This window comes from Photorhabdus hainanensis (assembly GCF_018448965.1).
GTDB lineage: Bacteria > Pseudomonadota > Gammaproteobacteria > Enterobacterales > Enterobacteriaceae > Photorhabdus > Photorhabdus akhurstii.
On sequence record NZ_RCWD01000019.1, the window covers coordinates 57,672 to 110,390 of the forward strand.

Genomic DNA, 52,719 nt, shown 5'->3' on the forward strand with positions numbered 1-52,719 from the left:
TCTTTCAGCGGCATGTACCCAAGAGGCGCAAGCCAGACTTAATAGGCTAATTAGAGCCAGTTTTTTCAGGATTAATGTTTTCATTACTCTCTCCATATTGTTGGGTTTCAGAGGGGCTGTAATGTCATAAAATTCAATCTGTCGATTTAGGAAGACAACCTCTGATTTCGCCATCGCTGTATCCAGTCACGAATTTGGTGGTGATGCAGGCTGATGGAACGTCCTACCACGGCAATAATCAACAGGGCGCCGGAGAGGGCGCTGGATACCTGATTGGGAACGCCGGCCATCTGTAATCCCTGTTGTAAATAACCAATTAATAATATAGCCAGCGCGGTGCCGATGATTGAACCTGAACCACCGTAAATATTGGCTCCGCCTAATACTACCGCGGTGATTGCCGGCATCAGAAATGACGCGCCAAGGTCAGAGCGCGCTGATCCGAAATAGGAAACTAATACAATAGCGGCGATAGCGGAAGCTATGCCGGTCAGGGTATAGAGAAGATATAGTGTTCGGGCAATGGGAATTGCCGCGTAGCGGGCAACTTTACTGCTTTGCCCAATGAGAAAAATATTGCGTCCGCTGTGGGTACGATGCATGAATAGCCAGAAAATAATGAGACAGAGTAAAAACAGCACTAATGGCATGGGTAGTCCAAACAAAGTCAAATTAGCGAAGTCAGTCAATGCTTGTGGGAAGCCGCCAATGCCTTCATAACCGGTTGCGCCGGAGATGCCGGAAAGCAGCAGAGCACTGCCGCCGAACAGATATAGGGTACCGAGTGTGATAACCAGTGGATTAATACCGGTATATAAAATTAGCGCGGCATTGATTATTCCACATATTGCACCGACCAGTAGCGTCAAAGGAATGGCGGCGGCCATTGGAATACCGGCCTGATTCATCACTCCGAGCGATATCGCGCACAAACCAATAGTTGAGCCGAATGAAATATCGATACCGCCACTCACAATAACCATAGTCAGCGGCAAGGCCACAATCCCGATGCAAATAAAATCACTGGTACTCAGCAACAATATATTAATATCCAGCATGCGCGAGTTTGCTATGCCAAATAGCAGAATTTCAATAATCAGTAATGCGGCTAGGGCGAATTCCCAACCATAACGTTGACCGATACTCATTATGTCACCTGATTACGTTTATCGTTTTTGAGGAAACGGGCATATTTTTGTTGGCGGATATTTTTTTCGATGGCACAACGAAGGCGTCCATCAAAAATCAATACTGCGAGCAGAACAAATCCGGCAATAAAATCGTTCCACCAAGCAGGAAGTTTTAGCAGTACTAATCCGCTGCTTATTTGCGTCAGGAAAAATGCGCCTAAAATAGCGCCGATTACTGTACCGGTGCCGCCAAGCAGACTGATGCCGCCTAGCACACAAGCTGCGATAGCTCTCATTTCCAACCCATTACCGGTCTGATTTGGGATAAAACCAATCTGGGAAGCAAAAACAATCCCGGCCAGCGCGGCCATCACGCCATTTACGGAAAAGGCGATAATTTGAATGCTATCTGTACGAACGCCCAATTGACGAGCGCCTTGCAGGTTGTCTCCGGTGGCGTAAAAGCTCCGGCCGAATGGGGTTTTTGCTAATATCCACGCCATTGCTAATATCAGGAGCATTAACAGCCAGCCGATAGGCGAGATATTGAGCCATAAAGGCGCGGAAAGGCGCTTTAATTCGTCCGGTAAGCCTTCAATCCATTTACCGTCAGTCAGCAATAACATCAGGCCACGGTAAAGCCCCAACGTGCCGAGAGTGGCAACAATCGCAGGAATTTTCAGCCAGGCGACCAGTACGCCATTGATGAACCCGGTGCCCATACCGAGTAGAAGAGTCAACAGGCAGGAAACGGGCAGGCTAAAACCGGCATTCAATGACATTCCCATCATGACCGCGCATAAGCCGACAATGGAGCCGACAGAGACATCAATATTGCGAGTCAGCATGACCAATGTCGCCCCCATTGCAAGCAAGATAAGGATCTGCGCACTACTGAAAACGAGGGTGACAGTTTGTAAGTTAAAGTACTGGTGGTCGATGAGACTAAGTAAGCCAAATAGACAGAGAATGGCAATTGATGCGGTAATTTCGCGGTTATTCTGGATAAGTTTCAACATGATGCCGCCTGTTGTGATTTATGTTCGCCGAAAGCGATATGCATAATGGTATCAATATCCATTTGTTGCTTAGTTAATTCGCCATTGATTTTCCCTTGATGCATGACTAACACCCGATCAGCCATCTGAACCACCTCATCCAGATCCGATGAAATAAAAATAATCGCCACTTGTTGTTGGGCGATATGGCGAATCAGTTGGTAAATATCATTGCGTGCCGCGACATCCACACCACGTGTAGGTTCATCAATAATAAGAACGGCGGGGTGAGCTTCCAGACATTTAGCAATCAGCACTTTCTGTTGATTACCGCCGGACAGCGTTTTGATCGGCTGGTTGATATGGCTGAATTTGATATTCAGGATTTGGCAATAGCGCTCAAGTACCGCGGTGTCATAGGCGGGGCGTATCCAGAATGTATCGCGATTGTGGGTTAGTGAGCAGATATTCCAGCCGAGTGATGAATCCAGAAATAGTCCTGATGACTGCCGATCTTCCGGCAAATAAACCAAACCCTGAGCCAGACGTTGAGCGGTTGTTAGCTCATTAATAGCGTGTTGTTTTAACTTGACTTCACCGGATATCGCAGGGCGCAGGCCATAAAGGGTTTCAGCCAGTTCGGTACGACCTGCGCCGACAACGCCGGCCAAGCCAAGAATCTCACCGGGTTTCACTGAGAAAGTGATATTGCTGAAACCCTCGCCGCTCAGTTTTGTGACTGTCAGTATTGGTCGATCTGGCGCTGTCTGGCGCCGGTTATTGTTGAGATCCAGGCTCAATTTTGGGGCGCCGTTTAACGGCTGATTTTTCGCGGCCGGTGTAATGGCCTGAATAATATCATCTGTTGTGTAATCGCGGATTTTGCCGCTTAAAGCAATACTACCGTCACGCATGACACTGACCTGATCCGCTAATTGATAGATTTCAGGGATTTTGTGAGAAATAAAAATGATGCCGACGCCTTGCTGTTGTAACTCGCGGAGCTGGGCAAATAGGCGTTTGGTTTCTGCTGGCGTCAGGGAAGCGGTAGGTTCATCAAGGATTAAGATTTTCGAATTGCGCATCAGGCCGCGCATAATTTCTACCAGTTGCTGATCGGCGACATTAAGGCTGCTAGCACTGACATGCAGATCTAATTGACAGCCAAGTAATGCCAGTCGCTGTTTCATCTTAGACTTATCTACCTGATGCTTTGGCAACCGAAACAGAATGTTTTCTTGTACAGACAAATTCGGAAATAGCAATGGTTCTTGTGGTATCAGATAAATACCGAGTTGATGGGCTTTAGTGGGATTAAGATGGCTGACATGATCACCGCTAATCTTGAGAGTGCCTTTATCCGGTTGTTCGATACCGGCAATAATCTTCATCAGTGTTGATTTGCCCGCGCCATTACCCCCTAACAGAGCATGTATCTGCCCTGAAAGCAGAGTAAAATCAATATGTTTCAGTACCATTACGCCGGAAAACTGCTTACTGATGCCACTGACTTCTAATAGTGGTGGTACTGCGGTGTTGTTATGTAACATCGCGGCATCCTCTTAACATACAGGTGCGGAGGCAAACAAAATGAACATTTATATATTTAAAAAACAATTGTTCAACATGGTAGCTGTTAAATTATGATATTGGCAATATTTAGATCACATTTTGTGAAAAATTTGCATATTCATTGAATTATGTTCAAATTTTTGCAGTAAGACTCTGGCGTGTTATACGTTTTAATGGTTATCTGTTGAGTGCGGATAAAAAGAAAGTGGTTATGTCGATAAAATCAGTGAAAGAAAAGTCAGCTAAAGAGAAAAATATATTGTCTGAGGACACCTATCCGGGTAATAGCATGAGTGAAGAAGAGCTGCTTGCGCGTATTGCATGGTTTTACTATCACGATGGCCTGACACAAGGCGACATCGGCGATTTGCTTGGTTTGAGCCGGTTAAAAGTCTCCAGATTACTGGAGAAAGGGCGGCAATCAGGTGTCATTCGGGTACAAATTAACTCTCGTTATGAGGGGTGTTTGGAGCTGGAAGATACCCTGCAAAAACATTTCTCTTTGAAACAGGTGCGTGTTTTACCAGCGCTGGCGAATATGAATCTTAATGCCAGATTGGGGATCGGCGCGGCACATTTGCTGATGGCATTGATTGAACCGCAGCAATTATTAGCAGTGGGATTTGGTGAAACCACCATGTGCACATTGCAACATTTAAGCGGCTTTATCTCATCACAACAAATTAGGTTAGTCACACTATCCGGTGGCGTCGGTCCTTATATGACCGGTATTGGTCAACTGGACGCGGCTTGTTCAATCAGTATTATCCCCGCCCCATTACGTGCTTCCACAGCTCAGGTTGCTGAAACATTCCGTCAGGAGAGCAGTGTCCGTGATGTTTTGCTTGCGGCTTGCGCGGCTGACATTGCTATCGTTGGTATTGGCGCGGTTAATCAGAAACAGCAAGCGACAATTATGCGTTCTGGTTATATCAGTGGCGGTGAACAGCTAATGTTTGGCCGCAAAGGCGCAGTGGGCGATATCCTTGGCTATTTTATGCGTGCTGATGGTGAACTGGTGGAAGATATGCAGATTCATCAGGAGCTAATTGGTATCTCCATGCCAGAACTAAAAACCATCCCGACAGTGATTGGCGTCGCGGGAGGGGAAGAGAAAGCGGAAGCCATTATTGCTGCGTTGAATGGTCAATATATCAATGGACTGGTGACGGAAGAACAGACTGCCAAAGCAATGTTGAATTTGTTGCGTTGAACCCTGTATTGACTCTATCCGTGAAATAAGCAGAAAAAATTTGAGGTAAAGCTATAAGTTTAAAAAGTAATAGTTCAAAAAGTAATTAAACTGAGGATAGCATCATGAATCAACGCCGTAGTGCTAATCCATCGGGAAAATATCTGATGGCGCTTGATGCAGGAACAGGGAGTGTTCGTGCAGTGATATTTGATCTTGAAGGGAATCAGATCGCCGCAGGACAGGCTGAATGGATACATCAGCCTGTACCTGATGTACCGGGTTCAATGGAGTTTGATTTAGCGACGAACTGGCGACTTGCATGTCAATGCATTCGTCAGGCGCTGAAAACCGCGGAATTGCCTGCCAGCGCTATTCAGGGGGTAGCATCCTGTTCCATGCGGGAAGGCATTGTGCTTTATAACCGCAATGGCGAGCCGATTTGGGCTTGCGCGAATGTGGACGCGCGTTCCAGCCATGAAGTGAGTGAATTGAAGGCGCTGTATGACAGCACTTTTGAATATGATGTTTATCAGTGTTCAGGGCAAACATTAGCCTTGGGTGCGATGCCTCGTCTGTTATGGTTGGCTCATCACCGTCCTGATATCTATCGTCAGGCAGCGGCTTTAACCATGATCAGCGACTGGCTGGCAAATATGCTCAGTGGCGAGTTGGCTGTCGATCCCTCCAATGCCGGTACGACAGGCATGCTGGATCTGGCAAGCCGTGACTGGCGGCCCGATCTGCTTGAGATGGCAGGATTGCGTTCCGATATCCTTTCGCCGGTAAAAGAGACCGGAACCTTGTTAGGTTACGTCACTGAGAAAGCCGCTGCTCAATGTGGATTGAACGTTGGCACACCGGTCATTATGGGCGGTGGCGATGTGCAGCTTGGCTGTCTTGGTTTAGGTGTTGTCAAACCTACCCAGACCGCCGTTATCGGTGGTACATTTTGGCAACAGGTGGTCAATTTGCCGGCGCCGGTCACTGACCCGAATATGAATACACGGATAAATCCTCATGTTATACCTGGCATGGTTCAGGCGGAGTCCATTAGTTTCTTTACTGGCTTAACCATGCGTTGGTTTAGGGACGCATTTTGCGCGGAAGAAAAGCTGTTGGCAGAGCGTCTTGGGGTTGATACTTATAGCTTACTGGAAGATATGGCTGCCAGAGTCCCGGCAGGCGCTTACGGTATCATGCCAATTTTCTCTGATGTGATGCGATTTAAAGCTTGGTATCACGCTGCACCTTCCTTTATTAACCTTTCCATTGATCCTGAAAAATGTAATAAAGCGACCCTATTCCGTGCGTTGGAAGAGAACGCAGCGATTGTCTCGGCCTGTAATCTGGATTTGATTTCTGCTTTTTCGACAGTGAAACCGGATTCACTGGTATTCGCTGGCGGGGGTTCAAAAGGAAAATTATGGAGCCAGATTTTATCTGATGTGACAGGCTTGCCGGTTCGGGTGCCGATGGTTAAAGAATCAACCGCTTTGGGATGTGCCATTGCCGCCGGAGTGGGAGTGGGGCTTTATGATGCAATGGGAACGACAGGGGAAAAACTGGTGCGTTGGCAACATGAATATCAGCCAAATCCTGAACATTATGAAGTGTATCAAAAGGCTAAACAGGATTGGCAGGCGATATATGCTGATCAATTAACGTTAGTCGATCATGGTTTGACAACTTCATTATGGAAAGCGCCGGGATTATAGCTTGCAATGGATTGATCCACCGTATTGCTAGGTGCGCTTGTGCTGATAGGCGACTTGTGCACCAAGTATTTCTTAATGCCTGAAAATATATAATGTCGTGGTAATGGTTTGTGATAACCGTTAATTTACCGACATTACATGGTCTGGCTGCTTCAATAATACTGTGATGTTGGTCTGGAATTGAAAGGCACCGACTGTATTTCTTAAATATGGGAGCAAGTTTAAAAAGAAGAACTTCCGAAAGTCTTGGAACAAGCATATCTTCTTAATGAACCGTTTTTAATTGAAATCCCTGTTGCTTACGACTATAACCTATTAAAATATGTGGCTTGATTCGATGCATGATTTATGGATTTGATATACTTATAGAGTGAATTTATATGGACGCAAGAACTGACTATTTTATTCAGTCCGCATTAGAAGTCTTTGGAGAGAATCTCCTTGGTATTGTGGAAACTGATTCATATCTCCGCCAGCCCGATTATTCTTCTCGGTGTGTGAGGCATTTTTACGTGATTGTACCTGATAATTTCGCCACAGGTTGCATTACATTACTAAGATACCTTCCTGCCGCAGTGTGCGCTGTGGCTCCTGCCACAAGGAGCTGCTGAAGACATTTTTGCTTGTATTGGCTAATCCGAATTTTTCTCATTTGGATATCCTAGATCAAATGACTTATCTAGGACAGTCCCTATATTTAACTATGGCGATCAAAATGCCAATGCCAAATGTTCAGCACGCATTAAGTGATTTTCAAAATCCGATCATTAGAGATCCTGATATTCCCCCTTCCTGTTAGGCTGGTTTTTGCGAAACCTCAGTATTCATTCCATGTGCCGTTGATAATCCATAGATTGATGTAAGACTCTTACAATAGTGATCCCATTTGCCATTAAGCGAAAAAAGATAATGTGTGAAGCAACCGGGAATGCCTTTAGCCCAAGTCGAACATGGTTGTAATTCCGGGCCAGCCCGGGAGCTTCAGCAAGTGTATGAAAAGCCCTGTCGATATTCTTGATATATTGATACGCTTTTTCCAGGCCAAATTCTTGATAACTGTATTCAAAAATAGCTTCTAAGTCCTGTTCAGCTTTAGGCTTTAGAAAAAATGTTTTACTGGACATTGTGTGTTTTATTTTTCATACGTGTAAGGAAAGTATTGAGATCCCACGCTACAACTTCGCCACTGTTATCACCGTCATCAATTAGCTGACGAAGAGCTTCCAGTTTGGACTCAGCTTGTTTTTCCTGTAATAACCGTAATCCTTCCCGAACGACTTCACTATTAGTTTTGTAATAACCTGATTCGACTAGGCTTTCTACAAAACCACGTAATTCTTCGCCGGTATCTACTGTCATTGTACGCGATACCATAATACACCTCATTCAGATAACTAATATTCTATAGTGTAAGACATATTCTTACACTTCGAAAGTATTTCGTCACGTAGGACGTTCATTACCCAGAAATGCAAGTGGAAAAATCATAAAAGAGAAATTAAAACAATTGATTAGGAATTCATGAATTCTCAAAAATGGGATAGGTTATTAGATGTTTTCGTTATTATTAATGTGATTCAGAGGACAGAGGACAGAGGACAGAGGACAGAGGATAGAGGATAGAGGATAGAGGATAGAGGATAGAGGATAGAGGATAGAGGATAGAAATTTTAAATTAGAGATGTGGCTGTCAGTCAATGGAAATGTTTCAGGAAAATGTTATAAATTTAAAATAATAACGTCAAATATGTTTTTCATGGTGATAATATGGATGTTAATAAAGTTAACGCAGGAAATATTGACAATAAATTTTCTTCACCTCTATTATTAAACAGATAATTTATCTTTATAATTAAGAATAATGAATTTTTTAATATTGGTGATTTAAGATGGATAGCACTAAAACAGTCAGTATTCAACATGTTATTAATAATCAAAAATTTTCGAAGGTTCAATGGCAAGTATTAATTTTATGTTTCTTAATTGTTGTTATTGATGGTTTTGATACGGTATTAATGGGGTATATTGCGCCAGTCGTGGTTAATGATTTTAAAGTAGACGGCGCCGCTCTTGGGCCGGCTATGAGCGCCGCTCTTGTTGGGTTATCGTTGGGGTCGATTTTTGCCGGTCCACTTGCCGATCGGTTTGGTCGAAGGTCAGTGCTGACAATATCCGTCACTGTTTTTGGTCTATTGAGTCTTGCCACCGCTGTCGCAGATTCAATACAGACATTAACTATTTTGCGTTTTTTGACTGGGCTAGGTCTTGGTGCGGCAATGTCAAATGCAATAACTTTAATATCTGAATATGCACCAGAGAATCGGCGATCTTTGTTAATAAATATTGTTTTTTGTGGTTTTCCTCTCGGTGCCGCGGTAGGTGGGGTAATTTCCGCATGGATTATTCCACATTTTGGCTGGCAGGGAGTTTTGATTTTAGGGGGTATTCTGCCGTTGTTGCTATCGCTATTTCTCTTTTTTCTATTACCTGAATCACTTAGATATTTGGTTTTGAAAGGGGGTTCAGAGGATAATAATATAAGACGAATTATGTCTAAAATGACCGGCGATACTTTAAGTGATATAAACAAATTTACTTTTGATGGAGAAGAAGTTATATATAAATCGTCAATTAAAACGGTTTTATCTAATCGATTCTTAGTTGGGACGACAATGTTATGGATAACCTATTGCATGGGGGCATTGGTTTTTTATGTTCTGACAAGTTGGATGCCATTTTTAATGAACGATTCCGGTTTTAGTATTAGCATGGCGGCAACACTGACAGGATTATTTCCTTTGGGCGGCGTAATTAGTACGGTCTTTTCCGGTTGGTTAATGGATCGAATTAATCCTCATAAAGTGGTTGCAACTAATTATGCCCTGGCTGGTGTGTTGGTCTTTTTTATTGGTCAGGAAGAAAATGTATTATTATTGAGTATTCTTATATTTCTTGCCGGGATAACGATGAATGGCGCTCAGGCGTCGATGGGCGCAATCTCAGCACAGTTTTATCCTACTCATTGTAGAGCGACGGGTGTTGCCTGGATGTTAGGGTTTGGAAGATTCGGTGGGATTTTCGGTATCTTATTTGGCGCAGAACTGATCAAGCTTGAATTAAGTCATAGCACGATTTTTGCCATTTTATCCATTCCAGCTATTATAGCTGCTTTATCATTAACATTTAAGGATGTGAGTTATAGAAGGCATAAATAGATAATTTTATAAAAATAACAACTGATTAATATATTAAAAATAGCTAGTGTTGATATCCATGTTATTTTTTTAAATAGTATTAATAATGAAGTTTAAATTAATGCTGTCATTGTTTTTTATGATTTTAATAAATGATTTAATGTAGGTGTTTAATTATAAATGTATGTGGTGAAAAAGTTATTTTTATATTTAAAATTTGAATGAGATATAGAGTGGATTAAAGTTAAATTATTTAAATGGTAGAGTATTTTATTTGTGCGATAGTAAATATTATTGATTAGTATATAGATTGCGTTGTGTATTATTATAAAGCAATGAAAATTTAATTTATTTTAATTTGAAATTATTTCTTGGTGGTTGTTGATATAATAACATTTGTATTTTTTCATGTTCTGATTATTACGCGGCATATATAATTAAATTAAATATAATCTATATTTATCTATTTGTGGTATATTCGTTATAGGTATTGTCTTATTGTTGAAAAATAATTTTTTATGAATTATTTTTAGCTTGGCGTTATATTTTGATATGATTGAATACATAAAATTATTTCATGCCTACTGAATAGCTGGATTTGGAATTAGTATATATTTTTATTATTGTAATAGAGACTGTTTTATAGGTGATTGTCAAAGTAATATCTTGATGATTGAATATAATTTGGTCTGTTTTGTCTTTAAGAATACTTGATTTTTTGAAATGGTTCTAATTAGGTATTAATTTGAAATGGATAAAATATAAAGGTTATTGGGTAATTATGGATAATAAATACAGTTAATGATTAAGTTTTTAATTATAGAATTCAGCGTCAGTCAACAAAAATTGCAGTCAATTAATTGAGCTGTGGCATCCGGTATCTGAGTCTCTTGGATGGATAGCAGATGTGTCTATTTTTATTTTTGGGCAAGAAGTAGGAGAGAAACATTAGTGATGACTGTCGGGAATGACGGTTTTCAAATTTCTAACAGATTCATTGAGGTAGTAGATGAAAAATAACATTACTAAAGTGGGAAGTGCGTTTAAAACTCAGACGTCAGAAAATATGACCGCCGCAAATGACGTTTCACAACAGACTCGAAATACAAAGAATATCCTTGAGAGACTCACACCCAGTGAATTATTTTGGTATGAGCGTCTTGCTGCTTTGCAACCCCTCCAGTTACCTTTCGAAACCGCCGGAGAACAAACAGAACCTAGATGGACAATGAGCGCCTGGCAGTCCCCTCTACCAAAAAATGGTGAAGAGGAGCCATTGCGAATGTTGTTGCAGACTTTTGTCATTTACCTTGCGCGTCTGACTCAGCAGACCGCATTCCAAATCGGTTGGCGCGTAGATGAGGTAAAAGATGGGTCGGCAAATCTGGCGACGGTGGTGCCTATGGCCGTTGAGGTAGCGCTTGATAAGCCTTGGCGTGAGGTAGCTGGCTGGGTTGATGACGAGCTGTCCCGGTTGGCGCGGCACGGTACATTTAGTTGCGATCTCTTCTCTTGCTCTCCTTCATTGCAGGCTATCCCGGCGTTGGCAACCAGTCGGCCGTGGCGAGTCGCTGTCTCGTTGATAAAGGATGATAGGCCGCGTGATAAGAAGGTATCCGGCGAATTGTTGACCTTCCAGATAAATGAACAGGGCGGTTTTCGCTGGATCTATGATGAAAACCGTCTGAGCACGGAAGTTGTTTTACGGATGAGTGAGCACTTACAGGTGCTGGCGGCTTCGAAAAGGATGGGGGATGAAATTCCCGTCGGGCAGCTTAATTTGTTGCCTGAGGTTGAACGTACATTATTACTGGAAACTTGGAACGCCACTGAAATCCCTTATCCTGACCCGTTATGTATTCATCAGTTATTTGAGCAACAGGTAGAGCAAGCTCCAGAGGCCGCGGCGTTAGAGTATCAAGGGCAGAGTCTCAGTTATGCTGAATTAAATGCTGGCGCTAACCGGCTGGCGCACCAGTTGATTGCATTGGGCGTCGTACCGGACCAGCGAGTAGCGATCTGTGTAGCACGCTCCCCGGCGATGGTGGTGGCGCTGTTGGCAGTGCTGAAAGCTGGCGGGGCCTATGTGCCGCTGGATTCAACTTACCCGGAGGAACGTCTGGCGTATATCCTAAATGATACTGCCCCGTCAGTGGTGTTGGCTGATGCGGCCGGACGGGCGGCGTTGGGTGAAGCCGCGCTGACTGGGTTAACAGTGCTTGACCCGAATATCCTACCTGACCAACCGGACAGCAATCCATTGGTGACTGCGTTGACGCCACAGCATCTGGCCTATGTGATTTATACCTCCGGTTCAACCGGGCAGCCGAAAGGGGTGATGATAGAACATCAGGCGATTTATCAACGTCTTCTGGGCATTAATGACACCTATGTCGTCACCGTACAAGATCGGGTGTTGCAATTTGCCGCGTTTGCGTTTGATGTTTCAGTAGAGGAATTTTTCTCGACATTATGCAATGGGGCCACACTGGTTATCCGAGATGATAGCTGGCTGGCTTCGGTACAGGAATTTATTGCTTTAACCCGGCAACATCGTATTACGATCGTTTCTCTGCCGACTCTATTCTGGTCTGAACTGGCGGCCAGAGAGCCTGGATTACCGTTGCCGGATTGCCTTCGACTCGTCATGATTGGTGGTGAGGCGGTAAAAAAGAACGCCGTTCAGGATTGGTTTAAGCAGGAAATCCACCGGCCCCGATTGTTGAACGGTTATGGTCCGACGGAAAATACCGTGACGGTGACTTATAAGGAGCTATTATCCCCGGAAGATGCCCGTTCTATCGGTCGGCCAACTAAAAATTCCCGCATCTATCTGTTGGATAGAGAAGGTCAACCGGTTCCATTGGGTGGCATTGGAGAAATGTACATTGGCGGTGTGGGTGTGGCGCGAGGTTATCTCAACCGACCTGCATTGAGCGCGGAACGTTTTCTGCCGGACCCCTTTAGCCCGGAATCCGACGCGCGGATGTATCGCTCCGGGGATCTGGCCCGCTTTCTGCCGGACGGTGATCTGGAATTCCTGGGCCGTAACGATGAACAGGTTAAAATCCGTGGCTTCCGGGTTGAGTTGGGAGAAATTGAAACCCGTTTGGTGGAACACCCGGCGGTACAAGAAGCGGCGGTGCTGGCACTGGATGATGGGCGGCACAAACGGCTGGTCGCCTATGTGGCGGCGGAAGCACACGAGAGATTGGCGGCTGATTTACGTGAATACTTGAGTACGACTTTACCTGACTATATGGTTCCGGTCGCTTTTGTGCGTCTGGATACCTTCCCGCAGACTCCGAGCGGCAAACTGGATCGTCGGGCATTACCGGCGCCAAGAGAGGAAGATTTTGCCCGTCAGATTTATGAGGCGCCGCAAGGGGAGGCTGAGATCGCCCTGGTAGCTATCTGGCGTGAATTATTGGGCATTGAGCAGATAAGTCGGCATGACAGTTTCTTTGCGTTAGGCGGCCATTCACTGCTTGCTGTACGCATGATTGAACGTCTGCGTCACTTGGGATTGACGCTAACGGCGCGTGATCTGTTCCAGTCACCGGCGCTGTCAGCGTTGGCCCAAGCGTTGGGACAGCATCAGGCCGTGATAATACCGCCTAACGTCATCACTCCCACTACCACGGCGCTGACGCCGGAGATGTTGCCATTGATTGATCTGACCCAAAATGAGATTGATCACATCGTTGAACTGGCGCCGGGCGGGATGACTAATATTCAGGATATCTATGCGTTGTCGCCGTTGCAGGACGGTATTCTGTTCCACCATCTGTTGGAACAGGAAGGCGACCCGTATCTGTTGCTCTATCCGGTGGTCTTTGCTAACCGATCTCTGCTGGACCGTTATCTGGCGGCAGTGCAACAGGCGATTGATCGTCATGACACCCTGCGGACGGCTTTTATTTGGCAAGGATTGTCAGCCCCGGCGCAAGTGGTCTTGCGCCGGGCGCGGTTGCCCGTGACGGAGCTGACGCTAGACCCGGCTGACGGCCCGGTGATTGACCAGTTAACCCAGCGTTTTGATCCGAGTCAGTATCGTCTTGATCTGGGGCAGGCGCCGTTATTGCATTTTGTTATCGCTCAGGAAACTGATGGTCGTTGGTTCTTACTGGAAGTGCAGCATCACTTAATTGGCGACCATAAAACGATGGAAGTGATGCACCGTGAAGTGCGGGCCTATTTTGCCGGGCGGCAAGAGCGCCTGCCTACGCCGGCCCCTTTCCGCAATCTGGTGGCTCAGTCCCGGTTGGGGGTGAGTCAGGCAGAGCATACCCGTTTCTTTACCGACATGTTGGCGAAGGTGGATGAGCCAACGTTGCCATTCGGACTGGCGGAGGTGCATCGTGACGGATCTCGCATGACGGAATCCTATCGGATGCTAACCACCTCATTAAACGATCGCCTGCGCAGTCAAGCCCGGCGCTTGGGCATCAGTCTGGCGGCGCTGTGTCATCTGGCCTGGGCGCAAGTGTTGTCGCGTATCAGCGGGCAAGAGAAAGTGGTGTTTGGCACCGTGCTGTTTGGGCGTATGGCGGCGGGGGAAGGGGCAGACAATGGCATGGGGCTGTTTATGAATACCTTGCCGTTGCGATTGGATATCGATGATACCCCGGTACAGGATAGCGTGATGGCGGTTCAGTTACGATTGGCTGAATTACTGGAGCATGAGCATGCTTCACTGGCGCTGGCTCAGCGGTGCAGTGGGATACAAGGTGAGAGTCCACTCTTTAGCGCCCTGTTCAACTATCGCCATAATGAGCCACTGCCGGCGCTGGATGAGACAATGGCCGGGATTGAATTCCTGGGGGAACAGGAACGGACCAACTATCCATTTGGCTTGTCGGTAGAGGATGGTGGTTCTACGTTAGGATTGACCGCTCAGGTGGTACAACCGTTTGATCCAGATCGACTATGCGGTTATATGCAGCAGGCGCTGGAAAGTCTGGCGGAAGCCCTTGAGCAGGCTCCGGAGACGCCGATACGGGTGCTAAATGTCCTGCCTGAAACGGAACGGACGCTGTTGCTGGAAACCTTGAATACTACGGAAACCGTCTATCCTGACCCATTATGTATTCACCAGCTATTTGAACAACAGGTAGAGAAAACCCCGGAGGCGACCGCGTTAATATATGAAGAGCAGGCTCTCAGTTATGCCGAATTAAATGCTCGCGCCAACCGCCTTGCCCACCAACTGATTGCATTGGGACTGATACCGGATCAGCGGGTGGTGATTTGCATGGCGCGTTCACCGGCGGTAGTGGCGGCTTTGTTGGCGGTGTTGAAAGCGGGCGGGGCTTATGTGCCGCTAGACCCGACTTATCCTGGAGAACGTCTGGCGTATATCCTGAATGATACGGCTCCATCAGTGGTATTGGTTGATGAAGCTGGCCGGGCGGCGCTTGGCGAACGGGCACTGGCCGGGCTGACGGTATTTAACCCGAATATTCTGCCGGACCAGCCGGACAGTAACCCACAGGTAGCCGAATTGACGCCGCGACATCTGGCTTACGTCATCTATACCTCCGGTTCAACCGGGCAGCCGAAAGGGGTGCTGATAGAACATCAGGCGCTGTATCAACGTCATCTGGGATTTAATGACACTTATGCCGTCACCGCGCAAGACCGGTTATTACAATTTGCCTCTTTTGCGTTTGATGTTTCAGTAGAGGAATGCTGCTTGTCATTGTGTAATGGCGCCACGTTAGTGATGCGTGATGAGCGTTGGCTAACTTCTATGCAGGAATTTATTACCTTAGCCTGGCAAAACCGTATCACGGTGATGTCTCTGCCGGCGTTATTTTGGTCCGAACTGGTTGCCAGAGGTAATGGATTATCGTTACCGGATTGCCTCAGACTCATCATCATTGGGGGTGAGGCAGTGAAAAAGAGCGCCGTTCAGGATTGGTTTACGCAGGAAATCCACCGACCTCGGTTATTGAACGCCTATGGCCCGACGGAAAATACCGTGACGGCGACCTGTAAGGAGATATTATTCCCGACAGATGATCGTTCTATCGGTCGGCCGGTTAAAAATACCCGCATTTACCTGCTAGACAAATACGGTCAACCCGTCCCATTAGGCTGCGTTGGTGAAATGTATATTGGCGGCGTGGGTGTCGCGCGGAGTTATCTTAACCAGCCGGAATTGAGCGCGGAACGTTTTATAGCCGATCCCTTTAGTCCGGTATTCGGTGCGCGAATGTATCGTACCGGCGATTTGGCCCGCTACCTGCCGGATGGCGAGCTGGAATTCTTGGGGCGTAACGACGAGCAGGTAAAAATTCGGGGCTTCCGGATCGAACTAGGGGAGATTGAAGCCCGGTTGATAGAGCACTCGGCGGTACGAGAGGCTGCGGTGCTGGCATTGGATGACGGGCAACACAAACGGCTGGTCGCCTATGTGGCAGCGGAAGCGCATGAGAGATTAGCTGCTGATTTGCGTGAATACTTGAGTGCCATTTTTCCTGATTATATGGTTCCGGTGGCCTTTGTTCGTCTGGATGCTTTCCCGCAGACGCCGAACGGCAAGCTAGATCGCCGGGCATTACCGGCGCCGCGGGAAGAGGATTTTGCCCGTCAGGCCTATGAAGCGCCGCAAGGGGAAGCTGAGATCTCCCTGGCTGCTATTTGGAGTGAGTTATTGGGTATTGAGCAGATTAGCCGATATGACAGCTTCTTTGTGTTGGGCGGCCATTCATTGCTCGCTGTACGCATGATTGAACGCCTGCGTCACTTGGGGTTGACTCTGACGGCGCGGGCTCTGTTCCAATTTCCGGTGTTGTCAGACTTGGCCCAGACATTGGGACAGCATCAGGCTGTCGTGGTGCCGCCTAATGTCATCACCCCGGCCACTACGACGCTGACGCCGGAAATGCTGCCGCTGATTGATCTGACTCAGACTGATATTGATCGCATTGTCGGGCAGGTGCCGGGTGGAGTGGCTAATATTCAGGATATCTATGCCTTGTCGCCGTTGCAGGACGGTATCCTGTTCCATCACCTGTTGGAACAGGAAGGCGACCCGTATCTGTTGCTCTATCCGGTGATCTTTGAGAATCGCTCGCTATTGGACCGTTATCTGGCGGCGGTACAACAGGCGATTGATCGCCATGACATCCTGCGTACGGCTTTTATCTGGCAAGGATTATCAGTTCCGGCGCAGGTGGTCTGGCGTCAGGCACGGTTGCCTGTGACGGAACTGACGTTAGACCCGGCTGACGGCCCAGTCATTGACCAGTTAACCCGGCGTTTTGATCCGGGGCGCTATCGCCTTAATTTGAGTCAGGCGCCGTTATTGCATTTTGTCATCACTCAGGAAACCGATGGCCGCTGGTTCTTACTGGAATTGCAGCATCACTTGATTGGCGACCATGAAACGCTGGAAGTGATGCACCGTGAAGTGCGGGCCTATTTTACCGGGCAGGGGGATAGCTTGCCTGCGCCGGTTCCTTTCCGCAATCTGGTTGCTCAGACTCGGTTAAAGGGGAATCAGACCGCGCATACCCGTTTCTTTACCGACATGTTGGCGGAGGTGGATGAACCAACATTCCCATTCGGGCTGGCGGAAGTACATCGTGACGGCTCTCAAATGAGGGAGTTTCACCGGATGCTGGCGCCTGAGCTGAATGATCGTCTACGCGGCTTGGCCCGGCGTTTCGGGGTCAGTCTGGCGGCGTTGTGTCATCTGGCTTGGGCACAGGTACTGTCGCATACCAGTGGCCAAGAGAAAGTGGTGTTTGGCACAGTTCTGTTTGGGCGCATGGAAGCGGGAGAGGGGGCAGACAATGGCATGGGGCTGTTTATGAATACCCTGCCGTTGCGATTGGATATCGATGATACCCCGATACAGGACAGCGTGCGTGCGGTACATTTGCGACTGGCCGGATTGCTGGAGCATGAGCATGCTTCACTGGCGCTGGCCCAGCGGTGCAGTGGTATTGCCAGCGGTACGCCGCTCTTTAGCGCTCTGTTCAACTACCGACATAATGCTTTATCGGCAATGTCGGACGACATCATCACAGGCGTTGAATTTCTGGACGGACAGGAGCGGACTAACTATCCATTTGGGTTGTCGGTGGAGGATGGTGGTTCCTCGTTGGGGCTAACCGCTCTGGTGGTGCAGCCGTTTGCGCCAGAGAGACTATGCGATTATATGCAGCAGGCGCTGGAAAGTCTGGCGGAAGCCCTTGAACAGGCCCCGGAAACACCGGTACGGGCGCTGAACATCCTGCCTGAAACGGAACGTGCATTATTACTGGAAACCTGGAATACCACGGAAAACCCGTATCCTGACCCATTATGTGTTCACCAACTGTTTGAGCGACAGGTAGAGAAAACCCCGGAGGCGACTGCGTTAGTCTATGAAGAGCAAAGTTTCAGCTATGCCGAATTAAATGCTCGCGCCAACCGTCTTGCCCATCAACTGATTACATTAGGCGTCGTACCGGATCAAAGAGTAGCGATTTGCATGGCGCGTTCACCGGCGATAGTGGCGGCGTTATTGGCGGTGCTGAAAGCGGGCGGGGCTTATGTGCCGCTGGACCCGGCTTATCCGGGAGAACGTCTGGCGTATATTTTGGATGATACGGCCCCGTCAGTGGTACTGGTTGATGAAGCTGGCCGGACGGCGCTTGGCGAACAGGCACTAGCCGGGCTGACGGTACTTGATTTGAATGCCCTGCCAGATCAGCCGGACAGTAACCCACAGGTAATCGGGTTGACGCCACAACATCTGGCTTATGTTATCTATACTTCCGGCTCAACCGGGCAGCCGAAAGGGGTAATGATAGAACATCAGGCGGTGTATCAGCGTCATCTCGGTTTTAATGAAACCTATGCGGTGACTGCGCAAGACCGGCTGTTACAATTCGCCTCTTTTGCGTTTGACGTTTCAGTAGAAGAGTGCTGCTTGTCATTATGTAATGGCGCCACATTGGTCATGCGTGATGATCGCTGGCTGACTTCGATGCAGGAATTTATTGCCTTGGCCTGGCAGAACCGTATCACGGTAATGTCGCTGCCGGCGCTATTCTGGTCTGAACTGATTGCCAGAGACAATCCATTACCGCTACCGGATTGTCTCAGATTCATCATTATTGGCGGTGAAGCGGTTAAAAAGAGCGCTATTCAGGACTGGTTTGCGCGGGAAACCCATCGACCTCGACTGTTGAACGCCTATGGCCCGACGGAGAATACCGTGACGGCGACCTGTAAGGAGATATTATCCTTGGCTGATGATAGTTCTATCGGTCGACCGCTTAAAAATACCTGCGTCTACCTACTGAACAGATATGGTCAACCCGTCCCATTAGGTTGCGTTGGTGAAATGTATATTGGCGGCGTCGGTGTAGCACGGGGTTATCTTAACCAGCCGGAATTGAGTGCGGAACGTTTTATAGCTGATCCCTTTAGCCCGGTATCCGGTGCGCGGATGTATCGCACAGGGGATTTGGCCCGTTACTTACCGGACGGTCATCTAGAATTTCTGGGCCGTAACGACGAGCAGGTAAAAATTCGCGGCTTCCGAATTGAGTTAGGGGAGATTGAAATCCGGTTGTTGGAACACCCGGCAGTGCAAGAGGCGGCGGTGTCGGTGTGGGAGGATGGTCGAGACAAACATTTGGTCGCTTATGTGGTAGCAGAGGCGAATGAAGGTTTGACGAGCAGTTTGCGTGCTCATCTGAGCGCCATTTTGCCAGATTATATGGTGCCGTCAGCGTTTGTGCGTCTGGATACCTTCCCGCAAACCCCGAACGGCAAGCTAGATCGCCGGGCATTACCGGCGCCGCGGGAGGAAGATTTTTCCCGTCAGATCTATGAAGAGCCGCAAGGGGAAACTGAGACAACTCTGGCGGCTATTTGGGGTGAGTTACTGGGTATTGAGCAGGTCAGCCGCCATGACAACTTCTTCGCATTGGGCGGCCACTCGCTGCTTGCTATGCGAATGATAAATATTGCCGCTGGTCGAGGGATGGTTTGCACATTGAATACCTTGTTCCAATTCCCGGTGCTGGCTGAACTGGCTGCAAAAATCACCTCAGATTTACTGTCTCAGCCGCAAAATAGCGCCATACCGGTACGACTTAATGGAACAGAGCTGCCGCTGTTCTTTGTGCCCAGTGGTATGGGTGATTACTCCTATGCTTTCGGGTTGGCTCAACATATTCCGTCGAACTACCCGATTTATGCGCTGCCTTGGCCTTCCATCAGTGAAGAACCGATGTCAACGATGGAAGAACAGGCTGCCAGAATGATCTTCTTGATGAAAGCTGTGCAACCGGTAGGCCCATATCGAATAGGTGGTTACTCTTCTGGTGGAATATTGGCTTATGCCATTGCCCAACAGCTTTTGAGTGCTGGCGAGCGAGTTAATTTCCTGGGGCTGATTGACACGCTTGCTCCTCATTGCTTTGGTGAGCAGGTAGCGCAACCAAAACATCAATTCTTTGCTGAATTGGTCAGGCAATTAGGGGAAGAACACGCTGAAGAGATTGCTGAGTTGCATCAGCGAATCGATGAGTTGAATTTGGTGCAATTTATTGCAGCGGCGCAGGAACTGGCGTTATATCCCGTTAATCTGAGTGCTGACTTAATGGCAAAACGTTGGGAACAGATAGAGCATTATGATCAAATAGTCAAAGATTATGAGCCACAAGCATTAGCGGTAACGTTGCATCAGTTTTATGCGATGGAACCTTACCCGTCTATTTCTTTTGTGACGGATAAAAAGTCAGAGCCTTTAAATATCGATCCATCGCTAGGTTGGGTGCAGATAATAGCTGATACTTCGCTTAAACTGATTGCGATACCGGGTGACCATTTTAGTTTATTGGAAGATGATGAGAATAAAGCCGCTTTAGCTCAGGCTTTGAATAGGGCGCTGGAAATCGGTTTTGCAAAGGAGGTAGTGTAATTACTGATATAGTCAGGCGTTTTAAATAATTTAATTTTGATATGATAATCCGGTATATATTTTTTATACCGGATTATTTTTATTTTAAAACAAAATAAAGTAAGTGATAATTCTTATATGATTTATTGAGTCAATATTTTGTTGTTGTTATTATTTTATTTAAATCTGATGTGGTTTTACATGATAATTGCAACGTAATGTACGGCAATCAATATCTTGAATGTAGTAAATATTATTATTCATGATAAAAGCAAAAACCTCGTTATTTTTAACGAGGTTTGTCAGCGGTCTGGAAGACTCATTAGAGGCTTCTCGGCAGAGTTTTATTATCTTCTACCTTCATATTTGCCAACATGATAATTTGAACCACAATGATCTAATTTTTTTATACCTTTAAAGTACCATGTAATCCCATTCTCTGTTTTTTTATTAGAAAAAGAAGATTGACCACCATTTTTAACCTCATATTTAGTATATATACGCGTGCTATCGTTATATGATATAGGTGAATTATAACAGTTGTTCCAATTAATATCTACGTTTGCTGATGCAACCCCAATTCCTCCAGTTAATGCAATACCTGATACTAATGCTCCAACTACCAATAATTTCTTGAACATAAAAATATCCTCTTTAATTAATTTTCATGATTTTGTAACTTGCACATTAAGTGTATCGCTTTTATAAAATTTGTCAAAATTTTCAACCTAAAAAATATTTATTTTAATCTTGGTAATATTAGGGTTTGTTTTATAAAATAGTAAAGTATTTTCTAAGTAATATAAATTTATATGTAATAATGCATTCTAAACTATCACATTGATTATATTGAAGTTTTAAAATATTATTGTATTTTTATTTTAGATTGTAAATTTAACTTATTATTTGCAAAAACTCCTCCGGAAATATTAAGATCCACTGTCGATTAGACAGTTTTCAAAAGGTACAATTAAACAACCTGAATTTCATATTTGTATGAATTCAGATTGTGTATTTTCTTTTGAAACCTTTAGTGATTATATTGACCGAATGTATATTAAAAAAATTGTCTCAAAATACGAGAAATCTTCGTGAAAATAACTCCAAGCCCGTGTGCGCTAGCTTTTAAAAAACTGGCATTAATGGGAGACCTAATTTTTAAATCCTCAGCTTAATTAATTACCGATAAAAAATCGTTTGCTATCGTTAACAACAGAAAATATAAAGTAAAAAGAGAAAGTTAACCATGTTAAAAGGGATGGCGTCGGTAAAACAATTATCATTCCATTTTTTTGTTTTTTTAAAGCAAAAGCGGGTTTTCATTGCGTGGTTTTTATCAACCTCATGTTTTTTCGTTTCCTGATACATAGTTAACGTCCTTGTTTTCATTAAACTGATGTTTAAATTTTCTCTTTTCCCTGTATTTCACTCTTCAACGTTAAAACCCGAGCAGATAACCGAGAGGCTAATAATATTTAAATTTAATGCCTGATTATTTCGTTATGTTTAATCCGGTTAATCTTATCAACCTCAAGGGGTATCGATTTTCTTTAATGACTGTCACTGCTTTTCATAAACGCTTTACAACCCATGCAAAACCGCTTATTTAAGCACATTAGCTTAATCCGGTTAAAGGTTTTTACTCTTATTATTGGATTAACGCGGTCACTGTGTTAATCAATTCAAGACCGGTTTTTCCTGATGTTTTCTCTGCCAATATCAATATAGCAGCGAATTTTTTACCTGTTTTAAAAAGCCTTAATCACTTATTTTCACCGTTAATGATTAAAGTTTTCACCTGTTTTTTCATCACACACTGACTATTTTTTCCCGATGTTAAAACGACACTGACAGACCCTAAACGGCTTTTTAACGACGGTTTTATCATATGCAGATAAAACGTCTCTCACCTTTACCTGAATGAGTGAAAATTTCTGTCACGCTTTGCTTTCAAATCACATAAAAAACGACAAAGCACATGATTTAATCTGAGTGAATCTTAACAGGTCGAAGTCAATAAAAAACACTAAAACGAAAAATCAAAGACAGTAAAAACAGCGTTAAAACCCCGCCGGATTGTAGCAAAATGCGATAAAAAAGAGTTTAATGGCCATGTCAGGTTGCTGCGCTTGGCTTTTTTAGGATTACTTGTGGGAAGCCTCAGGTTTTATCATTGCTTCCATTGAATAAAATTCGGATGTTGGGTGAACGTAGCGGGTTAAAGGATTTGCGATTTATGTCACATTTATTAAGTTAATCAAATGGTCATCACCTAAACGGACGGGACAACCTGAATTTTTTGTTATATGTTTTTGGCTGGGTATTAAACACATAAAACGACTTATGAGTTATCTTCACGATACTTTCAAGCCGCAATGGAATATCCCCGACGTTGCCTGTTCATACAGGTTATCAATAAAACTGTCAGCCACAGACTGCCAGCGCTTTCATCGTTTGATGTACTTTCACCCGAGGCGCTTTAGCCTTTGGGTAGCTTATCACTACACGCCGCAATGAACACTGCCGGCCAACTGTGCCGTGCGTTGTCAACCCTCAGAAATGATAAGGGAAGCGTGATGTCATGCCAAAAAAATCAATCCAAACTTCAGCCCCGTCTGAGTGTGAACTTTAATGTCCGGGAGGGGTCATGAGTGTCTTGATGATGGCCTGGCTGGGGGCCGGCGCCGCGCAGCGTGCAACCAGACCAGAGACGACCTCAGCGGGGAATTCCCCGCCGCCGACCGAAGGCAGCTCTTCTGCCGATACGGTGCTGAGTTATCTGGAAAGTGAGGATTTTCAGCGTCATTCGCTGGCGGCGGCGATGACGTATACCGTTGCAGTGGGCGGCGCCCCCGCCGTCCTTCCGCTGGTCGCCGGGGTGGCCGCCGGGAAGCTGGGGGCGCAGATAGGCAGTGATATCGGCGAAAGCCTCACGCATGGCGTGATGTCGCTTTGGGGCCAGCGCACCATCGCCACCGAAGGCCAGGCCCCGGCCCGGCTCGGGGACGCGATTGCCCACCAGAACAAAAGCGCCGGGTTATGGGGGGCGCTGGGCGGCGGTCGGACTGGCGGGCGGTTTTGTCGGCGGACTGGTCTCGTCCGTGGGCGCGGCGCTCGGGCAGTACGGGGCGAACAAGGGCCAGATTGTCGAAGGGTCGCCGGATGTCTTTTTTGAAGGCCGGCCGGTGGCCCGTCAGGGGGACAAAATTATGTGCGGCGACCACCCCGGCCCGGTGGTGATTGCCGAAGGGGCGAAAACGGTGTTTGCCAACGGCAGGCCGATTGCCCGGCTGGGCCACCGCACCGCCTGTGACGCCAATATCAACAGCGCCGCCGCCTCGATTGCCATCACTACACAAACCGGTGACGCCCTGACTATCCTGACCGCCAGCAACAAAGACCTGCGCTGGCTGGTCGCCATTGCCGGCCTGCTCCCGCTGCCACGGGGCCGGAAAGACAACGGCGGCAAAGCCAAATCCGGGGCGGAACCCGCCCCGTCGGTGAAAAAAACCGGCTGTGACAGTCAGCTCTGTAGCAAAGCCGGCGAGCCGGTAGACGTGGCGACCGGCGACTTCCTCCAGGTCTGGCCGGTGCTGGCCCTGCCGGGAGTGCTGCCGCTGACCCTGAACCGGACTTACCGCTCCACCGCCGCCCTGTCCGGGCTGTTCGGCCCCAAATGGGCCGACGACTGGTCGCAGCACCTGCGCCGCGACGGCGAGGAAACCCATTTCACTGATGGCGAGGGGGTGATTTACACCTTCCATACCCCGACGGAAAACGTCTTCTCGGTCAACCTCCATGCCGGGCATTATCTGCTCTACGGCCGGCGCGACGGCGAGCTGCGCCTGTTCAACCGCCGTACTCAGCAGATACTGAGCTTTGCCGAGGTCCAGGGGGATAAACGCCGCCTGTCCCTGATAGAGGACCGCAACGGCAATCAGACCGTTTTTCATTACGATAAACACCACCGCCTGACCCGCCTGGTCCATGCCGACACGACGACCCTGGCGCTGCACTACGAGCGCCAGCGGCTCACGGCCATTGACTGGCTGCGCACGGAACAGCGCCAGCGGCTGGTGACCTGCCGCTATGATAATCCCGGGTATCTGGCAGAATGTGATACCTTTCAGTTTCACCACCTGTGGCACGAATACACTCCACAAGGAAACATGACCCGCTGGCACGACACCGATAAAACCGATGTCACCGTGCACTATGACAACGCGGGCCGGGTGACGGCCACCACCACCCCGCAGGGATACTGGCAGGACCGTTTTGAATATGATGATGACCATCACATCACCACCTATTTCGATGCCGAAGGCGGCTGTACCCGTTACCACTATAACCCCGACGGCCTGGTGACCCGCCTGGTGGACCCGCTCGGCCATGAAACCCGGACTGAATGGGATTTCAGTTGCAAAACCGCTGAAACCGACCCGCTGGGCCGGACCACCGCGTATGAGTACAGCCCTTACGGCGAGCTGACCGGCCTGCTGTCATCCACCGGGGACCTCACCGCTTACGATTACAATGAATACGGCCAGCTTACCCAGGTCACTCAGCCGGATGGGGGGCGCTGGCGACTGCATTACAACGAACAGGGCAACCTGGCCTCCGTTATCGACCCCCAGGGGCGGGTGGAAGAGACCCGTTACGGCCCGCGCGGGGAAATCCTGCGCCAGGTCCTGCCCGACGGCCGCGCCTGGCGCTACGGCTATGAGCGGCAGCAGCTCAGTGAAATTCGGGCCCCGGACGGCGCCCTGACCCGGTTTGACACCGACGGCCTGGGCCGGCTGCTGCGGGTCACTGACGCGTTACATCAGCAGACCGACTATCACCACAGCCCGTTTCATGCCAGCCCGGCGGGCAGCGTCAGCGAGATTCAGCTACCGGATGGCATCCGGCAGACCATTGACTACGACAGCGAGCGCCGGGTCTCGGCAGTCACCGACGGGGAAGGCCGGACCACCCGCTATACCTATGACGCCTTTGACCGGCTCAGCCGCCTCACCCGCCCGGATGGCGCGGCCCTGACCTTTGGCTACGACCGGCTGACCCGCCTGAAAACCGTGACCAATGAAACCGGTGAAACGTATCGCTACACCCGTGACCCGGCCGGCCGGGTGATGAGCGAAACCGATTTTACCGGCCGGACGATTCATTATCAGTATGATGCCGCCGGACGCCGCCTGACTGCCCGTTACCCCAGTCACCAGCTGCTGCGCTGGCGCTACACCGACGACGACCGCGTTACCCACCAGGAAGCGTGGCAGGAAGAGGATGACCGGTGCACCTTACACTCAGTCACCACCTACGACCACGACGCGCAGGGACGACTGGTCCGGGCCGCTAACCCGGACGCGGTGGTGGCGTTTGAATACGATGAAGCCGGCCGCCTGACCCGGGAGACCATTAACGGACGCGCCGTCAGCCATCAGTGGGACCCGATGAGCGGCTTACCCGCCGGATACCAGGCGGACACCCAGCCCGCGGTCAGTTGGTACTACGGCCTCAACGGCCGGCTGATGCAGTGGCAGCTTGACGGCCATGCCCCGTTGCAGATGCAGCATGACGGGCTGGGCCGGGAAATCGCGCGGGAAAGCGCCGCCGGTTTTATCCAGTCACACGCTTACACTCCAGTCGGGCTGCTGGCCCATCAGACTGCCGGGCGCAGCTCCGACTGGTTCAAGCAGACGCTGTACGAGGCCGACCCGCATTTCCCGCCGCGGGGCAGCGCGGTGACCCGCCACTGGCATTACACCCCGGCCTACAACGTGGCCTGCCTGGAAGACACCCGCTGGGACGAGACGCGCTACGGCTACAATGTGAATGACCAGGTGGTGACCGCCCAGTTTGGCGGAATGCGGGCCTGTGATGAACTGTTTGTGTACGACGCCGGCCAGCACCTGCATTACCAAAAACGGGTGCCGGAACGGCTCAGTGAAGACCTGCGCCAGAGCTACCACACCCAGCAGGCGGGGCGGGTGATTCAGCACGGCGCCTGCACGTATCGCTACGATGAAAACGGGCGGCGGACAGAGAAAACCGAACAGCGCCGGGGCTACCGGCCGCGGACCTGGCGCTACCGCTGGGACGCGCACGACCGGCTGACGGGGTTTATCAGCCCGGAAGGAACGCGCTGGCGCTATGGTTATGACGCCTTCGGGCGACGGATTAGCAAGCGGAAGGAGACAGACGACACCGGACAACCGGTGAAACCGACCGCGATAATCGGCTATGATTACCTGTGGAGCGGGGAGCAGCTGATTGAAGAGACGCCGGTATATGCGGATGGCACTGTCGGGTATGAACAGAGCATTCACTGGCTGTATGAGCCGGGCGCCCTGACCCCTTCGGCTCGCTATCAACAGGGCCAGCTATATTATGTGGTGAGCGACCATCAGGGAACGGTGCGGGAAATTTTGACCGAGGAAGGGGAGCTGATATGGGCCGGGCGATTACTCACCTGGGGCGAGCCGGAACGCTGGCCGGTGCTGACGGTCAATGACCCGCGCAACCTGACCTGCAACCTAAGATTTGTCGGCCAATATGAAGACACGGAGAGCGGTTTATTTTATAATCGGCACCGTTATTACGAGAGTGAAACAGGCCAGTACTTATCGGCAGATCCGCTGAATCTTAGTGGCGGATTTAACCCGTACTGCTATGTCCATGATCCGGTCAATTGGGTTGATCCTCTGGGGTTGACGGGGTGTCCGGGGGCTAAACCTGATTTTTATGTTGGACCAGCTGGGCCAAGTGCAACATTGCCATCCACAGGATATCGCCATATGAAATATAAAGAAGCTGACGGTTCTATTAACAAATTTGTCGATCCAACGATAGAAAATAAATCAGCACCCGTTTCTTGGTTTGGATTTAAGAAACATTCTTCTGGTAGTGAAGCAAGAGACGCTTTCCAAATAGCCCCTGAATGGAGTGATGCGCGTCTTAGAGGTACTTTTGATACTCTACAACTATACAAAGATGGCAAACCGACAGCTTTTGTACCTAAATGGGAAGGTAACTCCCATCCAACTAAATTAGAACCTTTTGCAGAAGCATACCCACAATATGGAAAAGGCGGAGCTGTTCAATTGCATGCTGACAATCAGATCATTCATTTTGATTCAGTTAAAATTTTACCGGAGTAATATCATGGACATACTAAAAAGAGAAGATGCAGAAATAATGCTTTATCAGGTGCTTAAACGAACTTTGATAAACGAAAATGATCTCGATGTACTAATGGAAATTGCAAAAATGGCAGACCGTCCTATTCCTATGAAAGCAATACTCTATAAATATAGCGAAATGGAAAAAAGGGAGTTAACGAAAGAGGATAGAGATATTTTTGATACGTTAATTTACTTTTATGGCCCTTAACCTTAAGTGATTAGTTTTATATAAGCCGAAAAGATCCGTGTGATCTTCCGGCCTCCTTATGATCTATCTTGGCGAATATCCACAGTAGCCAGAGCGGATTAAAGCTTAGAAATCGCATCCTTAACCTGATACGCTTCTTCGCCATTAACAGCTAAAGCGCGTATCAACCTGCGATTCGCCGGTCAGTATGAAGACGAGGAAAGCGGGCTATACTATAATCGTTTTAGGTATTACGATAACGAGATCGGGCAATATCTCTGTGCCGACCCAATAGGATTAGCAGGTGGATTTAACCCGTACAGCTATGTCCATGATCCGGTCAATTGGATTGATCCGTTGGGGATGGCAGGGTGTCCAATGAAGCAAATATTGGATGATGTTGATAAATGGTCTCTAGCTAAAATAAGTGATCGACAGAAAGGAATGATCGAAGATAAGCTCGCGGTTGTAAAAGAAAGATCAAGTGCTCTTAATAAGAAAATGAGAGAGTATTTCAATGATAATGAATCTAAAATAATAAAAGAATGGGAAAACCAAACAGGAATTACTTGGCCAACACAAGCTAATGGTAAAAGAGCAACTCCCCATCATGTTATTCCTATTAAAAATGGTGGTTCTAATGAATGGTGGAATATTATCCCAGTTCAACATCCACATACAGGAACAATTCATGGTCAGGATTCCGCCCTTCGTACCCATATGCCTTATCAAAAAACTGGTGGAAAACTTTGGTATTTATGAGATTCATAGGAGCAAGTTGTGAATATTGTAGACGCTTATAATCAAATGAATTTATGGATTAATAGCAGTAATGGAGAAGTTATCAATATTGGTAATTCAGAAAAGTATTCATTTACTCGGTTAAAATTGTTTTCAGATGCTGAACTATATCAATTTGAGTCAGATACGAAAATTAAATTGCCTGAACAATATAAATGTTTTTTAATAAATGTGGGAACTGTTGATATTTTTTCTACCGACATTGATTCTGGGATAGAAATTTTATCTCCCTTAGATGTTAAAAATTTCTCTAAGAGTGTATTTTATAATTTTGGTGATGATCTATACCCTAATTTATTGTTAACCACTTCAATTCCAAAATTTGGCTATTTTGGAGGTTTTTGGACAGAAAATCAGTCCAATGATAATTATTCAATATATTACCCTGATATTCCCCCTGAGTTTTGGATAGAAGAAGCTGACTTCATATCTTTTAATGAGTGGTTTATCCGCTTAGTAGAAAGTAAAGGTAAAAAATTATAAGGATACCATTAAAAATTTATCCTAGACGGCCACCATCAGGAGTATCGCTATGATGCCTTCGGGCGACGGATTAGCAAGCGGAAGGAGACAGATGACACCGGACAACCGGTGAAACCGACCGCGATAATCGGCTATGATTACCTGTGGAGCGGGGAGCAGCTGATTGAAGAGACGCCGGTATATGCGGATGGCACTGTCGGGTATGAACAGAGCATTCACTGGCTGTATGAGCCGGGCGCCCTGACCCCTTCGGCCCGGTTTGAAAAAGGCCAGCTGTACTATGTGGTGAGTGACCACCAGGGGACCGTGCGGGAAATCTTGACCGAGGCCGGGGAGCTGATATGGGCGGGCCGGTTACTCACCTGGGGCGAGCCGGAACGCTGGCCGGTGCTGACGGTCAATGACCCGCGCAACCTGACGTGTAACCTACTGTTTTGTGGGCAATATGAGGACTCGGAGAGTGGTTTATGCTATAATCGCTTTAGATATTACGATAATGAAACAGGCCAGTACTTATCGACAGACCCTTTGAACTTAAGGGGGGGCGTAAGTCCTTACAGTTACGTGCATAATCCGGCGAACTGGATTGATCCTCTGGGATTGGCGGGATGTCCAATATCTGATTCCAAATCATCGTCAGAAAATAAATCTTTTTCTCATCAAGGTCCTGAATTACCAAAGAATATTGCAGAAACCTTTAAAGATGGAATTTATAAAAATAGACAGTTAACTGGAGATGAAGTTTTTTATAAATATCATGGAATAAATAATAGAACAGGAAGAAAATTCTCATGGTTAACAAATAAGAAATACTCTTCTGAAGATGTATTGCGCCAAGACTTAGCTATTCGTCATGATTGGGGAGTAAATATAACTAAGATATCAGAATTTAAAGTCCCTAGAGGTACGTGGGTAAGTGAAGGACCTGCCGCCGCACAGGGTTCTGGTTATCTTGGTAGTGGATATCAAGCGGTTGTAACAAACTTACCTAAAACATGGGTTCAAAAAACAACAGGAGTTCCTTAGTGATGACATTAGCAAACTTACTAAATTCTCTACAAACCATCTCTGTGGAATTAATCAAAAGTGGAAAAGGAGAGACTGCTTACTTTTTTATTAAACGTTATGATGAAATCATAAAATTAAATAATGAACAGGATAGCATAAGGCAAATAGTAAAAGAATTATCTACATGTCAAGCTATGGCTCAATATGGTGATTTCTCTCCAATGGAGGAAAAACTTTTAGAAAGTGTAGTAAAAGATGCAATTAATTTTTTAGATCATAGTCTATAAAAAAACGGAAGATCTTCCGGCCTTACTGGTGATCTACCGTGGCGAATGCACTGGCTGTATGAGCCGGGCGCCCTGACCCCTTCGGCCCGGTTTGAAAAAGGCCAGCTATACTATGTGGTGAGCGATCACCAGGGAACCGTGCGGGAAATTCTGACCGAGGACGGGGAGCTGATATGGGCCGGCCGGTTACTCACCTGGGGCGAGCCGGAACGCTGGCCGGTGCTGACGGTCAATGACCCGCGCAACCTGACGTATAACCTACTGTTTTGTGGGCAATATTCGGACTCTGAGAGTGGTTTATGCTATAATCGCTTTAGATATTACGATAATGAAACAGGCCAGTACTTATCGACAGATCCTCTGAATCTTAGTGGCGGATTTAACCCGTACGGGTATGTCCATGATCCGGTCAATTGGATTGATCCGCTGGGACTGGCTGGGTGTCCGGGGGCTGAATCTCAATCACCATCAGACTTTGCTAGAAGCTGGCAAGGGCAAGGCGATTATCCCGGCGTTGATCGTTTCCGAGATATCACAGTCAAGAAAGGCACAATATTGATGGCAGGTGCACCAGGCCAAGGAAGTTTCTACACAACCATTAGAGCGGTTGAGAGGAGCGGATACTCTAAAGAAGGTGTGTTTAAAGGATTACAGGTAATACCTCATAAAGATTTCGGATATAGGCCAGGTATGACAGCCTATAGAGTTCTGGAAGATACACCTGCTGCCTTTGGTATAGTGAGAGCTAACCCTCATGCTGGTTCCGGTGGGTTACCTCAAATAGTCATTGAAAAGTACGATGGGATTTTAGAACCTTTATATTCGGTGAAGTTAAAATGATATACGCTAATGGTAATGTGAACTTAAATGGAATAATAATTAATCCATTAATTAAAAAAGATATTTTTCTAGAAAAAACATCAGAGCTTAATCCAGAAGAAATTTATATTTTTGGAAATAGAGTCCGTTATTCTATTGATAATATATTGTTTTTAAATGTAAATTATATTGTCAGTGCTGTTTTTCAGGATGAGTTTCTCATTTATATTGAATTGCTTCCGTTCGATAAGGAGATAGAAAACAAAATCAATGTATTTACCAATGAAAACCAAATGAGAAATAAATTAATTAATGATTATTTATTAAAATCACTATTTGGTTCATCAGAGAAACTTTATTTTCCATGGGGAAGTATTGAGTCTATAGCAGATACTAGATCAGGTATGTCATACATATCTATTTCTTATAAAAACAGTAATCACTGAGTTAGATATGAATAACCGGAAGGATCCTCGTGATCCTCCGGCCCTGTTCTTCTCGACACTCAATAAAGGACGGAATCTGGCCTGCGATTCTGTGGGCAGTATGAGGATGAGGAAAGCGGGTTATTTTATAACCGGCACCGTTATTACGACAGGGAAACGGGACAGTACTTATCGACAGATCCTTTGAACTTAAGGGGGGGCGTAAGTCCTTACAGTTACGTGCATAATCCGGCGAACTGGATTGATCCATTCGGGTTAACTCCATGTCCGGGCGCTAAGGAACCTAATTGGACAAATCATGGATACAAACATGTGCCTCCCAAAAATGCTTCTTGGAACGATATAGTCAAATCAACGAAATCTGGACCAGCAAAATATAAACCAGAAATTAACATCGAAGCATTAGAGCGTTCTGTTTATAAAACTGGGCAACCAGTTACAAATGGTAAGCCTTGGAAAGTTCAAGATATGGGAGAAATTATCGGGGCTAGTGAAGGTAAACCAAGTCAATGGATAAGAGTTGAATATAGCGGCGGTACTATTCACGGACATCCAATATCTCTCAATGAATTTAGGAAACTGACAAAATAATGAACATTGATTTTTCAGAAAAAAGTGGGGTGATCGTTTTTAATGATTTTTCTATTAGTGATGATATTCCACTTGAGAATCAACTTGATGAATTAAAAGAAGATATGTTGCAGGTAGAATTTCCTAATGGATATCTTTTAGACATTGGCTGGAGACCCTCATTCGAAATTAATGGACAGTTTAACTTGGCATTAATTAAAGATTTTAACTGGGAAAGTCCTGTTTATTTAGGTTCAGCAAAAAATTTATCTGAGTTAGAAGAAAAGATTCAATCAGCAATGCATAAATTATAGTTGATGAAATTTAATAGCCGGAAAGATCTTTCGAGATCTTCCGGCTTTCTTATGATCTACCGTGGCGAATACCCACGGTAAGCCAGAGCGGATTGAAGGTAAGAGTCCGGTCATCTCACCTTGTTCTTCTTCTCCAGCCCCTGCACGCTACTGCTTCCTTATCTTCACCTGGAGACTGACACCATGAGCCGTAGCCGATATACCCCGGAACAAAAACAGCAACATGTGACCCAATGGCGCCACAGTGACCTGACCCGAAAACAGTATTGCGAACAGCATCAGCTGAGTTTTTCCTCTTTCCGCGACTGGATTGCCGACAGTAACAGAATACCCCAACCTCTCAGCCAGACACTGCCCGCCCTCTTGCCGGTTTCACTCCAGCCTGACGACGCGCCCACCGTCACCCTGCATACCCCAGACGGCTATGCCATCGCCTGTCCATTGACGCTGTTGCCTGACGTGATGCGGGTACTGGCCTAATGCTGAAACCGCAACAGCTTTTTCTGGTGCGAGAGCCCGTCGACATGCGCCGGGGCATTGATGCCCTGACCCAGCACCTGGAGGGACTGAATTTGCGCTGGCAGGACGAAGCCGCTTTTGTTTTCTGCAACAAGGCCCGCTCCCGTCTCAAGGTGTTGCGCTGGGACCGACACGGCGTCTGGCTGTGTACCCGCCGTCTGCGCCGGGCCCATTTACTGGCCCCGGGAAAAGGCCAGACCCAGCGGGCTTACCTGTGGACGTATGTCACCGGCTCCGATACCTCGCCGGCAGTGGTGTACTATGAGCTGCATCCCGGCCGCAGTGGCCGTTATGCACAGAGCCTGCTGAAAGACTGGTCGGGCGGCACGTTAGTGACGGATGATTATGCCGGTTACAACGCGCTGCATGCCCGGGCGGATATCACCGAAGCGGGTTGCTGGGCCCCCGCCCGTCGTAAATTCTTTGACCAATATAAAGCGAGCCAAAGTTCGGTAGCGAAACAGGCGCTGGATGGCATTCGCGACCTGTACAAGCTGGAGCGAAAAATCAAACACCGGCCGCCGGATAAACGGCGTCAGTGGCGGCAGCGTTATGCCCGGCCGTGGCTGAATGAGTTCCGGTCCTGGTTGCAGAAGATTCAGACCCAAACGGTGCCCAACTCCGGGTTACGCAAAGCGATAGATTACACGCTGAAGCGCTGGTCGGCGCTGGTGTGTTATCTGGATGACGGCTGGGTGCCGATAGACAACAACCGGGCGGAGAATGCGGTCCGGGGTGTGGCGGTCGGCCGAAAGAACGGGCTTTTTGCGGGTTCACTGCCCGCGGGGCAACGTGCCGCCATGATAATGAGCCTGTTGGAAACCGCCAGAGCCAACGGACATGAGCCCTGGGTCTGGTTACGTGATGTCCTCAGCCGGCTGCCTTCCTGGCCGAACAATCGGTTGAATGAGCTGCTGCCCTGGCCTGAGAATCCCTTCCGTTAACATCCCATTTTGTTGTTATCTCACCACGCAAGGTGAGTTCACCGGAACATTACCCTGCATCTGCTGCTTAATCTCCCGCAGTTGGGCCTGTTGTCGCTGGTACTGCTGATGCTGTTGTTGCGTGGCTTCACTCTCTGGAATTAACACTAGACCCTTTGGGGTTAGCAGGAGGAGTAAATCCTTACAGTTACGTGCATAATCCGATGGGTTGGATCGACCCGCTGGGGCTAGCTGGATGCTCTACTAAACTCGGTAAAAACATGATGGAAGATATGAGCTTACCACGCTCAACTTCATGGAAAGGACGTGAAGCGCACCATGTCATTCCGAAACAGCTATCAGATCATCCTGCTTTGAAAAAAATTGGATATGATATTGATGATGCTAGTAATGGGATATTTTTTGAGGCAGCCAGACCTCATCAAAAATAAAAAGGTTGCTACTACAGTTAGCACAATGGCAAGACATTGAGGTAGCCATAACGGATATTCCTCCGCAGTTGAAAAAACTCTAAATAAAATTGATTTAAACCAGCCTACTAATGTCATAGCAAAACAAGTTGCTGACATACAAAATAAGGCGAAGAAATCAATGATGAATGGCATGCCAATTAGGTCGAAAGATATTGCTAAGAATCCTGATATAGGAAAGCAAAGAGCTTTTGAATTGTGGGATAATATATTTAATAAATAGAGGTTATATATGATTGATATAAAAAAAGAATTTGTTATTGAACCAATGTCTTTTCTTTTGTCTGAAAAATTATTTTCAGGGGTTCTTAGTAATCAATCCGGTCATTATCTAGAAATTCATGATCCTGAATTAGCACTGACTTTATCTTTTGAACAATTATTATCCGATGGGTATCTAGTATGGTTAGATCTCATTGAAAATTCTATAAGTAAATTTAGGTTAAGAAGTGAATTTCATGAAGCTGACGAATACTTAAATGATATAAGTAAAGAATTTTCTGTTCATTATGATAAAATTTCAATCATCTATCGAAAGAAAAAAATAAAAAAAGAAAACTCTGACTATGATGATTTTTATTTTGAAGTTTTAGATGAGGTATATTCTCAACTAAACATGTTATCTATTCAAAGGTATATATTAGGTGAACAAAAGGAATCAATCTTGGAAAAGATCTTTGAGATATATAAAGAAGGGTTGTATCCATGCGGAATGACGAAGGATGAAAAAATAGTCGCTTTTAATCCAATGATATTAAAAACTAGTTGATATAGTAGATAAATAATTGTGAAAAAGTCGGAAAGATCCCCATGATCTTTCCGGCTTTGTTATCTTTATGCTTAAAATAAATATTTTACAGGGTTGATCTTATATATTAAATATATAATTTAAAATCATAAAAATATAAAATAAATAAGAAGATAAAAAAAGGAATAATACAGAAAAATATAATATTAATAGTAAATATATACATAGGCTATATTTTGGCTATTTTATTCTGTTTTCTCTCTGAAACAGCAAAAAGCCGGAATCGCTTCCGACTGGCTTCTTTCTTACCGTGGTGAATGCCCATGCCACGCCAACGCCGACTGGTTAGTGCAATGGCAAGGCATCAAGGTAATCACAATGGTTACTCCAAGGCTATTAAAAATGTACCAGACAAAATAGACTTAAACCAGTCTGTTAATAAGATATCGAAACAGGTTGCTGATATACAAAATTTAGCTAAGAAAGGAATGATGAATGGAACACCAATAAGAGCTAAAGATAACTCGAAAGGAAAAGCCAAAATAGGCAACCAACGTGCTTTAGAAATGTGGAATAAAATTTTAGGGGTATAACAATGAAAAGCGAAAATAAGAAGTTTATAACTGAACCAATGAATTTTCTATTTTCAGATAATCTTTTATCAGGGGAGTAAAAGCACCTTCTGATATTATTCTATTGGAAGATAAAGACAAATCCCTCAGATTATCATTAAGTCAATATTTACCAGATGGATATTTAGTCTGGCAAGATCTTATAGAAAATAGCGTTGGTAAATTTTCTTTAGAAGATAACTATTCTGAAGCTGAAGATTATTTAGAAGATATTGATGAAGAATACAGTGACTTACAAGAGGAAAAGACATTAATTTATAGAAAATCTAAAATAAAATAACAAATACAGAATACGATGATTTTTATTTTGAAATTTTGGAAAAGATCTTTGAGATATATAAAGAAGGGTTGTATCCATACGGAATGACTAAGGATAAAAAGATAGTGGCTTTTAATCCAATGATATTAAAAACTAGTTGATATAGAAAACATATTCTCATGAAAAAGCCGGAAAGAATCCCGTAATCTTTCCGGTTTTGTTATTTTTATGCTTAAAATAAATATTTTACAGGCTTGGTCTTATATATTAAATATATAATTTAAAATCACAAAAATATAAAATAAATAAGAAGATAAAAAATAAATAATACAGAAAAATATAATATTCATAATAAATATATACATAGGCTATATTTTAGCTATTTTATTCTGTTTTTTCTCTGAAACAGCAAAAAACCGGAATAGATTCCGGCCTGTTTCTTTCTTACCGTGGTGAATACCCGTGATACGCCAGTGCCGACTGGAGCCGCCCTATCGCATCCTTAATCTGATACGCTTCCTCGTCATTCACGGCACAAGCCCGTATCTCCGCCCAGTTCAGCCGCTTCACTAGTTGGGCCAAGGCCAGTGCTTCAATGTGGGTTAACTGAATATCCTGCAAATGTTCAATCACCACTTCAGATTATATAAGGAAGAATGCAGATCTTCGCAGATAACACGAACCTTTTGCGACACCCTCTTTTCAACGAGGTTTGTCAGCAATCTGAGACAGAAGGGGCATTTGGCCCCTTCTGTTGTTTCAGGTATTACCTTAGGACAGCGATGACACCAGCACCGACAGTGAAGCCTGACGGATTTGCGGCAAGTGCTCGCGGGCGCCGCCGGTATCAGGAAACGAGGCCATAGCCCCGCTCAGCTTGGCTAGGTTCGGTCTCTCCGCCCCCGGTACTGCGTCAACTGCATGGGTTGTGATGACAGGTTGATTGCTAGCCCAGGACAGTTCCATCAGACCTTCCTTGGTGTAACTCCGTCGGGTAAAGCCCTCGACTAGGTGGTCCACGTTGATCACCGACGAGGAACCTTCCAGCTCGATTTGCAGGTGCCGATGGGCCATAGCTTGGCTGCCAAATACCTGACGCACCACCAGAGCCGTTCCGTTGCTGGAATCGGTTAACACCAAGTCGTCATCGTGGCGGTTCACTAGGATGCTCTCCGGATCAGCCAATGGTAGGATCAGGCGGTCCAGGGCTTGGCCCCGGTCGTCGTTATCGATGATGACTGTACGGTAATGGGACCACATCGCCTTGTTGAGGCGGTAGGTATCGTCATCGGCTCCGCCATGCAGAACCACACTGTCGACACCGGCAATGATCGGCGGCGTTAGATCATCTTTGCTGCCGCCAACTCCTCCGCCTTGGAGCAGAAGGGAAGAACCGATGCGCTCCACTCCCGTAAACTTGTTGAGCATCTGCGCGCTACCATCCTTGATCTGATACAGCGCCTGAGTCGTCGGGCTGTATACATACGCCGCCTTTTCGCCTGCGGCAATCCCTACGAAGCGCAGATTGTCCGAGACAGGAATGCCATTACCTGAAAATACCTGACCGCTGCCGATATCGAACCAGCCTGGCTCCTTGTTGTCCTGCAAGGTCAGTATCCCTTTGGCCTGCCACTGATCGGCGAGTTTAGTGAGTGCCTGTGACAGTTGGGCCAAGTTATTCTGCTGCCAGCCTTTGTCAACGCCAACTAGCTGCAACTCGCCGTTGTTGGTCCGCAGCAAGATCTCGCCCTTGACTGTGATCAGGCGCATGCCGACGTCGACTTGTTGCGCTGATTTGAGGTGCAACTCAGGCGTCAACTCACTGGCAACGGGAAGTTGCGCCGAGGCGCTAAGCATCTGGCCGGCGCCACCAAAAGCCGCCGCCAACGCATTCGCGGTCATGGCTGGTTGGCGATACAGCTTGCCGCTTTCTGGCTCAAAGAGACGCGCGGAGGTGCCATCCATTTCGAATCCCAAGAACTGCAACGATTTGTCTGACAGTGCTGCCGAAGCCACTACCACCTGGCCGTTGTGGTACCACACCGGTAACAGGCTCTTGCCGTCGCTACCTTTGATCCCGAACACTGCCAGAGTGGTGGTGCTATCGGTGATATTAGCCAGATCCCGCCACCAGTGGGTACGCCCCTTGAGCCAATGTTCGTTGACCGCTTCGTAGTTAAGTTGCCCTTGCGCATCGAGCCGGGCCACCCGACCATCCTCGGTGATGGCAAGCAGGCTACCGTTCAGATTGACCAAGTTGGCTAACGCTGGAGTGCTGATACGCAATGCACTGGGGTGGTTGGCGTCGAGAACAGTCTGGCCGGGACCTTCTTGGCGGAACAGGGCCTTCTGTTCCTTGCTGTAGAAGAAGAATACTTCTGTACCCGCAGGGCGGGGAATGCTGCCCGCCAACACGAGATCGGCTGGGATCGGCCAGGCGCTGCGGGTCTGTTCGTGCGCTTCAAAGTGCAAGGTCCAATCCGCCGGTGGCGCCAGATTCGGCTTGATCAGCGTACCGTCGCTGGTGCGTATCCAGTAGCGATGCGCCACGCCAGCCGTATCCACGCCGAATACCGTGACCAGCGCCGCGCTGGTCGGCTGGATCAGTCGTGCGCCTAACATATACGTCGGAGTTTCACGCTGGGTGCTATTGCTCTCATAGCCCTGGAGTATGGTTTTGAGTTCATCACCATGCCGACCGGTACGTGCCGAAAGCTGGAGTAGCGCATCATCACCCACCGCGCTGACCAACTCCATTCGGTCACCGAGGAGCCGATAGCTCAGTTCAGCTTCCTTCCCTTTTAGCTGATAACGGCGAGCCAGATAAACCGCGTCCCCTTCTTGCCATAACCGACTGATCTGGCCCGCACTCTGGTTGAACCAAGGCTCAAACTGCGCGTCGATCTGTCCAGTGGCGATGTCTACCCGCCACGCCGCCGCGTTGTCGGCATCGTAGAAATAGGCATGGTTGCCCATCACCGCACCTAGTTGGGCATGCTTGGTCTGTTCGTGAGTGGTGTCGGTGAACAGCATCCGTTTGTTGGTCACGTCGTAGAACGCTCGACCAACATCACGCCCATTGTGGCTGTAGTTCTCTACCACCACATACTGCCCGTGCAACTGATGTGCCTTGGCTAGATCATTCAGGTGCTGCTCAATTTGTTGGCCGGGCACCTGCCACTTGCTCGCATCTTCGCTGACTACCTGAGCTGTCAGGCTGGCGAAGTCGACTTCGCGCACTTCGCCCTTGCGGTTGACCACCAGCACTTGCTCCTTCCGATCTGAGTCGAGTTCGACCACCACTCCACCAACTGTCAGTCGGTTCTTCGACACACTGATGCTGTCACCGGCGAGCTGGCTGCTGTCGATGATCCAGTGCGATGGCGTACTGCCGACCAGATTGTGTGGGGCGTCGCTCGTGAGCTTCACGCTGGTGCCTTCGTTCAGCCCGATCAGGTACTCACCACCTGCGCCTTTGATCTCGTAATGCAGGTAGCCATGTAATTCCTTGGGCAGTTCGGGCACTATCAGTTGCCGGTTGCGTTGGTCGAGCACCACTTCGATCGGTGTCGCGACATACTCCTGATGAATCCTACGAATTGTCACTTCCCCCGGAAAGATGTAGAAGTCGTAGTCGAACCGTTTATCCTCTTCGAGCCTGCGGATTACATCAAAACCGGCATCATGACGCGTAGTCGCGCCGGGGAGCTGCATGTATTCGTAGTTGATGTAGGACTTAGGTGTACCCGGCAAGATCACAACATTGCTGTCTCCATGTTCAAGAGACCGGGAGGCATCCTTGTAACCAATGCCGCTGCGCACCTCGATCGCCTGACTACGGTCATGGACCATCTTTGGAAAGTCGCCGATCCAGAAGAAGTAATTGATTCTCCCTGAGCCGGTAGAGCCAGAATGGGTGCGGTAAATATATTGACTGTCGAAGTCGATCTGATTCTTGCGCAGATCCAGGGTTTTGATCACAGCCCCGGGCAGGGGTACCAGCACTTTCTTCTCGTTGTCATACCGATAGCCATTGCCTTTGTAGGCATCGTCGAGCGTGTTGAAGTAACGGCCTACTGCCTTGGCATCCTCGGCGACCGCGCCAAAGGCTTGCGCCAGTGCTGTAAAGCCTACCGCCAGCCCGCCAAGGATCACGCCAGCCCCACCGAGTACCGCCCCAGCTGTCGAGGCGCCCATCAACCCGGCGCCCACTCCGGCGGTACCGGTGACGAAGCTGGCCGAGTCGAACGCTAATTGGGTACCGAATACCGCCTTCTGCACATCGTTCTCAGCATGAGCCAGCTCATAAGCATCCAGACCGACCATAGCGCCGCCAAACAGCACCCCTGCGCCCTCGTTAACAGTGTGCCCCAGGATGGAGGTAAAGTCCTTGAGTGAGGTTTCGGCGGCCATCACTTCACCGCGCAGCGCCGTGCGCACCAGCGCAGTGATCTTGGTTACATCCTGCACGCCACCATGAGCCATCTGGACAAAGTTGAGGTAGCTGTGGACCTTGAGCGCGGTGGCTAGGTCAGGCGAAGCGATCCCACGTGCCGCATCGTTGCGGTTCTTGTCGGCAAACCATTGGATCAGCGTCTGTATTGCAAACCCGGCGTTTAACCCATCAACCGGAGCTGCTTCGCTGATACCGCTTTTAGGCCGTATCTGGCCGTGTTCGAAGGTGAAATGTTGGCTTAGGGTGAGCATATGTTCATCAACGAAGCGGCGGAATTCGATAAAGGTGGTATCGCCGCTGCTCACCCAACGGGTCTCCTCGGGTTGGGCGCGATTGATGAACTGGATTTGGTAGCGGCCTTCGCCTTGATCTTCGGTATTACTAATCACCGGCATCCAGCGCTGGTCAAGGTTGTTTTCTTGGGCGAGCCGTGTGCTGGCCTCGGCGAACTTCGCTCCCCACTGTTCGGCATCGAGGGTCGCCAATGCAGTGTGCAACCGAGCGTCCTTGGCAATCCGTACTTGGGCGTTAACCGCCTGTTCAACCTGCCGCCGTTGCTCTATGACCGTGGTTAGTTCATCGGGGCGGGTCAGGTCGGCCACGTTCAGGTCGTTGCCCACCGGCACCTTTGCCATCTTGCCGGTATCGATCTCCACCAGGTTGAAGATAGGGGTCAACTCGCCGCTAGGCGAACCGTAGTGGGCGGCCAGTTTACGCCCCACCAAGTGATTCTTCATGGCCCGGAAGAAGCTGACTGCATCGTTGAAAGCAAAAATCCCGACATTCGGGTCATAGAAATAGTAACGACGTCCTTCGAGTCCGATTGTATTTCCCACCATCATTGAGTGATTTGGGGTATTGAGCGCGAACATTGAGGTTTTGGTCGCCCCTTTTAGCAGGGAAACTACTTCGGACAATTTAACCTGCCCCCGCGCCGTTGATGCTTGTACGGCCTCAACGTTATTGGAGTGTAGTCTGATCAGACTGTTTGTCAGTAGCGTGGAACTGCTTGCGTGGGGATCGGCGGCAGCCAGGAAGAGTTTTTCCACCAGACTGTTGATACCCGCTTCGCCGTTGTTAGCCAGCGCCACCGCCATCGCCCTGACCAAGGGGTAGCAACGGCCGCCGGACTTGTCTCCGACCAGTGACAGGTAAAAATCCTGTGGCGCCAGACGGTCGAAGCTACTTCCGGCGCGATGAAAGTCCTCGCTGTACACCGCCGTCCACTTCAATACTTTGTCGATGTACTCTGCCTGGCTGGTTTCAGTAATGTGAACGCTCAAAGCGCCTTGCTGCTCGGGAGTGAGCTGGCCTTTGAGAAACAGGCTCTTCATCTCCAGGGCCGACATTCTGTCGTACAGCCCGGGGATGTTGATATCGCGGAAGTGGCGCTGACCATTGGTAAACGCGGTACCATGCACATTATGTTGGTGAGCTTCGGCGATCGCATAACGTTCGCCCACGCTACTGGTATGCTCTGGTCCGCTGTTCTGCATGGACGTATTGTCGATCCGCACCACGGCAGCCATGCTGTCCTTGGACTTGATCTGCTGCCATAACCAGCTTTGTTCAACGAAGCCTGCTTCACGCAGAACCGTATCGTATTGCGCTTTGTAGTACTCCAGAGTGATATTGATCTGTTTTATCTGTTGGTCAATCAAGTCGTGCTGAGAGCTAGTGCGCCGCTCCTCATAAAGTTTGCTTCGCTTGTTCGTCAACTGCTTGGTATCAGCGTTGATCCTGTCGTAAACTTCGGTGCGCAGCTTGCTCCATGCGGCAATTGCTGGATGATCAGGAGAAAACTCACCCTCTCTGTATACACCGTCGGCGATCCCTTCGACTGATACCCCGAACTGGGCAGCTACTTTTTTTAGTCGTTGGTGAATTTCCTCACGGTAAGTGGCGAATTGAGCTTGGTTGCGTTCAATTACTTGACTGTCTGCGATCTGGATCGAGAGTGGTTCTTCGTCGCCGCGTAATTTTAGCCGAAGCGTCTGGCCGTCTTGCTGATACTCCTGGCGCTGGAGCGCTAACTGCCATTGGTCATTGACGTATTGCATGTACGCCACGGCGAGGTTTTCGGTGGTGGCTGCTGCTTGGTAATCTTTGTAGTCCACTGCCATCACCACGTTATCGTATAGCAGCGAACTGTTGACTCGGCCATCGTGGTAGACCCGGTAGGTATTGGCATCTAGGCTGGTCACAACCACCGAGCCGCCCGATAGCGTTCCGGTAAACAGAAAGCTTCCCGCGATCGCATGTTTAGGAATGTCTACATAGGCTGGTGACGCATTGGCTTGGTCGGTGCTGTCGTAGCCGAGAAAATACGCTGGCATGCTGTTAGCGTCTTCTGCCGCTACATCGTTATTAGCGTTTCGATCGGTGTAGTCTAGCTCGTACAAGCCTGAGCCGATTTTCACTAGCAGGGCGTTCCCTTCTGCCGGGAGGCTCCCCGACCTGATCAGTGTTTCGGCGTTGATGGTGTTGGATTTGGCGAATAACACAGGATTGGCGGCGAACTGATGGATATCGGCGCTGCCCCGACGAGGCTCAGAGCCGCCATTCATGGGCACTAGCTCCCCTTTGAGTTCACTATCCCGTAGTGCTTGTGAGAGCAGCGCTGGGTTGTGTACATCGTACCCGCGCGTCTGCAAGGTATGCGCCAGGGCCTTCTCGATCGGAATATCGGTCAGCAAGGAGTGTGTACCTGCCGCCGCAATCAGTTGCGCTCGGGACTGACCATGACTGCTCGATCCGCCCGCGGCCGTTTCAGAATAGGAAATGCCTTTGCCCACGCGATACATACCAGTCGGAGTGTGTTCGACAAAGGCTGTCGCCGGTAACAGTTCGTTAAGCTTTTTGCCGATGGTTTGGGCATGCTCGATCCCGGCTCTGGAAAGGTAGATAACGGCTTGGTCGGTACGGCTGCCCAGATTTTTCGGCCCCATGATCTTGGCCTGTTCCAGCCAGCCGCGATTGTCATCATTGAACAATTGGGTCAATGCCCGGGCAAGCACGTTGAAATGCACCTTGCTAACGTTGATGGTCAGCCGTGCGCCAAGCTTGCCACGGGCGCCATAACGTTGCGCAAAATCCTTGGGCAGCATTCGGAAAGCTTCAGCATTGCCCAAGGCGTCATCAGTTTGCGAAGCCAGAGCTGTTTTCTCATTGCCTTGTACCAAGATGTCGACTGTCGTGGCGCGTGTCGCCAGTGCCTTGATATAACCGACAAATGCCTGTTGCTCGCTTTTATCGAGGCTACTGATACCGACCGGCCTGTCATTACTGTAGCGCCGATAAGCGTTGCCCTCTAGCGTCTGTTCCAGCGTTTTCTGTTGCTGGAGAAGCTGAGGACTCCACTTGCGACCGTTTTCACGGAACCCCTTCTTGATCTCTTGGATCAGCATTTGGATCTTCGGTTTGCTCTTCATCTCTTTAAAGGTCGCCTGCGCAGATGCAAGCAGCGACTGGTAGCTGTTACTAGGCATGATGGTTCTCCTTAGGAAAATCCTACTTTGGTATTTACGGGTTACAACGCTTCATGAGTGGCTGGATTACGGTGGACACGGTTGGTCGTTTGCGAGCTGAGAATCTTTCATCTGTAAGGTCCACAGCCGGGTATAGAGTCCGTCCAGAGCGAGCAGTTGCTCGTGGCTGCCCTGTTCGACCACTTGACCTTGGTCGATCACCAGAATCCGCTGGGCATGGCGCAGGGTATTAAGACGATGGGCGACGCTGATCACTGTACGGCCCTGAGCAATGCGCTGTAGGTTAGCCATCACCGCTGCTTCCGACTCGTAGTCCAGGGCGCTAGTGGCCTCATCCAGTAGCAGTATCCCCGGATTGGTCAGCAACGCTCGGGCCAGGGCGATGCGTTGGCGTTGCCCACCGGAAAGCTGGCCGCCACGTTCGCCGACTTGGGTTTCATAGCCTCGGTCCAGCGCGTTGATAAAACTATCGGCGCCGGCCAGAGTCGCTGCTTCATACACCTCCGCATCGCTGGCTTGGGGTCGGCACAAGCGGATGTTCTCGGCGATGGTGCCGGCAAACAGCACGCTTTCTTGCAGTACTATGCTCATGTTGCGGCGCAACGCTGCCGGATCTGCGATCGCCAAATCGATTCCATCCACCAACACTTGGCCGTGTTGGGGCACATAGAGGCGCTGCAACAACCGGGCTAGGGTGGATTTACCTGAGCCGGACGGACCTGTGATGCCGACGAATTCGCCGGGATGAATTTCGATGTTGAGGTTGCGTAACACCTCCTGACCATCCTTGTCATAGCGAAAGCGCACGCCCTTGAAGCTCACTCCTCCCTGTAACTTGGGTACGGAGGCCAGGCCGCCATTGCCACTTTCCCCCTCCTCATCAAGAATGTCGCCAATCCTGCGCATTGAGATCAGGGTGTGCTGGAAATCCTGACAGATCTGGGCCAGACGCAGAATCGGTTGGGTCACGTGTTCTGAAAGCATGTTGAAAGCCACCAGCTCCCCTGGGCTGAGTTTGCCCTCCATGACCAGAGTAACGCCCCACCACAGCAGCAGGGCGGAGGTTAGCTTCTGGATTAGGTCGATCCCCTGACCGGCCAGAATCCCTACCACTTTGGCGCGGAATGAGGCGCGGACGAAAGCGGATAGCTGCCGCTCCCAGCGGTGTAGGAAGCCGGCTTCGGTGGCGCTGGTTTTGATGGTTTCGATGCCGGTGACCGACTCGGTAAGGAAGGCGGTGTTGTCGGCCCCTAACTCGTATTCCCGTAATACCCGGGTACGCAGTATGGGTCCGATACATAGCCAGAACAGGAAGTAGAGCGCCAGGGAACCGAGTACCAGCCAGGTTAGCTCGGTGGCGTAGAGGAACATCACGGCTACAAACAGGCCAACAAAGGCCAGATCCAGTACCATAGTCAGCGCCGAACCGGTGAGGAATTGACGGATCTGGTTCATCTCGCGCACCCGGGCGATGATCTCTCCGGTCTGACGTTGCTGGAAATAGCTCATAGGCAGGGATGTTAGGTGCTGATAAAGGCGGCTGGAAAGCTCGGAGTTGACCTTGCTGGCGAGGTTGGCGAATAGCCAGGAACGAAGGAATCCATAGACTGGCTCGAACAAAGCTAGGGTCAACATGGCGATTCCTAGCACTTGCAGGCTAGATAGACTACGGCTGACCAGCACCCGATCGATCACGTTTTCGAACAGTATGGGTGTCACCAAGGCGATCACTTGTAGCATCAGAGACACTAAGATCACGCTCCTGAACTGGCTGACATGCTTACGGATGGAAGGCACGAACCAGCCGAAGCCAAATCTCTGCCGTTTCGGCGGTTCGGTCGCCTCTGCCAGCAGCACAGCGCCGCCTTGCCAATGGCTAGCGAGGACGGACCGGGGATAGCGACATGTCTTGCTCGCGCTTGGCTGGTACAAGGTAACTAACTCGCCCTCGACTTTTTCTAGCACCAGCCAGCCCTGTTCCGTATCCAGCAGGATAGGAAGAGGCAGAGTGTTGAGACGGCTCATATCTGTGGTGATGTGGCGTGCCCTCAGGCCGATCCACTGGGCGCAGCGACACAGGTCCTGGCTGTTCGAAACCCCTTGGGCGCGTCCGAGACGGTGGCTCAGTTGTTCCGGTTCCACCGCCAAGTTGAAATGGCGGGCGGCATGAGTCAGAGCCAGTAGGCCGCCATCCGTTACAGCCTTGGATTTGTCGACGATGATCGGTTCCGACAGAATAGATTCGATGGTTGACATTATCGTTCCCTCAATGCTTCAGACTGGTACTGTTGCAGTGGGCTGAGTAGGTAGTTGATCACCCGTCGATCACCGGTGCGGATTTCCGCGGTGATACTCATGCCTGCCTGTAGCGGTACCTCATGTTCGTCCACTGCGATGGAGGAGCGTTCCATCCGGATCTGTGCGGGGAATACCAAGCCTAGTTGTTCATCCTTGACCGCATCTTTGGAGACGTGGGCGACCTTACCCCGTATAGTGCCATAGCGGGTATAGGGAAATGAGTCGACTTTAATCTCCACCGGCTGGCCCGCGTGCACGAACCCCACATCTTTGTTCAACACCATCACCTCGGCCTCCAGGGGGGTATCATCGGGCACGATCACCATTAGCTGTTGGGCCGATTGCACTACGCCTCCCAGCGTGTGGATCGCTAACTGTTGCACCACGCCGTCGACCGGCGCCCGCAGGCTCTGTAACCGCTGTTTTTCGCCGGCCTTTATCAATTGCTGTGTCATGACCGCGACGGCGGTTTGAGCTTCGTTCAACTGGTCGTAGTATTCCCGGCGGGTCTTGGTCAGGTAGCGGTTCCGGCTCTCCTCTAGTACCTGATATTGCGCCTTGAGGACGGCCAACTCGGCGTACTGTTGAGAAAGGATGCGTTCGATCTCTAGTTTCTCCTTCTCCTGTTCTAGTAGCTCGACTTTTGGCAGTAGCTTGTTGGCGGCTAGGGTACGACGAGCCTCAAGACGCACTTTGATATTGGTTAGTAGTTTCTCCAGCTCAGTGATATCGGCGTTACGCGCACTCTGGTTCGCTTGGTTGACGTTCATCTCTCCATCCAGACTTTCTAAATTGGCGACCATCTCTTTCCAGATGCTGACCAAGTGCTCTCTAGCTAGCTCGACCTGTGCCTGCGGTATACTTTCCTGTACGGCGAAATGCTCAGTAGGGGTTTCGGTTAGCAGGGCCTGTAGTCTGGCCAGCTCCAACCGCTTGAAGTTTAGTTGCTCCTGCCGCTCTTTCAGCTCGGCCTCGACTCCTATGGGGTTGAGTTTGATCAGCACATCCCCGGCCTTAACCTTTTGTCCGTCACGTACATGAATCGCCACAATCTCGCCGGGTTCAAGGGACTGGATCACCTTAGAGTGGCTGGACACTAGCAGCCGGCCTGTGGCGTTGGCATGGATATCTAGGCGACCGACAATGGACCAGAGTAGAACTACCAGCAGAAATAGGGTCAATGCTATCGCTGTGCGCCTTGCCCAAGGAGCGGGAGGGCGTTCAACGATCTCCAGATAGCCGGGCTGAAATTCGTACTCGTCGCGGGTGCGTTTCATCGCTTTAGGAGCGTTACGCTCCCGACGCCAGGCCAGGAGGACGGTTTTTAGGTGTTTCTTGAACGACATCATGCCGTCTCCTTTCGTAATTCTTGCTGCATTTGCCACAATCTGGCGTAGCAGCCTCCCTTAGCCAGCAACTGGTGATGGTTGCCTGATTCGGTGATGAGGCCCTGTTCCAAAGTAATGATGCGGTCGCAGTGACGCACCGTGGACAGGCGGTGGGCAATGATGATGACGGTGCGCCCTAGAGCGATCTCGGCCATGTTGGCTTGGATCAGCGCCTGGGATTCGTCATCAAGGGCGCTGGTCGCTTCGTCGAAGATCAATATTTTGGGATTAGCCATCAGCGCGCGGGCGATGGCAATGCGCTGGCGCTGTCCTCCCGATAGGGAGCTGCCAGCCTCGGCCAGAACCGTGTCATAACCCAGAGGTAGTTGCAGGATAAAGTCATGTGCGCCTGCCAGTTTAGCGACTGTCATCACCTTCTCCAGCGAGGCGGAAGGATCTTTGAGTGCTATGTTGTGGCGCACGCTACGGTTGAACAGATAGTTCTCCTGTAGTACCACCCCAATCTGGCCGCGTAGGTAGCCGGGATCTAGCTGGTGTAGAGGAATGCCGTCGATTAAGATCTCCCCTTCGTCCGGAGCGTAGAGCTTCTGTAATAAGCAGGTCAGCGTACTCTTACCCGAACCGGAAGGGCCGACTATACCTAAGTTCTCGCCGGATTTGATATGCAGGGTAACACCCCGCAACACTGGGGCTTGATGGGGCTGGTAGCGGAACATTAGGTTGCGTATTTGTAGATCGCCAGAGAGTGGTTGTTGAGGACGGATGTTCCCCTGCTCCTGCTCGACGGGCAGGTTGAGTATGTCGCCGAGCTTATCGACAGCGACCCGGGTTTGGACAAACTGTTGCCACAGGTCGATGAGTTTGGCGATGGGTTGGTTGATGTGGGATACCATCATGTTGAAAGCGATCAGTTGGCCTATGGTGAGTTCCAGAGAGATCACCATGTTGGCGCCCAGCCAGATGATCCCGACGCCGGTCGTCTTCTGTAGCAGCATAACCCCGTGGCTGATGAAGCTGTTGAGGGTCTGAGTGCGGAAACCGGCTTCGACCATGTTCGCGGTCTGGGATTCCCAGCGCCGTTGCATCCTAGGTTCTACCGCCAGGCTCTTGATGGTTTCAGCGCCGCTGACGGACTCGTTTAGGAATGAGGTATTGAGGGCTGCCGTTTGGAACTGTTGTTCGATGCGCTGTTGCAGTGGTTTGGAGCTCAGCCAAGCTAGCAGAAAATAGAGTGGCAACACCGCCAGTACCACACAGGTTAGGGACGGCGATAGCCAGGCCATTACCCCGAAGAAGACAAAGGCGGAGGCTAGGTCCACGCACAGGGTTAGCATGGAGCCGGTCAGGAAGTCACGAATGTTGTCGAGCTCTTGCACTCGGGTGATGATAGCGCCTACCTGACGGTGTTTGAAGTAGAGAAGGGGCAGGCCGAGTAGGTGCCGGAACAGCTTGATCCCCAAGGTGATATCGATGCGGTTGGCGGTGTGGGCAAAAAGATATTCGCGCAGCCCCCGGAGCACCACTTCGAACAGCCCAACCACCACCAGCACGATTACCAGTACGTCCAGGGTGGACAGCGCTTTGTGTACCAATACTTTGTCCATCACCACTTGGAAAAACAGGGGGGTGACTAGGGCAAGTAATTGAAGCATTAGGGAAAAAAGCAGCACCTCGCCGAGGAGGCGGCGATGGTGGATAAACGCGGGTATAAACCAAGAGACATCGAACCTGAGGGAAGCTTCCCCTAACCGGATCACCTCCCCGCTCCATCTGGCTTCTAGCTCGTTGATGGGGAGTATTTCGGGTGAAACGGCATGAGGAGATTGGATCAGGGCCTGATCAGTGGAAAGGCGAGCTAATACAACAAATCCTCCCTGTTTGTCGCGAAAGGCCAGAGGCAGGAGCTTGGGAGTTAATCTGGAGAATTTTAAGCGGCACAATGCCAGATCAACATCATGTGCCTTGCCGTACTCTTTTATTGCAGGTTTCAGTTTGCCGTGAGAGAGCAAAGGCTGTGGTTCCTGAGCCTCACCTTTAGCTAATTGTAATAATAATCGGCAGCAGTTAAGAGCGGATGGCAATGTATCGGCATTGCCGGATATATTTTCCCTATTCATTATAATTTTCCCTCACGTGATACCGTTCTCACGTTATTGGCATAAAAAAAATCTCTCCGCAAGATGATGTATTGCAGAGTCAATTAATAATAATCTGTATTAATAGCACGGGCTTTAATTCGACTATATGTCATTTCCATAGGTGGGTGCAAGTTAAAGCTAATGAAAGTTGCGATTAATTAATTGATATTATATTAAAAAATAGGAATGAAAATAAAATATCTCATTTTGGATCATAAGATGAATTATTTATTTCATTGCGGGAAAAGTAGTGTCAAAAAATTGTTAATTTATCGTTGCTAATATTTCGTTATTAATCGGGCTATGGTATTCATCATCTGAATATATTGAATTGATATTAAGTATGTCGGTTTTTATTTTTTATGGAGAGTGAAAATTAAGGGGGAAATATTGGTGATGGCTGTCAGGAATGACCATTTTCAAATTTCTAATAAATTCGTTGAGGTCGTAAATGCCCCTTTGCCGCTAACTCAGAACGTAAAGAATATTCTCTTGGTGTGATTCATTCAGGTGTGAACGCCTTGCTGCTTTGCAACCATCTCAGTGACTTTTCGAAACAAATAATTAAAAGTGAATATGAAAGTTAGCTTTAGAGTTCCATACTACAGTATATCAATTTGACAAGATTTACTGGGATAGAATACAGGAAGAGTACGTAAAAGATTCACAAGAAGTTATTAACGACCTTGTGCATGAAATTAAAGCTAAAAATGAGTGGGTTGTTGAAGGGGCCTATGACAAACGTTTAATTCCTTTTCTTAAAGAATGTTCATTAATCATTAGATTTAAAGTTCTGTACTGGATTTGCACTATACGTATAGTCAAACGATTTTTATTATCAAAGTTAGCAAGAACACGACCTAAAGAGACATTTTATAACATTCTAGAGCTATTACGTTTTGCTAAACAGTTCGATAATTGTTTAGATAATTTCTTTAATATTCATCCAGAGTTTGTATCTAAGATCGTTATTGTGAGCGATAGTCGTTCATGTATTGATAAAATTAAAAGACATCTAATGTAATGTGAATAAAACTAGTTTTATAACTCTCTCTCAGTAAGATGCTCCCTGAGTAGTTGAAAAGCATCAGTATTGTTATTCTGTTGGTTGAAAAGGTACTTATGTCCTTCAGTTAACTGACTGTAGAACTGCCCACTATCTGTTATTTTTAATATCTGCCAAAGATCAGACCAGCCTGTTTCATTACTGCGCTCTAAAGGAGAGAGAGAAATAGATAACCCTCTTGTAGTGCCTGAAAAAAAGACGACATTATTATTTTCCGTTCTGAGCGCCAAGTGATTGATGAAATAACACTCACGGTTATCTTTTCCTACTAATAGATTAATAATTCCCTGAATGCCTAACGAAGATAAAATGTATTTAGTATACAGTGAGGGGAAACCATTAAGGGCATCTATATGGAAGGTGCTGTCCTCAATAAAAACATAGGAAGAAGGGATGTGTGGAACCTGATTTAATTTAAATAGTAGGTTTTCTTGAGGATCATCAGTTTGTAACTCTTTAAAGTCGAAGCTTTTATGAACCAAGTTTATGTCAGCATGACTGGAAAAAATAGATTCGGCATAAGTGTATTTCTTTGAGTTAGACGTGTAAAAACAAAGGTTCATAATCAAGTCACAATTTCATCTATTTTATATTTGGCATGAAAACCGCTTAATCCAACAGAGAGCCACAATAAGCACTCATTCGCAGGCAGTTAAGTTTCTCAGTTTATTCCCTTTCACCGTATTATAATGTACTTAAAAGGTCAAGCCAGTACGCAAATTGTTGCCAATGCGAATTTATAAAATAACGTATTAGAGCAGACCTTCGACGATATGAACCGACCTGAATTGACGGCTGGACGTTTCCTTATCTGTGGTATTGGCGCAAAGGGACGGGCAGGAGAAACGGCTGGTTGCCTATGTGGTGGCGGAGGTCCATGAAGGGACTGGCTAATAGCCTGCGTACTCACTTGAGTGCTATTTTGCCTGACTATATGGTGCCGTCAGCTTTTGTGCGTCTGGAGTGCTTCCACTGGGTTATTTAATCAAGTTTTTTGTCATCGATAGTAATCTAATCTGATTTTGTTTTTTATTGATTTTCTTTGCTATATATAAAAATATATTTCATTGTTGTTTTCATAAATAATTAAGAATAATTAATGTAAAATATTGAAAATAGCCATATATTTTCCATTATTAATATTGACCAATATCATGTCTATATATTTCTCTGATATGTTGAAATTAAACTATAAATTAATAAATGTCGCAGGGCGTAAAGTAAATTACCGTGTAGAACGATTTACTTGGGGGATATTGTCTTGTAATGAATGATTCATTACATAGCTTATTGTTTTACCTGATTACCATCGAATCTCAGCTAGCTTGAGTAAATACTCAGGTATAGGTGCTGCCCGGATACATGAATAAATAAGCTGTTCGAATGTTTTTTTAAGGTTAAAGCGCCAATTGAACCTGAAACAGAATTCGGCAAGATAACGAGGTAAATACTTTTTGCTAATCGAATGATATGTTCCGCGTATCGAATTTTTTACATTACTTATCATTGTGTTAACCCACTGAAAATAAGGAAGCTTAACACT

At 48.0% G+C, this 52,719-nt stretch carries 34 protein-coding genes and 4 pseudogenes (1 of these 38 cut by a window edge); 22 read left to right on the top strand and 16 right to left on the bottom strand.

Annotation, left to right across the window (positions count from 1 at the left end; all coding sequences use genetic code 11):
- The 4 genes from lsrB to lsrA all read right to left on the bottom strand — a co-directional run.
- A protein-coding gene (gene lsrB / locus EAE92_RS13100) for an autoinducer 2 ABC transporter substrate-binding protein LsrB (protein WP_214068400.1) crosses the window boundary here: on the bottom strand, window positions 1-84 show its 5' end (the start). The gene continues 936 nt to the left of window position 1, outside the view; only the first 84 of its 1,020 coding nucleotides appear in the window; its start codon is at window positions 82-84; its stop codon lies beyond the left edge, outside the window.
- 62 nt (window positions 85-146) lie between these two features.
- On the bottom strand, window positions 147-1,148 hold the full coding sequence (lsrD, locus tag EAE92_RS13105) for an autoinducer 2 ABC transporter permease LsrD (protein ID WP_214068401.1): 1,002 nt from the start codon (window positions 1,146-1,148) through the stop codon (window positions 147-149).
- Window positions 1,148-2,149: an autoinducer 2 ABC transporter permease LsrC gene (gene lsrC / locus EAE92_RS13110; protein WP_214068402.1), complete on the bottom strand. Its 1,002-nt coding sequence runs from the start codon at window positions 2,147-2,149 to the stop codon at window positions 1,148-1,150. The genes lsrD and lsrC overlap by 1 nt, the downstream gene beginning before the upstream one ends.
- Window positions 2,143-3,678, bottom strand: a complete 1,536-nt coding sequence (gene lsrA / locus EAE92_RS13115; RefSeq protein ID WP_214068403.1) for an autoinducer 2 ABC transporter ATP-binding protein LsrA — start codon at window positions 3,676-3,678, stop codon at window positions 2,143-2,145. The genes lsrC and lsrA overlap by 7 nt, the downstream gene beginning before the upstream one ends.
- A 233-nt stretch (window positions 3,679-3,911) precedes the next feature.
- Here lsrA and lsrR point away from each other — a divergent pair, with 233 nt between their 5' ends.
- The gene (lsrR, locus tag EAE92_RS13120; protein WP_214068404.1) at window positions 3,912-4,913 is read left to right on the top strand and encodes a transcriptional regulator LsrR; all 1,002 of its coding nucleotides are present in this window, start codon (window positions 3,912-3,914) and stop codon (window positions 4,911-4,913) included.
- Window positions 4,914-5,017: 104 nt separating this feature from the next.
- Window positions 5,018-6,610, top strand: coding sequence for an autoinducer-2 kinase (gene lsrK, locus EAE92_RS13125; RefSeq protein ID WP_214068405.1), 1,593 nt, complete (start codon window positions 5,018-5,020; stop codon window positions 6,608-6,610).
- A 568-nt stretch (window positions 6,611-7,178) separates the two neighbouring features.
- Here the strand turns inward: lsrK and EAE92_RS13130 are convergent.
- The 3 genes and pseudogenes from EAE92_RS13130 to EAE92_RS13140 form a co-directional block, all read right to left on the bottom strand.
- Window positions 7,179-7,262 (bottom strand): annotated as a pseudogene (locus EAE92_RS13130) (IS1595 family transposase); the annotation flags it as partial.
- A gap of 172 nt (window positions 7,263-7,434) precedes the next feature.
- Window positions 7,435-7,734, bottom strand: a complete 300-nt coding sequence (locus tag EAE92_RS13135) for a type II toxin-antitoxin system RelE/ParE family toxin (RefSeq protein ID WP_105395352.1) — start codon at window positions 7,732-7,734, stop codon at window positions 7,435-7,437.
- The gene (locus tag EAE92_RS13140; protein ID WP_229000702.1) at window positions 7,724-7,984 is read right to left on the bottom strand and encodes a type II toxin-antitoxin system ParD family antitoxin; all 261 of its coding nucleotides are present in this window, start codon (window positions 7,982-7,984) and stop codon (window positions 7,724-7,726) included. The genes EAE92_RS13135 and EAE92_RS13140 overlap by 11 nt, the downstream gene beginning before the upstream one ends.
- Before the next feature lie 515 nt (window positions 7,985-8,499).
- Between EAE92_RS13140 and EAE92_RS13145 the strand changes: the two genes are divergently transcribed.
- On the top strand, window positions 8,500-9,825 hold the full coding sequence (locus tag EAE92_RS13145) for an MFS transporter (RefSeq protein WP_214068406.1): 1,326 nt from the start codon (window positions 8,500-8,502) through the stop codon (window positions 9,823-9,825).
- Between the two features lie 988 nt (window positions 9,826-10,813).
- Window positions 10,814-20,734 (top strand): non-ribosomal peptide synthetase, encoded by a 9,921-nt coding sequence (locus EAE92_RS13150; RefSeq protein ID WP_214068407.1) that lies wholly within the window; start codon window positions 10,814-10,816, stop codon window positions 20,732-20,734.
- A gap of 326 nt (window positions 20,735-21,060) precedes the next feature.
- Here the strand turns inward: EAE92_RS13150 and EAE92_RS13155 are convergent, their stop codons facing one another.
- Window positions 21,061-21,354 carry an LCI fold-containing protein gene (locus EAE92_RS13155; RefSeq protein WP_214068408.1) on the bottom strand — a complete coding sequence of 98 codons (294 nt, stop codon included), beginning with the start codon at window positions 21,352-21,354 and terminating at the stop codon, window positions 21,061-21,063.
- 2,006 nt (window positions 21,355-23,360) lie between these two features.
- Between EAE92_RS13155 and EAE92_RS24620 the strand changes: the two genes are divergently transcribed.
- From EAE92_RS24620 to tnpC, 14 genes and pseudogenes are all read left to right on the top strand, one after another.
- The gene (locus EAE92_RS24620) at window positions 23,361-23,888 is read left to right on the top strand and encodes a hypothetical protein (RefSeq protein WP_246545193.1); all 528 of its coding nucleotides are present in this window, start codon (window positions 23,361-23,363) and stop codon (window positions 23,886-23,888) included.
- A complete protein-coding gene (locus EAE92_RS13160) occupies window positions 23,815-27,870 on the top strand; it encodes an RHS repeat-associated core domain-containing protein (protein ID WP_339959381.1) in 4,056 nt (1,351 codons plus the stop codon). Before EAE92_RS24620 ends, EAE92_RS13160 begins: the two co-directional genes overlap by 74 nt.
- A 4-nt stretch (window positions 27,871-27,874) precedes the next feature.
- Window positions 27,875-28,102: a hypothetical protein gene (locus EAE92_RS13165; protein WP_112896949.1), complete on the top strand. Its 228-nt coding sequence runs from the start codon at window positions 27,875-27,877 to the stop codon at window positions 28,100-28,102.
- Between the two features lie 165 nt (window positions 28,103-28,267).
- Window positions 28,268-28,843 (top strand): annotated as a pseudogene (locus EAE92_RS13170) (RHS repeat-associated core domain-containing protein); the annotation flags it as partial.
- An 18-nt stretch (window positions 28,844-28,861) separates the two neighbouring features.
- The gene (locus tag EAE92_RS13175; RefSeq protein ID WP_214068409.1) at window positions 28,862-29,365 is read left to right on the top strand and encodes an SMI1/KNR4 family protein; all 504 of its coding nucleotides are present in this window, start codon (window positions 28,862-28,864) and stop codon (window positions 29,363-29,365) included.
- Window positions 29,366-29,485: 120 nt separating this feature from the next.
- Window positions 29,486-29,989, top strand: a pseudogene (locus EAE92_RS13180) (RHS repeat domain-containing protein); the annotation flags it as partial.
- A gap of 404 nt (window positions 29,990-30,393) precedes the next feature.
- Window positions 30,394-30,660 (top strand): hypothetical protein, encoded by a 267-nt coding sequence (locus EAE92_RS13185; protein WP_036812022.1) that lies wholly within the window; start codon window positions 30,394-30,396, stop codon window positions 30,658-30,660.
- 45 nt (window positions 30,661-30,705) lie between these two features.
- A complete protein-coding gene (locus EAE92_RS24630) occupies window positions 30,706-31,500 on the top strand; it encodes an RHS repeat domain-containing protein (RefSeq protein WP_246545184.1) in 795 nt (264 codons plus the stop codon).
- Window positions 31,497-31,925 carry a hypothetical protein gene (locus EAE92_RS13195; RefSeq protein WP_112896996.1) on the top strand — a complete coding sequence of 143 codons (429 nt, stop codon included), beginning with the start codon at window positions 31,497-31,499 and terminating at the stop codon, window positions 31,923-31,925. Before EAE92_RS24630 ends, EAE92_RS13195 begins: the two co-directional genes overlap by 4 nt.
- Window positions 31,926-32,006: 81 nt before the next feature.
- Window positions 32,007-32,123, top strand: a pseudogene (locus EAE92_RS25400) (RHS repeat-associated core domain-containing protein); the annotation flags it as partial.
- A 114-nt stretch (window positions 32,124-32,237) separates the two neighbouring features.
- Window positions 32,238-32,516 carry a hypothetical protein gene (locus EAE92_RS25215; protein ID WP_271859754.1) on the top strand — a complete coding sequence of 93 codons (279 nt, stop codon included), beginning with the start codon at window positions 32,238-32,240 and terminating at the stop codon, window positions 32,514-32,516.
- The gene (locus EAE92_RS13205) at window positions 32,516-32,809 is read left to right on the top strand and encodes a hypothetical protein (RefSeq protein WP_214055381.1); all 294 of its coding nucleotides are present in this window, start codon (window positions 32,516-32,518) and stop codon (window positions 32,807-32,809) included. Before EAE92_RS25215 ends, EAE92_RS13205 begins: the two co-directional genes overlap by 1 nt.
- A 183-nt stretch (window positions 32,810-32,992) precedes the next feature.
- Window positions 32,993-33,289 carry an IS66 family insertion sequence element accessory protein TnpA gene (gene tnpA / locus EAE92_RS13210; protein WP_246545185.1) on the top strand — a complete coding sequence of 99 codons (297 nt, stop codon included), beginning with the start codon at window positions 32,993-32,995 and terminating at the stop codon, window positions 33,287-33,289.
- A complete protein-coding gene (gene tnpC, locus EAE92_RS13215) occupies window positions 33,289-34,272 on the top strand; it encodes an IS66 family transposase (RefSeq protein WP_214068411.1) in 984 nt (327 codons plus the stop codon). Before tnpA ends, tnpC begins: the two co-directional genes overlap by 1 nt.
- 15 nt (window positions 34,273-34,287) lie before the next feature.
- On the opposite strand, the gene EAE92_RS25020 is transcribed toward tnpC, so the two are convergent.
- On the bottom strand, window positions 34,288-34,419 hold the full coding sequence (locus EAE92_RS25020; protein ID WP_281422779.1) for a hypothetical protein: 132 nt from the start codon (window positions 34,417-34,419) through the stop codon (window positions 34,288-34,290).
- Window positions 34,420-34,475: 56 nt separating this feature from the next.
- On the opposite strand from EAE92_RS25020, the gene EAE92_RS24640 reads away from it, so the two are divergent.
- The 4 genes from EAE92_RS24640 (at window position 34,476) to EAE92_RS13235 (ending at window position 36,402) form a co-directional block, all read left to right on the top strand.
- The gene (locus EAE92_RS24640; RefSeq protein WP_246545186.1) at window positions 34,476-34,703 is read left to right on the top strand and encodes an AHH domain-containing protein; all 228 of its coding nucleotides are present in this window, start codon (window positions 34,476-34,478) and stop codon (window positions 34,701-34,703) included.
- Between the two features lie 271 nt (window positions 34,704-34,974).
- Window positions 34,975-35,511: a hypothetical protein gene (locus EAE92_RS13225; protein WP_214068412.1), complete on the top strand. Its 537-nt coding sequence runs from the start codon at window positions 34,975-34,977 to the stop codon at window positions 35,509-35,511.
- 302 nt (window positions 35,512-35,813) lie between these two features.
- Entirely contained in the window at window positions 35,814-36,083 is a 270-nt protein-coding gene (locus EAE92_RS13230; RefSeq protein WP_246545187.1) for an AHH domain-containing protein, read from the top strand.
- Between the two features lie 103 nt (window positions 36,084-36,186).
- A complete protein-coding gene (locus EAE92_RS13235) occupies window positions 36,187-36,402 on the top strand; it encodes a hypothetical protein (protein ID WP_214068414.1) in 216 nt (71 codons plus the stop codon).
- Between the two features lie 423 nt (window positions 36,403-36,825).
- On the opposite strand, the gene EAE92_RS13240 is transcribed toward EAE92_RS13235, so the two are convergent.
- From EAE92_RS13240 to EAE92_RS13270, 7 genes are all read right to left on the bottom strand, one after another.
- The gene (locus tag EAE92_RS13240; RefSeq protein ID WP_422616057.1) at window positions 36,826-37,017 is read right to left on the bottom strand and encodes a DUF7706 family protein; all 192 of its coding nucleotides are present in this window, start codon (window positions 37,015-37,017) and stop codon (window positions 36,826-36,828) included.
- Between the two features lie 135 nt (window positions 37,018-37,152).
- On the bottom strand, window positions 37,153-44,325 hold the full coding sequence (locus EAE92_RS13245) for a TcdA/TcdB pore-forming domain-containing protein (protein WP_214068415.1): 7,173 nt from the start codon (window positions 44,323-44,325) through the stop codon (window positions 37,153-37,155).
- A 66-nt stretch (window positions 44,326-44,391) separates the two neighbouring features.
- Window positions 44,392-46,581: a type I secretion system permease/ATPase gene (locus tag EAE92_RS13250; protein WP_246545188.1), complete on the bottom strand. Its 2,190-nt coding sequence runs from the start codon at window positions 46,579-46,581 to the stop codon at window positions 44,392-44,394.
- A complete protein-coding gene (locus tag EAE92_RS13255; RefSeq protein ID WP_214068424.1) occupies window positions 46,581-47,969 on the bottom strand; it encodes an HlyD family type I secretion periplasmic adaptor subunit in 1,389 nt (462 codons plus the stop codon). Before EAE92_RS13255 ends, EAE92_RS13250 begins: the two co-directional genes overlap by 1 nt.
- On the bottom strand, window positions 47,969-50,089 hold the full coding sequence (locus EAE92_RS13260) for a type I secretion system permease/ATPase (protein WP_214068416.1): 2,121 nt from the start codon (window positions 50,087-50,089) through the stop codon (window positions 47,969-47,971). Before EAE92_RS13260 ends, EAE92_RS13255 begins: the two co-directional genes overlap by 1 nt.
- Window positions 50,090-51,151: 1,062 nt before the next feature.
- Window positions 51,152-51,739: a non-canonical purine NTP pyrophosphatase gene (locus EAE92_RS13265; protein WP_105398779.1), complete on the bottom strand. Its 588-nt coding sequence runs from the start codon at window positions 51,737-51,739 to the stop codon at window positions 51,152-51,154.
- A 740-nt stretch (window positions 51,740-52,479) separates the two neighbouring features.
- Window positions 52,480-52,719 (bottom strand): transposase (locus tag EAE92_RS13270; RefSeq protein ID WP_214066812.1); only part of this gene is annotated, 240 nt, incomplete at its 5' end.

What these genes read in the sequence shown, in the direction of transcription:
- EAE92_RS13230 (WP_246545187.1), top strand. Translation starts at nt 35,814, where the DNA reads ATGCCACGCCAACGCCGACTGGTTAGTGCAATGGCAAGGCATCAAGGT.
- EAE92_RS13205 (WP_214055381.1), top strand. Translation starts at nt 32,516, where the DNA reads ATGAACATTGATTTTTCAGAAAAAAGTGGGGTGATCGTTTTTAATGAT.
- EAE92_RS13250 (WP_246545188.1), bottom strand. Translation starts at nt 46,581, where the DNA reads ATGTCAACCATCGAATCTATTCTGTCGGAACCGATCATCGTCGACAAA.
- EAE92_RS13260 (WP_214068416.1), bottom strand. Translation starts at nt 50,089, where the DNA reads ATGAATAGGGAAAATATATCCGGCAATGCCGATACATTGCCATCCGCT.
- EAE92_RS13155 (WP_214068408.1), bottom strand. Translation starts at nt 21,354, where the DNA reads ATGTTCAAGAAATTATTGGTAGTTGGAGCATTAGTATCAGGTATTGCA.
- EAE92_RS13145 (WP_214068406.1), top strand. Translation starts at nt 8,500, where the DNA reads ATGGATAGCACTAAAACAGTCAGTATTCAACATGTTATTAATAATCAA.
- lsrC (WP_214068402.1), bottom strand. Translation starts at nt 2,149, where the DNA reads ATGTTGAAACTTATCCAGAATAACCGCGAAATTACCGCATCAATTGCC.
- EAE92_RS13150 (WP_214068407.1), top strand. Translation starts at nt 10,814, where the DNA reads ATGAAAAATAACATTACTAAAGTGGGAAGTGCGTTTAAAACTCAGACG.
- tnpA (WP_246545185.1), top strand. Translation starts at nt 32,993, where the DNA reads ATGAGCCGTAGCCGATATACCCCGGAACAAAAACAGCAACATGTGACC.
- lsrK (WP_214068405.1), top strand. Translation starts at nt 5,018, where the DNA reads ATGAATCAACGCCGTAGTGCTAATCCATCGGGAAAATATCTGATGGCG.
- EAE92_RS13225 (WP_214068412.1), top strand. Translation starts at nt 34,975, where the DNA reads ATGATTGATATAAAAAAAGAATTTGTTATTGAACCAATGTCTTTTCTT.
- lsrR (WP_214068404.1), top strand. Translation starts at nt 3,912, where the DNA reads ATGTCGATAAAATCAGTGAAAGAAAAGTCAGCTAAAGAGAAAAATATA.
- EAE92_RS13265 (WP_105398779.1), bottom strand. Translation starts at nt 51,739, where the DNA reads ATGAACCTTTGTTTTTACACGTCTAACTCAAAGAAATACACTTATGCC.
- EAE92_RS13140 (WP_229000702.1), bottom strand. Translation starts at nt 7,984, where the DNA reads ATGGTATCGCGTACAATGACAGTAGATACCGGCGAAGAATTACGTGGT.
- EAE92_RS13195 (WP_112896996.1), top strand. Translation starts at nt 31,497, where the DNA reads ATGATATACGCTAATGGTAATGTGAACTTAAATGGAATAATAATTAAT.
- tnpC (WP_214068411.1), top strand. Translation starts at nt 33,289, where the DNA reads ATGCTGAAACCGCAACAGCTTTTTCTGGTGCGAGAGCCCGTCGACATG.
- EAE92_RS24630 (WP_246545184.1), top strand. Translation starts at nt 30,706, where the DNA reads ATGCACTGGCTGTATGAGCCGGGCGCCCTGACCCCTTCGGCCCGGTTT.
- lsrD (WP_214068401.1), bottom strand. Translation starts at nt 1,148, where the DNA reads ATGAGTATCGGTCAACGTTATGGTTGGGAATTCGCCCTAGCCGCATTA.
- EAE92_RS13135 (WP_105395352.1), bottom strand. Translation starts at nt 7,734, where the DNA reads ATGTCCAGTAAAACATTTTTTCTAAAGCCTAAAGCTGAACAGGACTTA.
- lsrA (WP_214068403.1), bottom strand. Translation starts at nt 3,678, where the DNA reads ATGTTACATAACAACACCGCAGTACCACCACTATTAGAAGTCAGTGGC.
- EAE92_RS13255 (WP_214068424.1), bottom strand. Translation starts at nt 47,969, where the DNA reads ATGTCGTTCAAGAAACACCTAAAAACCGTCCTCCTGGCCTGGCGTCGG.
- EAE92_RS13185 (WP_036812022.1), top strand. Translation starts at nt 30,394, where the DNA reads ATGACATTAGCAAACTTACTAAATTCTCTACAAACCATCTCTGTGGAA.
- EAE92_RS24640 (WP_246545186.1), top strand. Translation starts at nt 34,476, where the DNA reads ATGGGTTGGATCGACCCGCTGGGGCTAGCTGGATGCTCTACTAAACTC.
- EAE92_RS24620 (WP_246545193.1), top strand. Translation starts at nt 23,361, where the DNA reads ATGAGTGTCTTGATGATGGCCTGGCTGGGGGCCGGCGCCGCGCAGCGT.
- EAE92_RS13245 (WP_214068415.1), bottom strand. Translation starts at nt 44,325, where the DNA reads ATGCCTAGTAACAGCTACCAGTCGCTGCTTGCATCTGCGCAGGCGACC.
- EAE92_RS13165 (WP_112896949.1), top strand. Translation starts at nt 27,875, where the DNA reads ATGGACATACTAAAAAGAGAAGATGCAGAAATAATGCTTTATCAGGTG.